General features: G+C 59.8%; 46 protein-coding genes and 1 riboswitch. Of the genes, 36 read left to right on the top strand and 10 right to left on the bottom strand.

Annotated elements, in window-relative coordinates:
• Positions 1-125 precede the first annotated feature (125 nt).
• The 23 genes from DW913_RS08420 (at position 126) to DW913_RS08310 (ending at position 23,746) form a co-directional block, all read left to right on the top strand.
• A complete protein-coding gene (locus DW913_RS08420) occupies positions 126-560 on the top strand; it encodes a division/cell wall cluster transcriptional repressor MraZ (RefSeq protein WP_006234269.1) in 435 nt (144 codons plus the stop codon).
• Between the two features lie 20 nt (positions 561-580).
• The gene (gene rsmH, locus DW913_RS08415) at positions 581-1,546 is read left to right on the top strand and encodes a 16S rRNA (cytosine(1402)-N(4))-methyltransferase RsmH (RefSeq protein ID WP_006234266.1); all 966 of its coding nucleotides are present in this window, start codon (positions 581-583) and stop codon (positions 1,544-1,546) included.
• A gap of 90 nt (positions 1,547-1,636) precedes the next feature.
• Positions 1,637-2,107 carry a hypothetical protein gene (locus DW913_RS08410; RefSeq protein WP_022094483.1) on the top strand — a complete coding sequence of 157 codons (471 nt, stop codon included), beginning with the start codon at positions 1,637-1,639 and terminating at the stop codon, positions 2,105-2,107.
• A gap of 182 nt (positions 2,108-2,289) precedes the next feature.
• Positions 2,290-3,990 (top strand): penicillin-binding protein 2, encoded by a 1,701-nt coding sequence (locus tag DW913_RS08405; protein ID WP_332068160.1) that lies wholly within the window; start codon positions 2,290-2,292, stop codon positions 3,988-3,990.
• Between the two features lie 128 nt (positions 3,991-4,118).
• Positions 4,119-5,543, top strand: a complete 1,425-nt coding sequence (murF, locus tag DW913_RS08400; protein WP_117765913.1) for a UDP-N-acetylmuramoyl-tripeptide--D-alanyl-D-alanine ligase — start codon at positions 4,119-4,121, stop codon at positions 5,541-5,543.
• 3 nt (positions 5,544-5,546) lie between these two features.
• Positions 5,547-6,566: a phospho-N-acetylmuramoyl-pentapeptide-transferase gene (gene mraY, locus DW913_RS08395; protein WP_089571579.1), complete on the top strand. Its 1,020-nt coding sequence runs from the start codon at positions 5,547-5,549 to the stop codon at positions 6,564-6,566.
• A gap of 9 nt (positions 6,567-6,575) precedes the next feature.
• Positions 6,576-7,982 (top strand): UDP-N-acetylmuramoyl-L-alanine--D-glutamate ligase, encoded by a 1,407-nt coding sequence (gene murD, locus DW913_RS08390; protein ID WP_117798219.1) that lies wholly within the window; start codon positions 6,576-6,578, stop codon positions 7,980-7,982.
• Between the two features lie 9 nt (positions 7,983-7,991).
• Positions 7,992-9,512 (top strand): putative lipid II flippase FtsW, encoded by a 1,521-nt coding sequence (gene ftsW, locus DW913_RS08385; protein ID WP_158566224.1) that lies wholly within the window; start codon positions 7,992-7,994, stop codon positions 9,510-9,512.
• Complete coding sequence (gene murG, locus DW913_RS08380) at positions 9,502-10,617, top strand: undecaprenyldiphospho-muramoylpentapeptide beta-N-acetylglucosaminyltransferase (RefSeq protein ID WP_089571582.1); 1,116 nt, start codon at positions 9,502-9,504, stop codon at positions 10,615-10,617. Before ftsW ends, murG begins: the two co-directional genes overlap by 11 nt.
• A gap of 97 nt (positions 10,618-10,714) precedes the next feature.
• Complete coding sequence (gene murC / locus DW913_RS08375; protein ID WP_117798217.1) at positions 10,715-12,133, top strand: UDP-N-acetylmuramate--L-alanine ligase; 1,419 nt, start codon at positions 10,715-10,717, stop codon at positions 12,131-12,133.
• Between the two features lie 5 nt (positions 12,134-12,138).
• On the top strand, positions 12,139-13,050 hold the full coding sequence (gene murB, locus DW913_RS08370) for a UDP-N-acetylmuramate dehydrogenase (RefSeq protein ID WP_117757004.1): 912 nt from the start codon (positions 12,139-12,141) through the stop codon (positions 13,048-13,050).
• 424 nt (positions 13,051-13,474) lie between these two features.
• On the top strand, positions 13,475-14,263 hold the full coding sequence (locus tag DW913_RS08365; protein ID WP_231501570.1) for a cell division protein FtsQ/DivIB: 789 nt from the start codon (positions 13,475-13,477) through the stop codon (positions 14,261-14,263).
• A 199-nt stretch (positions 14,264-14,462) separates the two neighbouring features.
• The gene (ftsZ, locus tag DW913_RS08360) at positions 14,463-15,617 is read left to right on the top strand and encodes a cell division protein FtsZ (RefSeq protein ID WP_055251674.1); all 1,155 of its coding nucleotides are present in this window, start codon (positions 14,463-14,465) and stop codon (positions 15,615-15,617) included.
• Between the two features lie 210 nt (positions 15,618-15,827).
• Positions 15,828-16,628, top strand: coding sequence for a polyphenol oxidase family protein (locus tag DW913_RS08355; RefSeq protein ID WP_117798216.1), 801 nt, complete (start codon positions 15,828-15,830; stop codon positions 16,626-16,628).
• Positions 16,625-17,461, top strand: coding sequence for a phosphate ABC transporter substrate-binding protein (locus DW913_RS08350; protein ID WP_117798215.1), 837 nt, complete (start codon positions 16,625-16,627; stop codon positions 17,459-17,461). Before DW913_RS08355 ends, DW913_RS08350 begins: the two co-directional genes overlap by 4 nt.
• Before the next feature lies 1 nt (position 17,462).
• Positions 17,463-18,392, top strand: coding sequence for a phosphate ABC transporter permease subunit PstC (pstC, locus tag DW913_RS08345; protein WP_117798214.1), 930 nt, complete (start codon positions 17,463-17,465; stop codon positions 18,390-18,392).
• A gap of 3 nt (positions 18,393-18,395) precedes the next feature.
• Positions 18,396-19,301, top strand: coding sequence for a phosphate ABC transporter permease PstA (pstA, locus tag DW913_RS08340; protein ID WP_117798213.1), 906 nt, complete (start codon positions 18,396-18,398; stop codon positions 19,299-19,301).
• Positions 19,302-19,313: 12 nt separating this feature from the next.
• Entirely contained in the window at positions 19,314-20,117 is an 804-nt protein-coding gene (gene pstB, locus DW913_RS08335; protein ID WP_117798212.1) for a phosphate ABC transporter ATP-binding protein PstB, read from the top strand.
• Between the two features lie 92 nt (positions 20,118-20,209).
• Positions 20,210-21,067, top strand: a complete 858-nt coding sequence (locus tag DW913_RS08330; RefSeq protein WP_117734956.1) for a PhoU domain-containing protein — start codon at positions 20,210-20,212, stop codon at positions 21,065-21,067.
• Between the two features lie 119 nt (positions 21,068-21,186).
• Positions 21,187-21,924: a YggS family pyridoxal phosphate-dependent enzyme gene (locus DW913_RS08325; RefSeq protein WP_089571590.1), complete on the top strand. Its 738-nt coding sequence runs from the start codon at positions 21,187-21,189 to the stop codon at positions 21,922-21,924.
• 60 nt (positions 21,925-21,984) lie between these two features.
• On the top strand, positions 21,985-22,707 hold the full coding sequence (locus DW913_RS08320) for a cell division protein SepF (protein ID WP_089571591.1): 723 nt from the start codon (positions 21,985-21,987) through the stop codon (positions 22,705-22,707).
• Between the two features lie 15 nt (positions 22,708-22,722).
• On the top strand, positions 22,723-23,010 hold the full coding sequence (locus tag DW913_RS08315; RefSeq protein WP_040358293.1) for a YggT family protein: 288 nt from the start codon (positions 22,723-22,725) through the stop codon (positions 23,008-23,010).
• A 61-nt stretch (positions 23,011-23,071) separates the two neighbouring features.
• On the top strand, positions 23,072-23,746 hold the full coding sequence (locus DW913_RS08310) for a DivIVA domain-containing protein (protein WP_006234242.1): 675 nt from the start codon (positions 23,072-23,074) through the stop codon (positions 23,744-23,746).
• 167 nt (positions 23,747-23,913) lie between these two features.
• Here the strand turns inward: DW913_RS08310 and DW913_RS08305 are convergent, their stop codons facing one another.
• The 3 genes from DW913_RS08305 to DW913_RS08295 form a co-directional block, all read right to left on the bottom strand.
• A complete protein-coding gene (locus DW913_RS08305; RefSeq protein ID WP_117798211.1) occupies positions 23,914-24,444 on the bottom strand; it encodes a nitroreductase family protein in 531 nt (176 codons plus the stop codon).
• A gap of 286 nt (positions 24,445-24,730) precedes the next feature.
• Positions 24,731-25,354: a DUF47 domain-containing protein gene (locus DW913_RS08300; RefSeq protein WP_117655140.1), complete on the bottom strand. Its 624-nt coding sequence runs from the start codon at positions 25,352-25,354 to the stop codon at positions 24,731-24,733.
• 67 nt (positions 25,355-25,421) lie between these two features.
• Entirely contained in the window at positions 25,422-26,471 is a 1,050-nt protein-coding gene (locus DW913_RS08295; RefSeq protein WP_117584218.1) for an inorganic phosphate transporter, read from the bottom strand.
• A gap of 250 nt (positions 26,472-26,721) precedes the next feature.
• Here DW913_RS08295 and DW913_RS08290 point away from each other — a divergent pair, with 250 nt between their 5' ends.
• The 5 genes from DW913_RS08290 to DW913_RS08270 all read left to right on the top strand — a co-directional run bounded on the left by DW913_RS08290 (position 26,722) and on the right by DW913_RS08270 (position 30,536).
• A complete protein-coding gene (locus DW913_RS08290; RefSeq protein WP_147325404.1) occupies positions 26,722-27,060 on the top strand; it encodes a hypothetical protein in 339 nt (112 codons plus the stop codon).
• A gap of 80 nt (positions 27,061-27,140) precedes the next feature.
• Entirely contained in the window at positions 27,141-27,836 is a 696-nt protein-coding gene (locus DW913_RS08285) for a Bax inhibitor-1 family protein (protein ID WP_117757011.1), read from the top strand.
• Positions 27,837-27,976: 140 nt separating this feature from the next.
• Positions 27,977-29,107: a TIGR02452 family protein gene (locus DW913_RS08280; RefSeq protein WP_117798210.1), complete on the top strand. Its 1,131-nt coding sequence runs from the start codon at positions 27,977-27,979 to the stop codon at positions 29,105-29,107.
• A 78-nt stretch (positions 29,108-29,185) separates the two neighbouring features.
• The gene (locus DW913_RS08275) at positions 29,186-29,845 is read left to right on the top strand and encodes an SGNH/GDSL hydrolase family protein (protein WP_117584214.1); all 660 of its coding nucleotides are present in this window, start codon (positions 29,186-29,188) and stop codon (positions 29,843-29,845) included.
• A 79-nt stretch (positions 29,846-29,924) separates the two neighbouring features.
• Complete coding sequence (locus DW913_RS08270; RefSeq protein WP_117798208.1) at positions 29,925-30,536, top strand: pentapeptide repeat-containing protein; 612 nt, start codon at positions 29,925-29,927, stop codon at positions 30,534-30,536.
• A gap of 145 nt (positions 30,537-30,681) precedes the next feature.
• Here the strand turns inward: DW913_RS08270 and thiD are convergent, their stop codons facing one another.
• Positions 30,682-31,512: a bifunctional hydroxymethylpyrimidine kinase/phosphomethylpyrimidine kinase gene (thiD, locus tag DW913_RS08265; protein WP_117798207.1), complete on the bottom strand. Its 831-nt coding sequence runs from the start codon at positions 31,510-31,512 to the stop codon at positions 30,682-30,684.
• A gap of 178 nt (positions 31,513-31,690) precedes the next feature.
• On the bottom strand, positions 31,691-33,025 hold the full coding sequence (thiC, locus tag DW913_RS08260; RefSeq protein ID WP_117798206.1) for a phosphomethylpyrimidine synthase ThiC: 1,335 nt from the start codon (positions 33,023-33,025) through the stop codon (positions 31,691-31,693).
• Positions 33,018-33,133: riboswitch (TPP riboswitch) on the bottom strand. (Overlaps the previous gene by 8 nt.)
• Positions 33,134-33,196: 63 nt before the next feature.
• On the opposite strand from thiC, the gene DW913_RS08255 reads away from it, so the two are divergent.
• The gene (locus DW913_RS08255) at positions 33,197-33,712 is read left to right on the top strand and encodes a hypothetical protein (RefSeq protein ID WP_117798205.1); all 516 of its coding nucleotides are present in this window, start codon (positions 33,197-33,199) and stop codon (positions 33,710-33,712) included.
• Positions 33,713-33,752: 40 nt separating this feature from the next.
• On the opposite strand, the gene DW913_RS08250 is transcribed toward DW913_RS08255, so the two are convergent.
• Both DW913_RS08250 and DW913_RS08245 read right to left on the bottom strand, forming a co-directional pair.
• Complete coding sequence (locus DW913_RS08250) at positions 33,753-34,562, bottom strand: YaaA family protein (protein WP_117798204.1); 810 nt, start codon at positions 34,560-34,562, stop codon at positions 33,753-33,755.
• Between the two features lie 103 nt (positions 34,563-34,665).
• Entirely contained in the window at positions 34,666-36,063 is a 1,398-nt protein-coding gene (locus DW913_RS08245; RefSeq protein ID WP_117655131.1) for an aminopeptidase, read from the bottom strand.
• A 166-nt stretch (positions 36,064-36,229) separates the two neighbouring features.
• On the opposite strand from DW913_RS08245, the gene polA reads away from it, so the two are divergent.
• A complete protein-coding gene (polA, locus tag DW913_RS08240; RefSeq protein ID WP_117798203.1) occupies positions 36,230-38,974 on the top strand; it encodes a DNA polymerase I in 2,745 nt (914 codons plus the stop codon).
• 344 nt (positions 38,975-39,318) lie between these two features.
• Here polA and DW913_RS08235 read toward each other — a convergent pair whose 3' ends face one another.
• Positions 39,319-40,146, bottom strand: coding sequence for a Cof-type HAD-IIB family hydrolase (locus tag DW913_RS08235; protein WP_117798202.1), 828 nt, complete (start codon positions 40,144-40,146; stop codon positions 39,319-39,321).
• 554 nt (positions 40,147-40,700) lie between these two features.
• Here DW913_RS08235 and DW913_RS08230 point away from each other — a divergent pair.
• The 4 genes from DW913_RS08230 to ndk all read left to right on the top strand — a co-directional run bounded on the left by DW913_RS08230 (position 40,701) and on the right by ndk (position 44,669).
• Positions 40,701-41,927, top strand: a complete 1,227-nt coding sequence (locus tag DW913_RS08230; protein ID WP_035138001.1) for an argininosuccinate synthase — start codon at positions 40,701-40,703, stop codon at positions 41,925-41,927.
• Between the two features lie 233 nt (positions 41,928-42,160).
• Entirely contained in the window at positions 42,161-42,331 is a 171-nt protein-coding gene (locus DW913_RS10050; protein WP_156058436.1) for a hypothetical protein, read from the top strand.
• Positions 42,332-42,449: 118 nt separating this feature from the next.
• Entirely contained in the window at positions 42,450-43,880 is a 1,431-nt protein-coding gene (gene argH / locus DW913_RS08225; protein ID WP_117798201.1) for an argininosuccinate lyase, read from the top strand.
• Positions 43,881-44,264: 384 nt separating this feature from the next.
• Positions 44,265-44,669, top strand: a complete 405-nt coding sequence (gene ndk, locus DW913_RS08220; RefSeq protein ID WP_055251725.1) for a nucleoside-diphosphate kinase — start codon at positions 44,265-44,267, stop codon at positions 44,667-44,669.
• 175 nt (positions 44,670-44,844) lie between these two features.
• Here the strand turns inward: ndk and rpiB are convergent, their stop codons facing one another.
• Positions 44,845-45,312, bottom strand: coding sequence for a ribose 5-phosphate isomerase B (gene rpiB, locus DW913_RS08215; RefSeq protein ID WP_117629409.1), 468 nt, complete (start codon positions 45,310-45,312; stop codon positions 44,845-44,847).
• 270 nt (positions 45,313-45,582) lie between these two features.
• On the opposite strand from rpiB, the gene DW913_RS08210 reads away from it, so the two are divergent.
• Positions 45,583-46,902 (top strand): serine dehydratase subunit alpha family protein, encoded by a 1,320-nt coding sequence (locus tag DW913_RS08210; RefSeq protein WP_117798200.1) that lies wholly within the window; start codon positions 45,583-45,585, stop codon positions 46,900-46,902.
• On the opposite strand, the gene DW913_RS08205 is transcribed toward DW913_RS08210, so the two are convergent.
• Entirely contained in the window at positions 46,899-47,657 is a 759-nt protein-coding gene (locus DW913_RS08205; RefSeq protein WP_117757023.1) for an HAD family hydrolase, read from the bottom strand. The genes DW913_RS08210 and DW913_RS08205 overlap by 4 nt on opposite strands.
• Before the next feature lie 315 nt (positions 47,658-47,972).
• Here DW913_RS08205 and rpsA point away from each other — a divergent pair, with 315 nt between their 5' ends.
• Positions 47,973-49,139, top strand: a complete 1,167-nt coding sequence (gene rpsA / locus DW913_RS08200) for a 30S ribosomal protein S1 (protein WP_022095232.1) — start codon at positions 47,973-47,975, stop codon at positions 49,137-49,139.
• The last annotated feature ends 95 nt before the right edge of the window (positions 49,140-49,234 follow it).

Genomic DNA, 49,234 nt, shown 5'->3' with positions numbered 1-49,234 from the left:
GGGGTGGGGGAAGGGGTGGGGAAAGGTGTTGAAAAATGGGGCGGTTCCCCATATTATTAATGACGTCGACAGGCGGGGTGGTTCCCCGCGTACGTGCCATCTGAGTAACCGAGGGGAGGGCGCACATGGGAATGACTGGTGCATACGAGCGCAATCTCGATGCAAAAGGTCGTCTGTCCCTGCCTGCACCCCTTCGCGAGGAGCTTGGAGAGCACGTTCGCGTGTTCAAAGCCCTGGATGTCGATGCTCTGTACGTGTTCTCTGCCGAGGCCTTCGATAAGTGGGTCGAAGGACTCTTCGCGGGTCGTGAGGGCCACGAGGGTTTTAACCCGCGTGACATTAACGACCAGAAGCTCATGAGGGCGATCAACAAGCGCACTACGTCGATGGACGTGGATAGCGCCGGTCGTATCGGTCTTTCCGAGTCTCTCCGCAAGCAGGCGAACCTCGACCGCGAGGTCACGGTTGTGGGCAACTACGACCACCTTGAGGTTTGGGATCGCGCCGCGGCCGATGAGGACGATGACGATGAGGCCCTGCTGGACCTCTTCTTCTCGTAAGGGCAAGGCACGGGTAACGGATGGAGCGTGGGATCTTGACACAAGAATATCGGCATGAACCTGTCATGCTCGGCGAAGTGCTTGAGTCGCTGCGGCTAAAGAGCGGCTCCGTTGTCTGCGATTGCACCCTTGGCGGTGCCGGCCATTCGGTAAAGATGGCCGCGCAGGTGGGGGAGACGGGCCTTTTGCTCGGCGTCGATCAGGACGACATGGCCCTCGAGGCCGCTGGCGCCCGTCTGGACCGCGAGGTTCCCGGCGTTCCGCACCAGCTGCTGAAGGGCAACTTCGGCGACTTGGACGAGCTGCTTTGCTCGGCCGAGGTGCCCGGGGTCGATGGCTTCCTGTTCGATTTGGGCGTTTCGTCACCGCAACTCGATATCCCTGGCAGGGGCTTTTCGTATAACGAGGACGCCCCATTGGACATGCGGATGGATCCGGGTAATAACACCTTAAACGCAGCTGAGGTCATCAACACCTATAACGAACACGACCTCGCCCGGATTCTACGCGTCTACGGCGAAGAGAAGTTCGCCTCGCAGATCGCGCGCGAGATCGTGCGCCGCCGCGAGCAAGAACCGATCGAAACCACCGGCCAATTTGTCGAGATCATCAAGGCGGGTATCCCGGCTGCCGCTCGTCGGCATGGCGGACACCCGGCCAAGAAAAGTTTCCAGGCCATTCGCATCGAGGTCAATCACGAGCTCGATGTGCTCGAACGAGGGCTTGATGCCGCCACCAGGTGGCTCAACCCGGGCGGACGTATCTGCGTCATCTCGTATCACTCGCTCGAGGACCGTATCGTAAAGAATCACTTTAAGGAGATGAGCCAGGGGTGCACGTGTCCGCCGGAGATTCCGGTGTGCGTGTGCGGCAACGTGCCGATACTCAAGGTCATCACTCGCAAACCCTTGGTTGCCCAGCCTGATGAGGTTGAGCGCAACCCTCGGGCGAGATCAGCCAAAATCCGCGTGGCGCAGCGTCTGTAGGCGCGACCGCGCGATATTGGACCTCCCGCTCGCACCATAAACGAAGCTTAAACATACTACCAACGTACTCGGGATGGGAGGCGGCATATCATGGGCTACAACACTTCAAGCGCAGCACTCGCCTATGATATGAACGCCATGCCCGCCTATCGTGAGACGCCGCAGGCCCCCGTTGCTCCCCGTGAGCAGCGCACGCCGCGCTTTGATGTCTACACGGGCGCGGGCCGTCAGGCAAACCAGGCGGTAAGCCCGGTTTTCATGAGCGTTCTTAAAACGTTTTGCATCATTGCGGCTATCTTCATGACGATCGGCGTCGCCCGCGTGGCGCTCGCCGGCGTTACGGCCCAGGTGCTCAACAGCAACGCCGAGCTTACCAACACGCTCGAAAAGGCGACCGATGAGAGCTCCGACCTGGAGGTCATGCATTCGGTCTATGGCGCCGACACGCGCATTCGCGACCTTGCGGGCGCTTATGGCATGGTGGAGCCCAGCGAGAGCGTTACACTTGACTTTTCGCAGGATGCAGCCGCGGGCGCCAACGCGACCGCGACCGCTCAGTAGCAAGACGGTAGCTGAGTATGACAAATGACTATCGCCGCGGTTCCGATGGGGGCCGCGGTTCTGGACGTCCCTCGTCGCGGGGACGTTCTGGTTATCAAGGAACGGGTCGGCAATCTTACAACGCCGGGCAGTCCCGTGGCAACGACCCGGCGTCGCGACTTCGCGGCTCGGGCGGCCCTCAAGTGCATAACACCAGGTCGCGCAAGAGTTCGTCGACCGAATGGCTCACAGGCACGCCTCTGCCTCGCCGCAAAGCCGTCATGGGCTTCATTGGGCTTGGCTTGGGCTTGGGCGTCTTTCGCCTTGCCGACTATCAAATTGTCGAAGCCGATAAACTGCGCGAGCGTGCCGATGCGCGCCGCCTGCTTGCGCAGACCCTCTATGCCAAACGTGGCACCATCTACGACCGCAACGGTAACGTGCTAGCGTCGTCGGTCGAATGTCGCAACATCGCCGTGAACCCCCAGCTTGTCGAGGATGTTGACAAGACGGTGTCGGCGCTGGTCAAGGCAACTGGAATCGATAAAAAGACCTGCCGCAAGCTCGTTGAGTCCGATGGAACCTGGGTGTATATCAAGCGCCAGGTGGACGAAGACGACGCTGCGGCGCTGGAGAAGAAGAACCTGCCCGGCGTGCTTTTTGAGCAGGCCATGAAGCGCGTATATCCATACGGCAATCTGGCATCGCAGGTGCTGGGTGTAGTGAATGTAGACAACGACGGCTTGACGGGTCTCGAAAAGCAATACAACAAGCTTCTGACCGGCACGAACGGCTCTCTCGTACGCGAGCGCGCGAGGGACGGCAGCTATATCGCGGGCGGTGCCTATAAAAAGGTGGCTGCGGTCGACGGCGTTGATATCGTGACGACGCTCGACGTCAATATCCAGCGTGCGGCCGAGGATGCCCTGGCAGAGGCTGTCGAGAAGACAAAGGCCAAGAACGGCTCGGCGCTGGTCACCGATCCTACGACAGGCGAGATCTTGGCAGCCTGCTCGTATCCGACCTACGACCAGACCAATTTGGAAAACGCCAAGACCGAGGATATGAACCTGCGCCTGGTCACCGACGCCTACGAGCCCGGCTCGGTCTTTAAGACGCTCGTGGCGGGCGCCGGCTTCGACTTGGGTGTCGTGCGGTCGAGTACGTCGTTTGAGGTGCCGGCGAGCATCAAGGTGGGCGACGATACCGTCACCGATGCCGACAAGCGTGACTACGCCATGACCATGGATGTGCGCGAGATGATGCGCCGTTCGTCCAACGTGGGTTTTGTCCTGGTGGGGCGCAAGATCGGTGCCGACGACTTTGCCGCCTATGTGGACAAGTGGGGCATCGGTCACAGCTCTGGTGTCGATTTTCCGGGCGAGAGCCTGGGCATCGTCAAGGAGCGTGACCAGTATGACGGCGCCACGCTGGGCTCGATGAGCTTTGGACAGGCGCTGTCTGTCTCGCCGATTGAGATCGCACGTGCCGTGGGCGGCATCGCCAACGGCGGCGTGATGATGACCCCGCACTTCTATAAGTCCAGCAAAGGCGACGAGAAGGACTGGGGCGAAGGCGAGCGCGCGATTTCGGAGGACGCCGCATCCCAGGTGACATCGTGCATGCAGACGGTCGTGTCGGAGGGAACGGGCGTTGGCGGCGCGGTTGACGGCTATGACGTGGCGGGTAAGACCGGTACGGCCGAACGTGCCGACGAGAACGGCGGCTACCTCAAGGAGAACTACATGTCGTCCTTTATGGGCTTTGCACCGGCACAATCGCCCAAGGTGCTGTGCTATATCACGCTCGACGGAACGCCGAGCGGCTCAGATGCCGCTGCGGTGCCGTTCCAGTCAATTATGGCCAACGCGCTCGACGTGCTGGGTATCCCGCACACGAAGTAGGGGGTTACAATCTTTGGGGCGTGGTTTGTTGTCCCATATGAGGGGTGTTCACATGCCCTGCACCACGCATGCGCGGCGCTGGGATACAATACGCCGATAGCATTATTTAGGTTTACAGGGGAGCTGCAATGATAGAGATCGCCGTCAACAACCTCGCGGCCGCAACAGGGGCCCGAACCGTGACGGGAGAAGTCGATCTGGTATGCCGCGGGTGCGTTATCGACTCGCGCCAGGTCGAGGAAGGGACGATTTTCGTCGCCTTTCCCGGTGAAAACGTCGACGGCAATGATTTTGCTTCCCGTGCCGTCCAGTCGGGTGCCGGCGCCGTCGTGATGACGCGTGAGCCCGAGGCCGAGCTGGTCTCGCTGGCGCAGGACAAGGGCTGTGCCATCTTGCTGACCGATGATCCCGAGGAGTTTCTGCTGCGTTTGGCGCACGCGTATCGCCTGGAGCTTGGCTGCCTGGTCGTTGGCATTACCGGTTCCATCGGCAAGACGACGACCAAGGACGTGCTCGCCGCTGTGCTCGCCAAGCGCTATCGTGTCTGGGCCACCAAGGGCAATTTCAATAACCTGATCGGCATGCCGCTCACGGTGCTTTCCGCTCCGGCCGATACCGAGGTCCTGGTGCTCGAGATGGGCATGAACCATTTCCACGAGATCGAGCGCCTGTCTCTGTCTGCCAATCCCAACCTTGCCATCGTGAGCAAGATCGGCACCTCTCATATCGGCATTTTGGGCAGCCGCGAGAACATCGCCCGCGCTAAGGCCGAGATTGTCCAGGGCATGTGCGCCGCCGGCGACAATTTGCCGCTGCTGGTTTTGGGCGGCGAGGACGACTTTACGCCGTTCATTCGCGACACGTTCGCCCAGCCTGCTGGTATCGACGTGATGCTGGCCGGCGTCTCGGACGATGATGAGGTCCGTGCCCGCGACATTCGTGTTGATGACGAAGGCCGTCCGGTCTTTACGCTCGATTTTGGTCAGGGCGAGACAATCGATACCATGCTTGCCATCCCCGGCGTGCAGTCCGTTCCTAATGCCGTTAAGGCCGCCGCGGTTGCCTATCGCCTGGGCGTGACGCCCGAGCAGATCGATGCTGCCTTTAGGGGTCTTACGATCACCGGGCACCGCCAGGAGATCAAGCGCGCCAAGAGCGGTGCACGCATCATCGACGATTCCTATAACGCCAGCGCCGAATCGATGGCAGCCGGTCTCGATCTGCTGTGCTCGCTTTCGTGCACGGGGTCTCGCATGGCGATCCTGGGCGAGATGGGCGAGATGGGCGATGAGGCTCCTCGCATGCATGAGCTCGTGGGCGCCTATGCCGCCGCCAAGAAGCTCGACATGCTGGCGTGCGTGGGTGGTGAGCTGGCCCAGCTTATGGCCGATGCCGCACGCATGATGGGCATGGACGAGGACCGCATCCAGGTGTTCTCCGATTATCAGCAGGTGCTCGACGGCATGGGCGGCGCGCTTGAAAAACATGATGTTGTACTGGTCAAGGGTTCCCGCTTTGTTGAGCTCGACCGCTTTGTGGAAGGTGTGTGCTAGCCCATGTTCGGCAATCCCTCGTATCCAACGTATCAGGCTTTTTTGGGGCTTGGCATCGCCGCAGCCATTGCGCTGCTGCTCATGCCGTGGTGGATCAAGCTGCTCAAGGTCGAGGGTATCGGCCAGCAGGTTCGTGCCGACGGCCCCAAGCGTCATTTGGTTAAGCAGGGAACGCCCACCATGGGTGGCGTTGTCATCCTCGTCGCGATCTCGCTGACCTGCCTGCTGATGGGCAAGCTCACCACCGAGCTCGTGCTCGTGCTGCTCGCCACGCTGGCGACCGGCGTGCTGGGCCTGATCGACGACCTGACCTCCGTTACGCATGGGCGCTCGCTCGGTCTGACGCCCCATGCCAAGATGATCGGCCTAACCATTATCTGTGTCACCTTTACGGTACTTGCCGTCAACTGGTGCGGCGTCGCCCCCGAGATTCGTTTTCCCGGTGGGTTGACGATCGACCTTGGCGTGCTTTCGACCACCATCTGCGGCTATTCGTTCCCGTGGCTCTATATTGTCTTTTGCTGGCTGATGATTGCCGGTCTTTCTAATGCCGTGAACCTGACCGATGGCCTTGACGGTCTTGCTGGCGGCACCTCCATGATCGCCATGCTCGCCATGGCTGCCATGGCGTTTTTGCACGGAGACGTGAACCTGTCCATCTTCTGCACCGCGTGTGCCGGTGCCTGCTTGGGCTTTCTGTGGTTCAACTGCTATCCGGCGAGCATCTTTATGGGTGATACCGGCTCGCTTGCTCTGGGCGCCGCGTTTGCCTGTACGTCCATCATGACTAACACCGAGGTCGTCTCCCTCATCATCGGCGGCCTGTTTATCGTTGAGACTCTGTCGGTCATGATTCAGGTTGTCTACTTCCACTTTACGCACAAGCGCGTCTTCCTTATGGCGCCCATCCATCATCATTTCGAAAAGAAGGGTTGGGCCGAGACCAAGGTCGTCATTCGTTTTTGGATTATCGCTGCGGCATTTGGTGCCGTTGGCCTTGCTCTGTTCTTCCAGTTGGGATAGTGGTCTTTCATGCCTCTTGCTGATGTCTTTAGCCTGCTCGTTTTGGGTCAGGGCAAATCAGGTCTCGATGTCGCCCGCTGGGCGCTGGCACATCCCGAGCGCGTAAGCGCCGTTACCGTGTATGGCGGCGGCACCTCTGAGCCCAATGACGCCACGCGTGCGCTCGAGGCTGCTGGTGCGTCGTTTGTCTATGGGACCGAACAGGTCGAGGGCGCCTATGACGTATGCGTGACGTGCCCGGGCATCTCGGAGTTCTCGGGCTTCTTTAAGGCCGGGCGCGAGCATGCCGCCCAGATTATGGGTGAGCCAGAGTTTGCCTATCGCCTGTCGCCCGATAACTGGATTGCCATCACGGGCACCAACGGCAAGACGACTACCACGTCGCTGACTGATTATCTGCTCAAGGCTGCCGGCGAGGCCAGCGTAGCTGTCGGCAACATCGGCGAGCCGCCGGTCAACGAGATTGACGGCCGAGCCCACAACGAGTGGTTTGTGGCTGAGCTCTCGAGCTATCAGATTGCTACGACCACCGAGCTCCACCCTCGTGTGGCTGTGCTGCTCAACATCACTCCCGACCACTTGGGCTGGCATAAGAGCCATAAGAACTATGCGCTTGCCAAGATCAAACTGTTTGACAATATGGTCGATGACGATCTGGCGGTTGTCGACGTCGAAGATGCCGGCATTCACGAGTTCGATGAGTACATCTACACGCCGGGTCGTCGCATCTGCAAGGTTGCCTTTGACGAGCCAGAGGGTGAGGATGTCGCCTTTGTGCGCGATGGCAAGATGATCGTGCGCCTGAAGGGCGTCGAGACCCCGCTCATCGCTACATCCGAGCTCAAGATCTCGGGCCATCACAATGTTATCAATGCCCTGTGTGCTGCCACGGCTGCCTTGGCAGTCGGTGCCGATGTCGATGGTGTCTGCCGCGGTCTGGCCTCGTTCCAGCCGCTCGAGCACCGCGTGGAGCCGTGCGGCGAGATTGACGGAGTGCGCTACGTCAACGATTCCAAGGCGACCAACACCGACGCGGTCGAGAAGGCACTGACGGCATTTCCCGATGACAACGTGATCTTGCTGCTCGGCGGTCACGATAAGGGCACGCCGCTCGCGGACTTCGCGCGCGTTGTCATGGATAACGTGCGCTCGGTCGTCTGCTTTGGCGATGCGCGCGAGCGCTTTACCGCCGCTATGGACGAGGCCGATGTCGATGGCGATGTGGATATCGCCCAAGCGGATGACCTACGCGATGCCGTGGACGTTGCCCGTTCGCTGTCGAGCCGTGGCGACGTGATCTTACTTTCTCCTGCCTGCTCTTCGTTCGATGAGTTCTCGGGCTATGAGGAGCGCGGCCGCGTGTTTAAGGACTATGTGGCCCAGCTTGCCGCTGCAGCGAAATCGCAAATGGAATAGGGGTTGCCGGTGAGAGAGGAGAGCCCCCGACAAGGTATGAGGAGGCCCGACTCGGACCGTGCTTCCTCGCGGCGCATAACACCGCGTTCCGGTCGCGGCGGGCAGTCGTTTAGCGAACGCTATATTGCCGGCGTTCCCGCCCGCATCATGCGCCCCCGTTTGATATTTATGGCCTGCCTGTTTACTTTGGTGTGCTTTGGCCTGTTGATGGTGTACTCGGCGTCTTCGGTCGAGGCGCTGCACGAGAATGGCTCGGCGACGTTTTTCCTGGGTCGACAGGCCGCGTTTGCCGTGGTTGGTGTTCTGGCGCTGATTGCCATCGTGCGCGTTTTGCCGGACAGCTGGTTTGGGGAGGATGTGCTTAGGATCTTCCTTATCGGCATGATGTTCTTGCTTCTGCTGGTGTTCTTGGTGGGAAGCGGCAGCCGTGGCGCCACGCGCTGGCTCAACATCGCCGGTATTCAGTTCCAGCCTTCCGAGTTTTTAAAGCCATTTGCCATTGCGTATTCGGCCATCATGCTTGATCGCTTCTTTTCGCCCGGTGGCAACATCAACGAATTCCTTCGCAAGATGGGCATCTACCTGGGAATTTCGCTCTTTCTGATCTTTATCCAGCCCGATTTCGGTACCGTCCTGATCATCCTGTTGACCCTCATGTGCATGGCGTTGTTTGCGGGTCTCGACCCCAGATTTATCATCGGCGTGATAATCTTCGGCATTCTCGTGATCGTGATTGCGCTTGTCGCAGAGCCGTACCGTATGGTGCGTATCCAGGTTGCCTTGAACCCTTGGGCCGACGAGTATGGTGACGGCTATCAGGCCACGCTTGCCATCATGGCCTTTGCCTCGGGCGGTCTGTTCGGCCGTGGCATCGGCAACTCAACCATGAAGTACTCGTATCTGCCCGAGGCGCACAATGACTACATCCTGGCCATCATTGGCGAGGAAGTCGGTTTTGTCGGAACCGTGCTGTTCTTCTTGGTGTTTGCGATGCTGATCTACTCGGCGTTTCGCATTGCCGAGCAGGCGACCGATCGTCGGGGCGCGCTCATGGCGTCTGGCTCCGCGGTCATTCTCGCGGTGCAGTTTTTGATCAATGCGCTGGGCATCCTCAACGTGTTTCCCATGACGGGCAAACCGCTGCCGTTTATTAGCTACGGCGGTTCGTCGATTATTGTGTCGCTTATGCTTGCCGGTCTGATCCTGCGCGTTTCGTACGAGAGCGCCCGTCGCGATGAGTACGACCGTCGCCGCGAGAGCTTTGCCGTTATGGATGAGAGTACCGCCGGCGTGCCCCACGTGCGCGGCGAGCGATCTTCGCGTAACGGCTTTACCGTTCTGGATGGCTCTGCGACCGAGCCGGCAGCCCGTCCACGCCCGCGAACGGCTCCGCAAGGTCGTCCGCAGCGCCCCAGCCCTCGCAGCGCGGGCGGCGGATATAATCGAATCGATTTGAACTCGGACCCGTCGGCGCGTTTGCGCACCGACGACCAGGGACCGCGTGTACGAAGGGACTACCATGACCGATAAGATGACCGTTGCTATTGCAGCCGGCGGCACGGCAGGGCATATCAACCCCGCGCTCGCCTTGGCCGAAGAGCTGCGTGACCGTGGCCACCACGTTGTGTTCGTGGGCCAGTCGCGCAAGCTCGAGGGTCGTCTGGTCCCCGAGGCTGGGTTTGATTTTGTGCCCATTACGGTTACGGGCTTCGACCGCTCCCGTCCTTGGACGGCGCTGACCTCGCTGTGGCGTGTCAACAAGGCCAAGCGTGCGCTCGCCAGTCATTTCTCAAAGGTCGGCAAGCCCGATGCCGCCATCGGTTTTGGTGCCTATGTCGAGGTTCCGTTGCTGGGGTGGTGCAAGGGCGCAGGCGTTCCGTATCTGCTGCATGAGCAGAACTCTGTTCCGGGCCTGGCCAACAAGATGATGAACTCCCACGCCGCCCGCGTGTGCATCTCGGTGCCGGCAGCGCGTTCGGTCTTTGAGCGCGAAGGTGACCCTGACCACGTGCTCATGACCGGCAACCCCGTACGTCGCTCGGTGATCGAGGGCGATCGCGCTCGCGGCCGCAAGGCACTTGGCGTTCCCGAGGACGCTACGCTGCTGCTCGTCTTTGGCGGTTCACTTGGCGCCCAGCACCTCAACGAGCGCGTGGCTTCGCTCAAAAACGAGCTGCTTTCGCGCAAGAACCTCTATGTGTTGCATTCGACGGGTGCCGACGGCTTTGAGGAGACCGAGCGCGCTTTGGCGCTGACGCCCGAGGAGGCGAAGCGTTACCGCGTCCAGCCTTACATCGACAACATGGGCGACATGCTGGCTGCTGCCGATTTGGTGCTATCGCGTTCGGGCGCATCGAGCGTGGCCGAGATCGCTGCGCTCGCCGTGCCTTCGGTGCTCGTGCCGTACCCGCATGCGACGGCCGACCACCAAACCACCAATGCCCGTTATCTGGTCGACGCCGGGGCCGGCGTGCTCTGCGCCGATGCCGATATCGACGGTTCTGCCTTTGCCGATGAGCTGCTGCACCTGGTCGATGACGCGGCGGCACGCGACGCCATGCGTCAGGCGGCGCGTGGTCTGGCTCAGGATAGGGCCGCCGCTCTTCTGGCGGATGCGGTAGAGGGTTTGCGTTAGTTAGACGGGATATCGTCGGTCGCCCTCGCGCTGATGCGGTAGGTGCGGTACAGTTAACGGGTTACAGGCAGTGTTTACGCAAGGAGTACACGAGCACATGGCTGATTCCCAGACTGCAACCTCCGCGCCCGAGTTTAAGAGCGCCCACTTTATCGGTATCGGCGGCGCCGGCATGAGCGGCATCGCCCTCGTTCTGCACGAGCGCGGTTATGCCGTTACCGGCTCCGACCTTAAGACGTCACGTTATATCCGCCAGCTTACCCGCGCTGGTGTGAAGGTGCATGTGGGCCATGAGGCCGCCACGATCGACGAGGTCAAGCCCGACGTGGTTGTTGTGTCCACCGCTATTCCGGAGTCCAACGCTGAACTCGTGCGCGCTCGCGAGCTGGGTATTCCCGTGTGGCCCCGTGCCAAGATGCTCTCTGCTTTGGGCCACGGCTACACCACCGTCGCTGTTGCCGGCACGCATGGCAAGACCACCACGTCTTCGATGTGCGCCACCATGCTCGACCGCATGGGTCTGGATCCGAGCTTCTTGATCGGCGGCATCGTCGAGGGCTATGACACGAACGGCAAGAACGGCTCGGGCGACTACTTTGTCGCCGAGGCCGACGAGTCCGACAGCTCCTTCCTGTTCCTGAACCCCAACGTGGTCATTGTGACCAACGTCGAGGCCGACCACCTCGACCACTACTCGGGTATCGAGGAGATCGAGGCAACTTTCGCCAAATTCATGAGCCTGGTGGGCGAGGACGGCACCGTCATCGTCTGCGGCGAGGACCCGCATCTGGTCGAGCTCGCCAAGTCGACGGGCCGTCACGTGCTTTCCTACGGCTTTGCCGAGAGCAACGACATCGTCTGCGTGCACCCGGATGTCAAGGGCATCCAGAGTGACTTTATCGTTCGCTTTGAGGACGGCACTGAGCACGCTGTGGAGATCAAGAGCAACCCCGGTCGCCACAACATGCTCAACGCCACGGCGGTGCTCACCGTCGCCCATGTCCTGGGCCTTGACATCGACGCCGCCGCCAAGGCGCTCTCGAGCTTTGAGGGCGTCCGCCGTCGCTTTACCCACGTGGGCGATATCGATGGCATCACCGTGGTCGATGATTACGGCCATCACCCCACCGAGATCAAGGCGACGCTTGCTGCCGCTTCCTCGCTGGGCTACAAGCACGTCGATGTCGTGTTCCAGCCGCACCGCTATTCGCGCCTGCAGGCCCTGTGCGACGACTTTGCCGATGCATTTGCCAATGCCGATAAACTGCTGCTGATTGATGTGTTCTCGGCTGGCGAGATGCCCATTCCGGGTGTCACCTCTAAGATGCTCGCCGATACCGTGCGCGCCAAGCATCCTGGCAAGGAGGTCGTGTACTGCTCCAGCCGTCTTGAGCTCAATCAGGAGCTCGAGCAGATGGTGGGCGAGGGCGACCTGCTGCTCACCATGGGTGCCGGCGACGTTACGACCGTCGGTCCCGAGTTTATCGAGTATCTGACTGCCAAGAAAGACGCTTAAGTCTAATGGGTCTGTTTAACGCCGTCATGGCGCTCTCGGGCATGATCGACACGGATGTGATCGAGGACGAGCGCCTTGCGCGTCATACGAGCTATCGTATCGGCGGCAAGGCCGACCTCTTTGTGACGTGCCATAGCTATCATGCCCTCCGCCGCGCCGTGGCGGTGCTCGATCGCGAGCAGGTGCCGTGGGTCATCATCGGCAAGGGCTCCAATCTGCTGGTTGCCGATGGCGGTTATCGCGGTGCCGTCATTTCGCTCGGACGTGAGTTTCAGCGCACGGTTGTTGCCGATGACGGTTGTATGCTGACGGTCGGTGCGGGCGTGATGTTTGCGCGCCTGGTCAACGATGCCCTGTCGCGTAGCCTCTCGGGCCTTGAGTTTGCCGTTGGCATTCCTGGTTCGGTCGGCGGTGCGATATCTATGAATGCCGGCACACGGACCGAGTGGATTGGCTCGCTGGTTGAGGATGTCGTAACGTTTGACCCGGCATCCGGTATCAAGCATTATGCGGGGTCCGAGATCACTTGGGGCTACCGCGAATGTAGCCTTCCCCGCAATGAGATCATCCTCGAGTGCGTGCTCAAGCTTAAACCGGCGCCCAAGGCCGACATTCGCGAGCGCATGGAGCGGTACCTTACAAGGCGCAAGCGTACGCAGCCCATGGGTCGCGCATCCTGCGGGTCTGTCTTTCGCAACCCGCCCGATGCGAGTGTGGGCAAGCTTATCGAGGATTGTGGATTAAAGGGTTTTTCGATTGGCGGCGCGGAAGTTTCGCCCGTTCACGCTAATTTTATCGTTAATAACGGAACTGCCTCGGCCGATGACGTTGCCGCGGTTATTAGACATGTGCACGGAAAGGTGAGGGAGGCGTATGGCATCGAGCTCAGACCGGAAGTTAAATTCCTCGGCTTCTAGAGCATCGAAACCCACCTTCCGCCGCGCCGGAGGGCGTTCCGGCGCGCCTGCCAAACCTCAACGCAATACCGTCGCGCACTCTAAGTCTGTCGGGCATGCTCGACAGACCAGTCGTCCGGTCGTCGGCTCGCAGCTCGGTAATCGTCCGGCCGCAAAAAAGTCCTCGCGTCCCTCGGTGACGTCAAAGCCTGTTATGGGCGCCAAGCCTGCCCGTCCCATGGCAGCTCCCAAGCCCTCGACGGGAACTAAAGCGGCGCGTCCAGGTCGCACGCTGGGCGCATCGAAACCGCGCTCGCTGACATCGGTGCCGGCTACCGCCAAGAAGCCTTCGAGTAAAAAAGGTTTCAACCCGTTATCTTCACTTGGAGCGATGGCAAATAAAACATCAGACGCCGCTTCTGTCGTTACAGGCAAAGGCAAAATCGTGGGCGGCGTTCTGGCCGTCTTGGCCGTGCTCGTCGTCGTTGCCATCGTGGTGATCAACTCTGGACTGTTTACTGCCACTGATATTCAGATTCAAGGCAGCGAGCATGTGACGAAGCACGATGCTATCCAGCTGATCGACTTGCCCGAGGGAACGTCGCTTTTTAACGTCGATCCCGACCAGATTACCGAGGATCTCAAGCAGAACCCGTGGGTTTCGGGCGTGGATGTCCAGCGCCAGTTTCCCCATACGCTTATCATCACGCCGACGGAGCGTAAAGTTATCGCCATTGCGTATATCAGCTCCGACGACCTTGCCTGGGCTATCGGAGACGATGACACCTGGATCGCCCCGCTGTCGACGTCGGTCGAAGTGGACGACCAGGGCAACGTCATCACGACAGGGCAGGGCTCAAATACCTTGACCGGAATCGATGCCGCGCTGGCGCTCGCCAAGCATTATGGCGCGGTGTTGTTGACTGATGTCTCGGCGGATGTCGCTCCGGTTTCCGGCCAGGCGGTTAACTCCAAAGCCGTTAAGGCCGGCCTGGATTATGTGCGTGGTTTTTCGAGCGAGTTCTTGGGACAAGTCAAGGATATTTCCACGCCTTCGGTCGAAGCCATCTCGGCAAACCTCAATAACGGCATTGAGGTGTCGCTGGGCGATTCGGACGATATCGCCAAGAAGGAACGCGTAGTCACCAAGTTGCTTTCGCAGGTAGAGGGCGTAACGTATATCAATGTGCGCTCTCCGGGCAACTACACATTTAGGAATGCTCCGACCTCGTAGCGCTGGTTGATGCTTTGTTGAGGGGCCATACCACGCCGTTTATCTGGTTTGTTTGGTTTTCACGGTCAATTATTTGACTGATACGTTCATAATGTGCAAACATAATACGGTTTACCTTTGCATTTACTTTCAACCTGAAGGTTAATGTGCGCAGGGGTCGACCCATGCTATGGCTATAACCTTTGTTCGGAGGACCGACATGCACGAGACAGAGATCAACAACTACCTTGCCGTCATTAAGGTGGTCGGCGTCGGCGGCGGCGGTACCAACGCGGTCAATCGAATGATCGAAGAGGGCATCCGCGGCGTCGAGTTTGTTGCCATCAACACCGATGCTCAGGCACTCGCGATCTCTGATGCCGATATCAAGGTGCACATCGGCACCGACCTTACCCGCGGCTTGGGCGCCGGCGCCAACCCCGAGGTTGGCCGCAAGGCTGCCGATGAGTCCCGCGACGACATTGCCGAGGCGCTCGCTGGCGCCGACATGGTGTTTATCACCTGCGGTGAGGGCGGTGGCACCGGTACCGGCGCTGCTCCCATCGTTGCCGATATCGCGATGAACGAGGTCGGCGCACTGACCGTCGCCGTCGTGACCAAGCCCTTCACCTTCGAGGGCCGCAAGCGCAAGAAGAGCGCCGAGGAGGGCATCAAGACCCTCTCCGATTGCGTCGACACCATGATCGTCATCCCTAACGATAAGCTGCTCGACATCGCCGAGAAGAAGACCACCATGCTCGAGGCCTTCGCGATTGCCGATGGCGTTCTTTCCCAGGGCACCCAGGGCATCACCGACCTCATCACCGTCCCCGGTATCATCAACCTGGACTTCGCCGATGTTAAGACCATCATGAAGCAGGCCGGTACCGCCATGATGGGTATCGGTACCTCTTCTGGGGATACTCGTGCCGTCGACGCTGCCCAGCAGGCCATCTCCAGCCCGCTGCTCGAGAGCTCCATCGATGGTGCCACGCGCGTGCTGCTCTCCATCGCCGGTTCCAAGGACCTGGGCATCCAGGAGATCAGCGATGCCGCCGACGTTGTCGCCAACGCCGTCGACCCCGAGGCCAACATCATCTTCGGTACCGTTGTCGACGAGTCCCTGGGCGATCAGGTGCGTATCACCGTCATCGCTACGGGCTTCTCCGACTCCAACGTCAACCGTCAGGACGAGCTCTTTGCTGCTCAGCAGTCTCAGAGCAAGGCCGCTGCCTCCGCCGAGCCGCAGCGCACCGCTCCTGCCGCCAGCCCGGCTCAGGCCGCTCCGACCCGCAACGTCGGTGGTACCGAGCTGCCCAACTTTGGCAACGACCAGTTCGAGCTTCCCGACTTCCTGAAGCGCGGTAGCTTCTAGTTCGTTTTTCTCAACGACCTGCACGGGGTGTGTCCATTTGGATGCACCCCGTTTTGTTTCTCGTTTGTAAACGAAAGCCTCCAATCTCCTTACGTTCCCTTTACGTTTGGTCCCTACCGCTGCGGGTATCCTTTTAAGGAAGTATGACAGCCGTATAAACGCGGACTGCGCGGCGACGCCGCGGTACTTGTGTTATTAGGAGGCTTTAGTATGGCAGCACGTGCGGACAAAGTTTCGCGTGTCGACCATGATGGAGTTACGTTGGTGGAGGGCGCGACATCCGATGTTCGCTTTGCCTTCACCGAGCGCGCCGGTGGTGTTTCCGAAGATGCGTACTCCTCACTCAACTTGGGCTCGCATGTTGGCGATGATCCCTTTGCTGTTCAAGAAAATCGTCGCCGCGCACTCGAGGCTATGGGTGCCGCCGAGTGCGAGCACAACCTGCTCGTTCCCAATCAGGTCCATGGTGACCATATCGTTGCGGTTACCTCGAACGGCGCCGATGACCTTGAGGACGTCCGTGAGCAGATTGCCGAGGGCTGCGATGCTATCGTCTGTACGGCGCATAACGTGCCCGTGCTGCTCTGCTTTGCCGACTGCGTTCCCGTGGTGCTGGTGGCCCCTGGCGGATTTGCCGTGGTGCACTCCGGTTGGAAGGGCACGATTGCACGTATTTCTGCCAAGGCGTGCCAGGCGCTTTGCGATGCTGCCGGCTGCGATGCGATCGACGTTTCCGCCTATATCGGCCCCCATATCTTGGGTGACGAATATGAGGTATCCCAGGAACTCATGGATCGCTTTGCCGCCGAGTTCTCGTGCGTCGATGCGAGCACCTCTCGCATGCTCGATCTTTCCGCTGCCATTTGCGAGGCGCTGGTAGATGTCGGTGTCGACGCGGATAATATTGTGGATACCCAGCTTTCGACTGTGCGTCAGAACGACCGCTTTTATTCCTACCGTAACGAGGACGGCACCTGTGGGCGCCATGCTGCGATCGGCGTGATGCTATGAGAAAGATCGTATCGGTCCTGAGCGCCGCTGTGCTTACGTTTACGCTGTGTGCCTGTTCTTCGGGATCTTCTACCTCTTCCATTACCGTGGCTGGCTCCACGACCTGTCTTCCTATCGCCGAGATTGCGGCCGAGGGCTTTAAGGAAGAGACCGGCATCGACGTGCTCGTTTCCGGTTTGGGTTCTTCCGCCGGCATCGAGGCCGTCAGCGCCGGCACGGCTGATATCGCCAGCTCCTCCCGTGGACTCAATGCCGACGAACAAGATCTGGGCCTGACTCCCATCGTCATTGCCCACGACGGTATCGCGGTCATCGTGAACGACGATAACCCGGTCGATAACCTCTCGACCGAGCAGCTCCGCGATATTTACGCCGGCAAGATCACCAACTGGAAGGAAGTCGGCGGAGAGGACCTGAAGATCCAGGTCATCAACCGAGACGAGGCGTCTGGCACGCGTGAGGCCTTCCGCACCATCGTGATGGACGGCACGCCGTTCGATCGCCGCTCGGCCGTTCTTTCGGGTACGGGCCAGGTGCGAGACGTGGTATCTCGTTCGCGCGGTGCCATCGGCTACATTTCGCTGGGCTTCGTCGATAGCCTCAACGCCAAGACCTCGGTCAAGGCCGTCTCGGTCAATCATGTTGAGGCGTCCGAGAAGACGGTCGCGAGCGGCGGCTATCCCATCTCGCGCGACCTTTACTTCTTTGTGAAGGGTGCGCCTTCGCAGCAGGCACAGGATTACATCGACTACGTGACGTCCGAAAAGATGGACAAGCAGATTCGCGAGGCGGGCTTTATTCCCGTCACCAACGACGAGAAGGGGAGTGAGTAGCATGGAAACACGGGAAAACTCCCAGACTGAGCAGAATGTTCAGACGCCCAAGAAGCGCGAGCTGGCGCTTGTATCGCGCAGTACCTATATCAAGGAGAAGGCGCTGCAGTGGATCTTCTTTGCCTGCGCGTTCTTGGCGGTCGTTACCGTCATCCTGATTTTTGTCTTTACCACGTATTCGGCACTGCCCGTCTTTACCGACATCGGTCTGGCGGACTTCTTTAGCTTTACGTGGGCGCCCTCCGAGGGCCACTACGGCATCGTGTCGCTGCTGGCCGGCTCGGGTCTTGTGACCGTCGGTGCGCTCGCCATGGGTGTGCCCCTGGGCGTGGGCACGGCTGTGTATCTGGTCGAGATTGCCAGCAAGCGCGTGCGCAAACTTATCAGCCCCGCCGTCGACCTGCTGGCGGGCATTCCCTCCATCATCTACGGTTTCTTTGGCATGATCATCATCCGTCCGTTTATCGCGCAGCTGACCGGTGGTCTTGGCTTTGGCGCGCTGACGGCGTGGTTCGTGCTTGCCATCATGATTGTCCCCACGATCACGACACTCACCATCGATGCCCTTAACTCCATCCCCATGGGCATCCGCGAGGCATCCTATGCCATGGGTGCCACCAAATGGCAGACCATCTATAAGGTCGTGCTGCCCGCGGCCAAGCTGGGTATCGTGGACGCCATCGTGCTGGGCATGGGTCGCGCTATCGGCGAGACCATGGCCGTGCTTATGGTCGTGGGTAACGCTCCGGTCATTCCGGATAGCATCTCGAGCCCCATCTCGACGCTCACGAGCCAGATCGCGCTCGACATGAGCTATTCCTCGGGTCTGCACCGCTCGGCGCTGTTTGGCATGGGCGTGGTCCTGTTTATCATCTCCGCTGCGCTGGTGGGCATCGTCCGTCTGATTTCCAAGAAGAAGAAGAGGGGGTAGGCTATGTCCGATTCCGTTGACACGACGGTCGATACGACCTCGTCGCGCGAGCGCATCAAGCGTGCCCTTTCCCACGGCAAGAAGGGTCGCATCAACAAGGACCTGTCCAACAAGATCATGCTTGGCGTGTTCCGTGCCGCGGCATACATCACCACGCTGGTGCTGGTCGCTATCATCGCCTACGTGGTCATTAACGGCCTGCCGCATATCTCGCTCGACTTTATCTTCGGTTGGCCCCAGGGCGTCAACGCCGAGGGCGGCATTTGGCCGACGATCGTCTCGACCGTCTATGTGACGGCGCTCGCCATGCTTATCTGCACGCCGATCGCTGTGCTGGCAGCCGTCTATCTGGCCGAGTACGCCAAGCAGGGCAAGGTCGTCGACATCATTCGTTATGCTGCCGATGCCCTGGCCTCGGTGCCCTCCATCGTTATGGGCCTGTTTGGCTACGCCTTGTTTGTCGAGGCCATGGGCCTGGGTCTTTCGATGGTCTCTGCCGCTCTGGCGCTGGCGCTTCTGATGCTGCCTATCGTCATGCGCACCACCGAAGAGGCCATTCGCGCCGTTCCGCGCTATATCCGTTGGGGCGCGTACGGCTTGGGCGCCACCAAGTGGCAGGTCGTCTCCAAGATCGTGCTTCCTTCTGCCTTTGGCCGTATTGCCACGGGCATCGTCCTCGCCATCGGCCGCGCCATTGGCGAGACCGCGGTGGTGCTCTACACCATGGGTCAGGCCATCAACCTGCCTATCTCGCCGCTCGATTCCGGTCGTCCCATGACCGTTCACCTCTATTTGCTTGCCAACGACGGCATCAACATGAACGCGGCCTACGGCACCGCGCTTTTGCTGATGGTGATCATTCTGGCCTTCAACCTGTTTGCGCGCTTCCTGTCGCGCAAGCGTCGCTAGTTAAGGAGTCCCATGTCCGTCTATCAGTCCGCTCCTACGCTGGAGCAAGCGGCCATCACGGCCAAGGATTTCAACTTTTGGTACGGTGACTTTCATGCGCTGACGGGGCTCGACCTCAACATCGCCAAAAACGCCATCACCTCGTTTATCGGCCCTTCGGGCTGCGGTAAATCGACGTTTTTGCGCTGCATCAACCGTATGAATGACCTGATCGAGGGTACGCGCGTCGAGGGCACCATGACGCTCGACGGCAATGATATCTATGCCGAGGGCGTCGACCCGGTCGATCTTCGTCGTCGCGTGGGCATGATCTTTCAGCAGCCCAACCCGTTTCCCAAATCCATCTACGAGAATGTCGCCTTTGGCCCTCGTCTGCAGGGCGTGACTAGCAAAGGCGACCTCGATGACATCGTGGAAGAATCGCTCAGGCGCGCCAACCTCTGGAAAGAGGTATCCAATCAGCTCAACAAGGATGGTTTGGCGCTCTCGGGCGGTCAGCAGCAGCGTCTGTGCATCGCCCGCGTGCTTGCGGTGCAACCCGATGTCCTCCTGATGGACGAGCCCTGCTCTGCCATCGACCCCACGTCCGTCTCTAAGGTCGAGGATCTGATGGCCGAGCTGGCGCCCGAGATGACGATCATCATCGTCACGCATTCAATGCAGCAGGCAGCTCGTATCAGCGACTACACTGCATTCTTCTTGCAGGAAGTTGCCGGCGAGCCCGCCACGCTCATCGAGTATGGTCAAACCGACGCAATCTTCACCAGCCCGGTGGACTCGCGGACGGAAGACTATATCACCGGCCGCTTTGGCTAATCGGTGCGACTAGTCCCAAGCCGATCGGACCTGGTCCGGTGCGTATTCACTGTGCGGGCGGCATGACCGCACCCAACTGATTGGAGTGAACCATGCGCAAACTGTTTTCCCGTCAGCTCATCGAGGCCCGTCACGAGATGCTGAGCATCTACGAGGCCGTCGATCTGGCCCTCCACGATGCCGTGAAGGCCTATGTGACCGACGACCGCAAGCTCGCCACCAAGACCAAGAAGCGCACGCTTTCGATTGACGCGCGCTGCGCCAACCTGGAGGCCGTCTGCTACAACCTGATCGCCACGCAGTCACCGGTCGCCTCCGACTTCCGCCTGCTTCAGACGATCATTTACGTCGACTTTAACCTGCAGCGCATGACCGATAAGGTCCGTCAGATCTGCCGTGCCACGCGTCATATGATCAAGGCCGACATCTCGCTGCCCAAGGAGCTTGTCGGTACGGTTGAGGCCGAGGCTGAGGCCGTCTACCAGGTGCTGGGCTCTTCGCTTTCTGCGCTCGTCACCAATGATATGTCCATCATCTGCAACCTGGCCGTCGAGGACGAGCCAGTGCACGCTGCCTACGAGAAGTTCTTCCGCACCTTTAACCGTATGGATACGGGCGACTTTATGGACGACGACAGCAACTATGACGACCTGCGCCGCGCCATCATGGTTTCGCGCTACCTCGATCGCATCGCTTCCATTTCCATCGATGCCGCTTGCCGTCTGACCTTCCTGTTGACTGGTCAGCGTATGAACGCCGGCGATATCGCCCGCACTGATGAGGACGAGCTCGAGAGCATGCGCGTGCCTTCGGGCGAGGGTGTTATCATGAGGCCCGCCGTCGACGCGCGCTACGTTGCCAAGGTGCCCGCCAACGAGGTCAGCGAGGGTCTTCGCTACCTGCTCGATCATCTTGAGGACGAGGACGATGGCGAGGACGACGAGGAGTAAGTAGCCCCGTTCGTCGAAAGATTGTAAATACCTAAGTGAGCGCGGCCTTGCACATGCGGGGCCGCGCTCTTGCGTTAGCATGGGACTACTTGTTTGGCTGTCAGCGGAGGCGATTGGCAATGGATAACTATTTGGATTTGATGCGCGCTCGCCGCGAGCAGATTCTGGAACGTTTTTATGCGGCGCTCGATCGCGCGGGCCGCCCCCACGACGCCGCGCGCCTCATTGCCGTGTCCAAGACCGTTGGTGTCGATGAGACTGTTGCTGCCATCCAGGCGGGGTATCGCCATTTTGCCGAGAACCGCCCGCAGGAGCTGGTTCGCAAGCTCACGGGTCTGGCGGAGCATCCGGAGCTGCCCGAGGTGCGCTTCGATATGATCGGCAACCTGCAGACCAATAAGATCAATGCGGTGCTGGGCTCAGCCGAGCTGATTCACTCGGTGGGTTCGCTGCATCTGGCGCAGGCGATCTCGAGCCGTGCTGTCCGCAAGATTGAGGCAGGCGAGCTCGCCGGCCCCCAGCGTGTGCTCATTGAGGTCAATGTGAGTGGTGAGGAGTCGAAGGGAGGCTTTTCGCCCGATGAGATTCGCGCCGCCGCGGGTGAGCTTGCGGAGCTTGAGGGAATTTGCGTACAGGGGCTTATGACTATGGCGCCCCGGGGGAATAAGGATGTGGCACGCCGCACCTTTGCGGGGCTTCGTGAGCTGAGGGATGAGCTGGAGGCGGCGCATCCCGATTTGAACCTGCCTGAGCTTTCCTGCGGCATGAGCGAGGACTTTGAGCCTGCCCTTGAGGAGGGCTCTACGCTCGTTCGCCTGGGCAGGGTAGTATTTAGCCCGGAGTTTGCAGTAAAATAAGGCTCTGAAGTGCGCACTGATTATCGGGGCGCCTGCACTAAACCGCGAGAGGACACAACCATGGGCTTCCTTGACGAGATTAAAAATAAGATGCACCTGGGCGGCCAGCAGGGTTACGACCAGGGTTATGGCCAGGACGACGACTACGGCTACGATGACGGCTATGACGATAGTTATCAGGGCAACGGCTACGGCGGTGCTTCGGGCGAGGGCTTCTACACCCAAGACGAGCCGAGCAACGGCCTGCTTGGTCAGACGCGCCGCGGTGAAGCTGAGTCGGTTGCCGTGTATACGCGCTCCGGTCAGCTGGTCGGCGATGACTCCCGCCATGCCACGACGTATAACCCGCCTTCGCGCTCGCAGGACAGCGTTGCGAGCGGTTATCGTCCTGGTGCCTATGACACGCCGTCGAGCTACGCCGAGAACACCCGCGCCCGTGCCGCCGCTGCACCCGCGCCTGCACCGAGCGATGCCTCGGCCTATGCGAGCAATATCATCAACGCCACGCCGCAACTGCCGGCCTATGTCCTGCGCCCCGAGAGCTATGACGACGTGGAGACCGTGGTGCGCCGCGTTCGCACCAAGCAGCCTGTCGCACTGATTTTTGTGGGCGTACGCACCGAAGTTGCCAAGCGCGTCTTGGACTTCTCTTACGGCTTTGCCTGCGGTCTGGGCGCCACGGTCAAGGAGGTAGGCGACCGCGTGTTCATGGTGCTGCCCGCCGGTTGCGAGGTCAAAGATTCCGATCTCAAGAAGCTTCGTGCCGACGGCTACCTTAAGTAAAGACAAGACGAGGAGATTCCCATCAACATCTACACTATCGTCCAGCTGGTCAACACGCTGTTCAACTTCTATTCCACGCTCATTGTCGTCTACTGCTTTATGACGTGGATTCCCATGAAGCAGGGTGGCTTACTTCAGGATATTGCTGCGGTGCTCGATAGCGTGTGCGGTCCGTGGCTCAACCTGTTCCGTCGTTTCATTCCGCCGATGGGCGGTATCGATTTTTCGCCGGTCGTTGCGATTATTGCGTTGCAGTTGGTGCAGAGGCTGGTTCTGCAGCTTCTTATAGGTATACTCGTATAGAACTGACTTTGTAACTTACGTCGGGCGTGTAGCGCCGAGGCGATGAAAAAGGAGACTTGTTATGGCTATTACCCCTGCAGACATCCAGGCTCAGACTTTCTCTGAGGCCAAGCGTGGCTACGATCCTGCTGAGGTCGACGTCTTCTTGGAGACGCTGTCCTCCGAGGTTGACGCTATGCTCGCTAAGATCGTCGACCTTAAGGGTCGTCTGACTGCTACCGAGCAGCAGCTTGCCGATGCACAGGCTCAGCTTGCCCAGGCTCAGGATGCCACCGCCCAGGCCGTTCCTGCCGCCCCTGTGGCTGCTCCCGCCCCTGACTTCTCCGCTCAGGAGCGCCAGATTTCCGCTGCCCTGATCGCTGCCCAGCAGACCGCTGAGACCATCGTCAACGATGCCAACGAGAACGCTGAGCGTATCCGCAACGAGGCTGACGCTAAGGCCCGCGAGGTTATCCGCCAGGCTCTGACCGAAAAGCAGGCCGAGCTCGAGGAAATCGATCGTCTCAAGGCTTCCCGTGAGGAGTTCAAGGCAGAGTATCTCAAGCTCATCCAGCACTTCATGGACGATGCCCAGAACTCCTTCCCGGCCGACCTCATGGCCTCCACGCCGGTCGGTTCTGCCGCTTCTCCTGCAGTGACTGTTCCCGCCGAGCCGCTGCCCGTCGCTGACCCGGTTGTCCCCGTGGCCGATCCCTTTGCCCCGATCGACAACTTTGCTGCCGACGACCTGGACTAACATTCGGCCTACAATTTAGTGCCTAGAAAGGACCCGCAGCTTGCGGGTCCTTTTTTTATGACTGTGCCGGGGTGCGTAACATAAAAAAACCGAGCCCTGCACATAGTGGCGCAGAACTCGGCGAACGGGTGAGCAGTCAAGGGTAGATTTTAAGGTATGTCCAAAAACTACTTGAGGAGGAAGTTGGAGAGGGGAATAGTGCGGGCCTCGCGATGCTCGGGATCGGCGATGTGGTCGGCGGGATAGCCACAGACGAGCATGTGATAGGGATAGACGCCCTTGGGCAGATTGAACTGCTCCTGTGCCACCTCAGGCTTAAAATGGCATACCCAGCACGTTCCTAGGCCCTGCTCGGTGGCCTCCATCATCATCTGATCACACACGATGGACGTATCGATTTCACTGGAATTCATCTGGTCATACGGGCGTACCCAAGCATCATCGGTAACGCAGCAAATAAGGAAGATGAGCGGAGCGCCAAAGATAGACCCATCACGAGCAAACCGAGGCTGACAAGCAGCAGCCTTCTCCAACAGCTCAGGCGTATCCAGCACCATCACACGGGCTGGATGATTATTACAAGCAGAAGGAGCAATCCGCCCCGCCTCAACAATGGCATCCACTACCGACTGCTCAACAGGATGGTCCTCAAAAGAACGACAAGAATACCGACCACGAGCCAGATCCAAATAAGACATACAAGCCCTCCTAAAATTAAAAATCAAACAAACCAAAAGTAACCCAAAGAGTACCCAAAGCAGCAATCAGCCAAACGCTCATCAAGGGCCAAAGTGTCCGAACGGATACCAAAGGTCCCTTCAGCCAAACCCCCGTCGCGCTAAATCTATCAGCCAAAGTTCCCAATGGTGGTGCATAAGGGAGCGGGCCCGGCCACTAATAACCTTTTGAACGACTCTGCTTGCAGCCGGAGTGAAAAAGGTTATTAGTGGCCGGGCCCGCGACCGGTGGGACATGTACCCCCAATTAACTGTTCTTCATGACAATCGAATCCACGACATCGGCCACATTCTCGCAGCAGTCGGCGCAGTACTCCAGGAAGGCGTACACGTCACGCCAAGCGATGACCTCGAGCGGATCCTTGCCGTTAACGTGCAGGTTGCGCATGGCGTTGATGTAGAGCTCGTCGGCCTCGGACTCGATGGTGTTGATCTGGATGACCAGCTCGCGCAGCGTTTTGGACTTGCGGTAGTTGGGAAGCTCGACCATCAGGTCTTTCATGGCGCGGCAGGCGTCAGTCACCTTGTGGGCGATGACGATGGCGTCGGGATGGATGCTCTGAATGTTGGTGAAGTAGACGCGCTGCACGACGCCCTCAATACGGTCGAGCACGGTGTCGAGCGCGCAGCTCATCAGATCCAGATCCTCGCGCTCGAGCGGGGTGATAAAGGCGGTGAGCAGGGCGTCTTCGAGCTCGTGGTGCTTCTTGTCTGCCGCATGCTCAATCGCATGCATCTCCTCGAGCATGTCGTGGATCTGCGCGGGATCAAAGTTCTCAAAAATCTTGATGAGCAACTCTGCGGCCTGGACAGCAAGGTCGGCGCAGGCGACGTAGTTGTCAAAGTAGAACGAATCGGGTTTCTTTGCCATGGGTGGGTCCTTTCGAGGTGAAGACGGGTGGGCGAAGTGTTGCGGTCCAGATGGACGTTCGGTTTGACTAGAGGAACATCATGAACAGCTTGGCCATGACAAAGCTGATGAGTCCGCAGGCGGGGAAGGTGAAGAACCAGGTGAACATCATGTCCTTGACGACGCCGAAGTTGATGGCCGAGAGGCGCTTGACGGCACCGACGCCCATGATGGCGCAGGTCTTGATGTGTGTGGAGGACACGGGGATGCCGGTAAGGGTGGCAAGCAGCAGGTTCGCGGCGCCCGCCAGGTCGGCGGAGAAGCCCTGGTACTTTTCGAGCTTGACCATGCTCTGGCCAACGGACTTGATGATGCGCTCGCCGCCCACGCTGGTGCCGATGCCCATGGTGGCCGAGCATAGCAGCATAATCCAGATGGGGATGCCGGCATCGCCGACGCTCGTCTGGCCGCTGGCAAAGGCCACGCCTAAAAAGAGCACGCCGATGAACTTCTGTCCATCCTGCGCGCCGTGCATAAAGCTCATGGCCGCAGCGCTCGCGATCTGAGCGTATTTAAAGAAGACATTGGCACGTCGCCTGTTGGCGGCGGCGAAAAGAATCGAGACGAGCTTGCACAGGACCCAGCCCATGACAAAGCCCAGACCGATAGAGAGCGCCAGGCCGTAGATGACCTTCATCCACTCGTGGACGTTGACGCTGCTCGCACCGCCGAGGGCGATGGCGGCACCGGTCAGGCCGGCGATAAGGCTGTGGCTTTGCGAGGTGGGGATGCCAAAACGCGACGCTGTGGCGCCGTAGACGACGATGGAGAACAGCGCCGCGCACAGACAGGCGAGCGCCATGGTGCTGTTTCCTCCAAAGTCGACAATATGGGAGATGGTGTTGGCGACGCTCGCGTTAAAGTGCGTCATGATGAGCACGCCAAGGAAGTTGAATGCGGCACTCATGAGAATAGCGGCGCGGGCGGGCATGCAACGCGTAGTGACGCAGGTCGCGATGGCGTTGGGTGCGTCGGTCCATCCATTGACGAAGATGGCGCCGAGCGCGAGGATCACGGTGACGGCAAGGACTGGGTTCGACACAAGTTGGCCGAGGAAGGTTGAGAACGTTACGTCCATATATGGGCTTTCTCGAAGTTTGCAGGCACGTTACAGAAACATGATAAATCGTATCACCTCCTGCGGGTTTCTTTACCGAGTTCTGATGGGAGCAGTGAATTTTTTGGCACTAAAAATGAATATTAGCCCTGTTGACCGTGGGTGTTCTTTTTGCTAACACACCATGAGGACACGTGCGCGCGCCCCAACACCCCAAAACCACAGCCTGTTCGCTTTACAACATGCAAACATGCGTTCGATAATAGGAGGCATGGAATATCGACAGACAGATGGCAAAACTCGGCGCGTGCACAAGCAGTATGTGGACGTCGTGGCTCGCATCCTCGCGGGCGGACAGGTCGTGCCGGTCACCGTCTGCTGGGTCGACGGTCGTTGCTTTACGATTGACGAGATTGTCTCGACCACTGGGTTTGGCCTGACGGTTCACGGCATTCGTACGGCAACCTATAAGGTGCGTTTTGGCGGGCACGCGACCGAGTTGTATCTGGAGGACCAGACGCGCGAGCGGGCGGACGGCTCGCAGGCACACGTGATGCGTTGGTGGGTGTGGGCGTTCGACCGAACACTCGAGAGCGGGCGCCGCAGGTAAGAACGCGTGGCGTTCGGGTACAATGGCAGGAAACTTGTCAGCTACGGCGCCGTCGCGGTGCTTTTTGAAAGGACGAAATTATGAACGATATCCAGGGCTATCAGAATGGCCCCATCGAGACCGGCGCAAGCCGTGCCAAGGAGATGTCGCCGCGCGCGTACAACCTTGTCATGTCTGCTCTGATCTTTTTGGGCTTTTGCGCCATGGGCGCCGGTGCTTACTTTACGAGCACCATGTCGTTTGCGCGCATGATGATGAGCGGCGCCGCTTTGCCGCTGGTCTTTGGCTCATTTATTTTGACCATCGTCGGCATGGTCATGATGTCGGCTGCTGCCAGCAAACAGTCCGTGGGCCTGTCACTCGTGGGCTACGTGGTCTTTGCGAGCACCTTTGGCCTGACGGCGTCGTTTGGTCTTGCCAACTACGACCTGCCTACCATTAACACCGCCTTTATCGCCACGGCCGCCATTACCTTTGTCTTTGGTGCGCTGGGCGTGACCTTCCCCAAGTTCTTCCAGCGTGTGTATGGCATTGGTTTTGGCATCCTGCTTGCCACGATTCTGGTCGAGATCGTGCTGATGTTCATGGGCGTTTCGCAGTCCATCACCGACCTGATCGTGATCGTGGTGTTCGCCGGCTTCATCGGCTACGACACCTATGTGGCAACGACGGTGCCGCCCACGCTGCCCAACGCCGTGCTCATGGCATCCAACCTGTTCGTGGACATCATCAACGTGTTCCTGCGCATTCTGAACATCCTCGGCCGTCGCGATTAAAGCGCGGCATTGCGATGCTTCCTGCCGGACACGGTAAAACGATGCGAAAGGCGGTCCTTCGGGGCCGTCTTTTTTGTGCGCGGCGGGGTATCATGGATGGGAAAAGCCGATAGCGGCAGCGACAGGAAAGGTGACCACGTATGGCAGACGTCGACAACAGGAACCGTAACCGCAGGTCCAACCGAGCGGGTCAGCCCAATCCCAAGCGCGAGGCTCGTGCCAAGGCCGCCGAGCGCCATGTGATGACTGTGTCCGAGGCCTGCGCCAAGGATATCGAGCGTTCGCTTGCTGGTGTTCGCGAGTTTGACGGCATGCCTGCCGGCTTTGTCGCGGCGATGAAGGCCAAGGCCCAAGCGGCTGCGGCTGCCGAGGAGCCGGTTGCCGAGGAGTCTGAGTCCGCCGAGGTCGAGGCCGCTGAGGTTGCGTCCGTCGAGACCGAGGTCACGGACGAGTCTGCGCCTGCCGAGGAACCCGCAGAGACCGAGTCCGCGCCTGCCGAGGAGCCCGCTCCGACCCTGCCCGAGGTCACCGTGCTTGATGCCTCCGCCACGCAGGCCATTCTGGACAACGGCCGTGGCTATGCGCAGTTCTGCGACATGGCAGTGCTCGCCTTTGCCTCGTTTACCAATCCGGGCGGTGGATATATTCAGGGTTATCTGGGCCAGGAGGCCACGCTGTGCGCCGATTCGTATCTGTACAACGTTCTCGATAAGCAGCGTAAGTGGTACGGCGAGAACCGTCGCCGCAACATCAACTGCGAGCTCTATCGTAACCGCGCCCTGGTGGTGCCTGCGGTGCGCTTCGACCGCAACCACGTGCATGCATACGCCGACGTGATCGTGGCCGCCGCGCCCAACGTTAGGCGCGCCCGCCAGGAGTATCGCGTGAGCGACGATGCTCTGCTGGATGCCCTGCGCGACCGCATTCGCTTTGTGCTCGCCATCTGCGATGAGCTTGGTCGCGAGAAGCTCGTGCTGGGTGCTTGGGGCTGCGACAACAACGGCTTTGATGCCGAGGCCGTGGCCGAGCTCTTCCGCAAGGAGCTCGCGTCGGGCGACTTCAAGGTCAAGCAGGTCTTCTTTGCCGTGCCCTCTACGCGCTGGGACGAGGACTTCGCCAAGTTCGAGCACGTGCTGGCAAACTTCCCCGAGCGCAACGAGGAGTCCTATGCTCAGGTTGCCGCCCGCACCGCAGCCGCCCGTGCCGCCGAGCAGGCTCAGGCCGCTGCCGAGGATGACGAGGATGACGACGACTGGCGCAAGTACCTGTAAACGGTGCGCGTGATGCGATATACCGAGCCGACGGGAGAGGCTGCTCCTGTCGGCTTTTTATTGAGTGGGGAGCTTACGATGAAAAACGTTCTGTGCTTTGGTGACAGCAACACCTATGGTTACGATCCGGCGGGCATGCGCGACGGTACCGCGGTGCGCTATGCGCAGGATGTGCGCTGGTGTGGCGTGGTCCAACGTGACTTAGGCGAGGGCTGGCATGTAATTGAAGAAGGCCTCAACGGCCGCACGACGGTACGCGACGACATGTGCCATCTGGACACTAACCTCAACGGCATTCGCGCGCTTCCGATGCTGCTCGAGGCTCATAAGCCGCTGGACGCCATTGTGATCATGCTGGGCACCAACGACTGTAAGACGGTCTTTAACGTGACAGCTTCCGATATCGCCCGTGGCGCCATGGCGCTGATTCGCGCCGTCCGCGCGTTTCCGTGGACCGACGCTGCGCCTTGCCCGCGCATCCTGCTGATGGCTCCTATCAAGATCAAGCCGCAGATCGCCGATGTATATATGACCGATTTTGACGAGCGTTCCGTCGAGGCATCTGAACATTTTGGCGAGTACTATGCGCACGTGGCCGAGCAGTTTGGCTGCGACTTTTTGAATGCCGCCGAGTTTGCCGAGCCGGGCGATATCGACTATCTGCATATGATGCCCGAAAGCCACGAGAGCTTGGGACATGCCGTGGCAGCCAAGCTCCAAGAGATGCTCGGTGAGTAGCGCGACCCCAAGCCACCGCAAAGGGGGCAGGCACCTTTGTGGTGGTTTTGCCCGGGTAAACGAACGGATTGGCTGCCATATGGGCATGGACGAGCTCATCGACCTCTTTGCCGAGGGCGATGAGCTCGTCTCCAATACCGCTTTTGAGGATTTGGATCTTGCCTGCGACGTGGCGAACGGCGCGACCTTCGATGGCGTCGTGTTCCGATCTTGCGAGTTCGATAGCGTTGACTGGAGCGGCTCGACGTTTCGCGACGTGGTGTTTCGCGGTTGCCGCTTTATCCGCTGCAACATGGAAGGCTGCTGGCTCAACCGCTGCGACTTCGTTGACTGCTCGGCGCCGGGGCTCAACTTGCTCAGGGCGCGTCTGTCGAGCGTGTCGTTTACATCGTGCGATTTGAGCTATGCGAACCTTTCGGAGGGACGCATTGGCCCCATGGCTGCGCATGACACGCGTTTGACCGAGGCCGCACTCCAGGGGGCAAAGCTGGGGCAATTGCGCTTGGACGGCTGCGACCTGACGCGAATCGATGTGTTCAAGACGCCGCTTTCCGGCGTGGATGTATCGCGATGCGCGTTCGCGGCCCCTGTCATCTCGGGCGACTACCGTGAGCTGCGGGGCCTGACGGTCAATGCCGAGCAGGCACTTGCGCTCTCGGGTTTGTTGGGAATTCAACTCGCCGACGAATAGGCGCTCTGGTCCTTTGCTCGACCGCTATCTAAAATCAAACCGTCGCAACATTTAATGATTTTTCGCGTTTGCACGATTTTCATCGAATGTTGCGACGGTTTTTGGTGCAAGGTAGCCTGTCTTTTTTTGGCAGGTTACTGGCTATTTAGTACTGCCACATGTGGTTGACAGGGCCGGAGCCTTTGCCCATGTCAAAGCCGGCGGCGAGAGCGCCCGTTAGGTAGGCCTTGCCGGCGTTGACGGCGTCGGCAAGATCCATGCCCTGCGCCAATGCGCAGGCGATGGCGGATGAAAGCGTGCAGCCGGTGCCATGCGTGTTGCCGGTCTCGATGCGCTTGTGGCGGAACCACGTGGTGAGCGGATCGCCCATATGGTTGCCTTCGTTATCGAGTGGCGCGGGTTCGGCCAATACATCGTTGGCCTCGTTGACAAGATGCCCACCCTTAACGAGGGATGCGCAACCAAAGCGGCGGGTGAGGAGCATGGCGGCGTTTTGCTGCGTGCGCTCGGAATCGACCTCGTAGTCGAGCAGCGCCATGGCCTCGGGAATATTGGGCGTGATGACGGTTGCTAGTGGGAACAGGCGGCGGGTGAGCGCCTCGGCGGCATCTTCGGCAATCAGCCGTGCGCCCGAGGTGGCTACCATGACGGGGTCGACGACCACGTTTGTCGCGTTCCAGGCGCTCAGGCGGTCGGCGATAACCTCGATAATCTCGGCAGAGGAAACCATGCCGATCTTGACGGCGCTGGGGCGGATATCGTCAAATACGGCGTCGATCTGCGCAGCGACGATATCAGGGGAGATATTCTGCACGGCGGTGACACCGAGCGTGTTTTGTGCGGTGATGGCGGTGATGGCCGTCTCGGCATACAGGCGGTGCGCCGTGATGGTCTTGATGTCGGCCTGAATGCCGGCGCCGCCGCTGGAATCGGATCCTGCGATGGACAGGACGGCAGGTACCTTACTGCGATCCATGTTTGCTCCCTTGTTCGGTCGGAATCAAATGGGTCTTTAAGCCAGCATTATAAAGATGCCCGGGCCGACTCTATGTCGAACCCGGGCGGGCGATGCAATCTTTACGCAAATGTAAGCAAATGTTCACACGTCAACAATTGACGAACACCATGTTACCGATTGTGGCTCCGATGACGAGTTAGTCCTCCATGCCGAGGTCGATCGTCGTGCCTTCGAACACCTTGTTAACGGTGCGGACGGCGCACATCTTGCCGCACATGGTGCAGGTGCCCTCGGTGGCGGCGGGGGATTCTTCGTAGCGTTTCTTGCCGGTGACCGGGTCGAGAGCACACTTCCACATGGCATCCCAGTCGAGCTTGCGGCGTGCCTGGCCCATCTTGTCGTCCATGTCGCGGGCGTGCGGCACCTTCTTGGCGATATCGGCGGCGTGCGCGGCGATCTTGGTGGCCATGAGGCCGTCGAGCACGTCCTTGGCGTCGGGCAGGCACAGGTGCTCGGCGGGCGTCACGTAGCACAGGAAGTCGGCACCGGAGCTGGCGGAGATGGCGCCACCGATGGCGGCGGTGATGTGGTCGTAGCCCACGCCGATATCGGTCACCAGCGGACCCAGCACATAGAACGGGGCGTTGTGGCACAGGCGCTTTTGCAGTTTCATGTTGGCGGCGATCTCGTCGAGCGCCATGTGACCCGGACCCTCGACCATGACCTGGACGCCGGCAGCCCAGGCGCGCTTGCACAGCTTGCCCAGCTCGATCATCTCAGCGGTCTCAGTGGCGTCGTTGGAGTCGTAGAGGCAGCCCGGGCGGCAGGAGTCGCCGAGCGAAATCGTCACGTCGTACTCGTGGCAGATCTCGAGCAGCTCGTCAAAGTACTCGTAGAAGGGGTTTTCGTTGCCGGTGACCTCCATCCAGCCAAACAGCAGCGAGCCGCCGCGGCTCACGATGTTCATCAAGCGGCCGGTCTCCTTAAAGGTCTTGGTGACTGACTTGTTGATGCCGCAGTGGATGGTCATAAAGTCCACGCCGTCCTCGGCGTGCGCGCGCACGACCTCGAACAGGTCATCCTTGGTAAGCTTGACCAGCGGCTTTTCCATGTAGCCGATGGCGTCGTACATGGGGACGGTGCCCACCATGAGCGGCGTCTCGTCGATGAGCTGCTGGCGGAACTGGCGCGTCTTGCCCGAGTTGGAAAGGTCCATGATGGCGTCGGCGCCAAAGTCCTCGGCGATCTTGACCTTCTTCCATTCCTCGGCGGCATCGGCTTTATCGCCCGAGATGCCCAGGTTGACGTTGACCTTAGTAGACAGGCCCTCGCCGACACCAAAGGCGCGCATGCCTTTTTTGATGTGCACGATGTTGGCGGGAATGGCGATGCGGCCGTCGGCCACGCGCTCGCGGATGTACTCGGGGTCGCGATGCTCGCGCTCGGCGACTTCCTTCATCTGCGGCGTGATCTGCCCGGCGCGGGCGAAGTCGATTTGCGTGACGAGCTTGGGCTCGGTCTGTGTGCTCATTGGCACGGCTCCCTTCGTTGGCATTACCCATATCAGGTTTGCGGGTCAGGGCGGGCGCGCCCAGTCTCAGCCTGCCGTCTTGTCCTGCAAGCTCCCCGTTTATGTAATGGGCTCAAGTATAGCTCGAATGGGTACGATTGGCCTAACGAGCGTGCCTGTGGGGAGGCGAACATGGAAGACAAGCATCTATATCGAGAGACGCAATGGGATGTATCGGCCGAGGAAAGCCGTGCGCACCATGGCCTTGTCGCGATTGGTTTTGCGGTGCTTGCCGTGCTGGTGATTGCCTTTTGTATCTGGACGTTTGGCGGTCACGGCGGCGCTGCATGGGAGTTCGAGGCCGACGATGCCCTGCCGATCATGACAGTGAAGGTTACGGGCGGCAATACCGTTGCCGCGCCGGGCGACTATTGGTATTCGCGCGATGGATTTGTCCAGCTTCAGCTGAGCGGTGGGTCTATTCCTGGTGAGGAAATCGAACGCGTGACGTATGATGCGGCGCTCAAAACGCTGACGGTGAAGCTCAAGAATCAGGGCGACGTGCCTACGACTATGGATATCGCGCTGCCGGAATGGCGCTTGGAGCCCCCATCGGGTGTTGCGGTGTCCGAGGTAGAGCACGTTAAGATTACCTACCAAGATGGCTCGACAAACGAAGTTGCCAAAGCCGACGGCTTGGCGGAATAGACGCCGTGCCTAGGCAGCACATTCAAAAGTAGCGGTGGTCCTACAAGGTCTGTTCGTTCAGGAAGACCAAAGTGTTCTTATTTGAAAGCTCGGGAAAGTGACGATAACCAACGTCAAACGCGGTGAGCCCGCTTACATCCTCGAGCTTGTTTTCTGCCATCCAGCGCACCATGGAACCACGTGCCTTTTTGCTGGCGGTCGAGCGCTGGATGGGCTTGCCGTTGCGGATGCCTTCGCCAAAGAGGCACGTGACGACCGTGGCGTCGCCCGCGAGATGGGGCAGAACGGCTTTGGCGTACTCTACGCTGGCGAGGTTGACGATCGTGGTGTTTGAGCCTGCCGGGGCGATAGCCCGCGCGAGCTTGTCGCTCCAAAACGCGTAGAGGTCTGGGGCATCGTCAACGGCGAGCTTCGCGCCCATCTCCAGCCGATATGGTTCGACGGCATGAAAGGGGCGAACGCACCCGTAGAGGCCAGAGAGGATCCACAGGTGGCTTTGCAGCCATGCGAGCTGCGCGGAATCCATCACCTCGGGCGCCATGCTCTGGTATTGAATGCCGTGGTAGGACATGACGGCAGGGGAGAGGTGACAGGCGAGTGCGGGATTGTCGAGATCGCCGTTTTTCAGGATGGGCCCGAACTCATGCAGGGTGTTGAGGCAAGGCCCCAGCAGTTTGTCACTCACGTTCCATAGCGCCTGCAGGCTGTCGCTGCCTTCATTCCGCTCGATATCTAGCAGTGCGCGGTGGAGGCGAGCCGTCTCGCGCGCAAAGGGTGGAATGCCCAGGACTTCAAAAGCATCTTGGGCCGCGCGCATCTGCTTGGCGGGCGAAATGACGACCTGCAGCATGGACTCTCCTCTGCCAAAAAGGAAGTTGCGGTGGAATACGGTCTGTTTTGGCCGTTTATGGGCCAGTTTAGTCTGTATTTCACCGCAACTGATGAAGGGTTGGTTACGCGCGCTCGATGAAGGCCTTGTAGCCGCGATAGGCCTCGTAGATATCGGCCTTGTTAGCGACCTCCCACAGGGCGTGCATGGACAGGACGGCAACGCCAGAGTCGATGACGTTCATGCCGTACTTAGCCATGATGTATGCGATGGTGCCGCCGCCGCCCGCGTTGACGCGACCGAGCTCGCAGGTCTGGAAGTCCACGCCGGCCTCGTCCATGATGTCGCGGATGAGGGCCACATACTCGGCGTCGGCGTCGTTAGAGCCGCCCTTGCCGCGGCTGCCCGTGTACTTGTTAAAGCACAGGCCGCGACCCATAAAGGCTGCGTTCTTGGTTTCGAACTTGCCGGCGTAGCCCGGGTCGAAGCCGGCGGACACGTCGGAGGAGAGCATGCGGCTGCGGGCGAGCGCGCGGCGCAGGGCCAGCGGGCTATCCTCGCCGGCGAGCGTCATGATCTCGGCGACGGTGTTCTCGAAGAAGCGGCTCGTCATGCCGGTGGCACCCACGGAACCGATCTCCTCCTTGTCGACGATGAGCGTGATGCTCGTGCGCTCCACGTTGGCGACGTTGATCTGGGCGAGCATGGACGGATAGGCGCAGACACGGTCGTCGTGGCCATAGCCCAGAATCATGGAGCGGTCGAGGCCCATGTCACGGGCGGGGCCGGCGGGCACGACCTCGATCTCGGCGGAGAGGAAGTCCTCCTCCTCGACGTCGTACTGCTCCTTGAGGATATCCAGGAACATCTGCTTGACGGGCTCCTTGGGAGCGTCCTTGTCGTCCTCGTCAAACTTGACGGGGCGGCCGCCCACGATCACGTCGAGGATCTCGGCGTCGACGGCGTCCTTGGCGGGCTTGGCCATCTGCTCGCTCGAGAGGTGGATCAGCAGGTCGGAGATGGTAAAGACCGGGTCGTCGGCCTTGTCACCGATGTTGATGTCGACGGTGGTGCCGTCCTTTTTGCAGATGACGCCCACGAGTGCGAGCGGGGAAGCGACCCAGTGGTAGCTCTTGACGCCGCCATAGTAGTGCGTGTCGAGATAAGCCATGTCGCCGGCCTCGAAGGCGGGGTTCTGCTTGAGGTCCAGGCGCGGCGAGTCCACGTGGGCGCCCAGGATGTTAAAGCCCTGCTCGAGCGGGGCGGTGCCCAGGTTGACGAGCATAAGGTCCTTGCCGTGGTTGGCGGCGTACACCTTGTCGCCGGCCTTGAGCGCGCGGCCCTCGGCGATCACGGTCTCCAGATTGACGTAGCCCGCCTCCTCGGCCATCTTGATACCGGCCTTGACGCACAGGCGCTCGGTCTTGTTCTCACTCAAAAACTGCTTATAGCCGCGGCAAAGCTCCTCGAGCTCCTCGATCTGCTGTGGCGTGTACTTTTTCCATGCGCTGGGACGCTCCATGACGCAGGCTCCTTTCGGATCGATCGTGCTGGTTGATGTACCGTGAGCCATCGTATCACGCGCGGGCCCGCGGCGGCAGGGAAGCCTGATGTGCGGTGGCCACGGGGCGGGGAGCGTGTAAACTGGTGTGAGCAAACCGTGCCCAGCCCAAAGCGAGGTATTCAATATGTCTGAAAAGCGCCGTACCTTTGCCGTCATCGACGGCAACTCGCTCATGCATCGCGCCTTCCACGCCGTGCCGCCGACCATGAACGCGCCGGACGGTCGCCCCACCAACGCGATCTTTGGTTTTCTGAACATGTTCCTCAAGATGATCGATGCCTTTAATCCCGACGGCGTTGTCGTGGCGTTTGACAAGGGCAAGCCGCGCGTGCGTATGGAGATGCTGCCGCAGTACAAGGCGCAGCGCCCGCCCATGGACCCCGACCTGCACGCGCAGTTCCCCATGATCAAGGAGCTGCTCGCCGCGCTCAACGTGCCCATTTTGCAGTCCGAGGGCTGGGAAGGCGACGATATCCTGGGAACCATGGCGCGCCTGGGCGAGGAGGCCGGCTGCGACATGCTGCTGGTGACCGGCGACCGCGACATGTATCAGCTCGTGACCGAGCACGTCAACGTGGTCTCGACTCGCAAGGGCCTGTCCGACGTGGCGATCATGACGCCCGAGAGCGTGGACGACCTGTATCACGGCATCACGCCGGCGCTCGTGCCCGATTTTTACGGTCTGAAGGGCGATACGTCGGACAACATTCCCGGCGTACCGGGCATCGGCCCCAAAAAGGCGAGCGCGCTCATCGCGCAGTACGGCAGCCTTGACGAGGTCATCGCGCATGCTGACGAGGTCAAGGGCAAGATGGGCGAGAACCTGCGTGCGCACATCGACGATGCGCTGCTGAGCCGCAAGGTGGCGACCATCCGCACCGATGCACCCGTTGAGCTCGATTTTGAGGCGACGTCCTTCCCGGCGTTTTCCGCCGATGAGGTTTCCGCGGCGCTGGGCACGCTTGGTATCACCGCCATGCAGAACCGTTTCTTGGCGCTGATCGGCGGCGAGGGCGGGGCAGCTGCCAGCACGTTTGAGATTCCCGCCGTTTTGCGCGCAGCCGCCGGCGATGCTGGCGCGCTTGGTGCCGTTGCGGCTGAGGTCTCCCGCGTGATTGATGCCGGCGAGTGGGTCGCCGCCGTGGTGGACGATGACAAGGAAGAGGGCGCGCTCTTTGGGCTGACGCGCACGCTGTGGTTGGCGACGTCCAAGGGCCTGTTTGCGCTCGAGGAGGGCGACAGCGGTGCGGCGGCTGAGGTTGAGGGCTTCAACTTCGCCCACGGCGTGATTGCCGGCGTGCTCGCGCGTCTGTTTATGGAAGGCCGTGTGGCGAGCCCGGATATGAAGGCGCTTCTGCATGAGCTTTCGCCCATCGATTCTTCTGAGCTCGAGCTCATGGATCCGCTGGCAGTCGATTCCACGCGCATCTTCGATACCGTTGTTGCCGCCTACCTGTTGGATTCCGACCGCTCCGAGTTTGACGAGGTGTATCTGGCCGATACGTATCTGCAGATGGCGCTGCCTGCGGCGCGCGGCGCAGAGGGTGCTGGCGAGGACGCTCCTGCGCCCGCCGCTCGCACGGCGGCCTTGACGCTGGCGCTGGTTGCACCGCTGCGTGACCGCATGGCCCGCGAGAACGCCGCCAACGTGTTCGATGGGATCGAGATGCCGCTCGTGCCGGTGCTTGCCAAGATGGAGCGCGCGGGCATGCTCGTGGACCCCGACCGCCTGCACAGTCTGTCCGAGGGCCTGGCGACCCAGATTGCCGATGTCGAGCGCAGCATTCGCGACCTGGCCGGCGACGAGACCTTTAACATCGGCAGCCCCATGCAACTCTCGCACGTGCTGTTTGATGTTATGGGACTTCCGACCAAGGGCCTCAAAAAGACCAAGCGCGGCTACTATTCGACCAACGCCAAGGTGCTGAGCGACCTTGCCCGCGACCACGAGATCGTGCGCCTGATTTTGGACTGGCGTGAGAAGTCCAAGATTAAGTCGACCTATCTGGACACGCTGGGCCCGCTGCGCCGTGGTGACGGGCGTGTGCACACCACGTACAACCAGACCATCACCGCGACGGGGCGTTTGTCTTCGAGCGACCCCAATCTGCAAAACATTCCGACGCGCTCGGAGCTGGGGCGTACCGTTAAGACGGCGTTCTCGGCGGGCGAGGGCAGCGTCTTTTTGGCGGTGGACTACTCGCAGATCGAGCTGCGCCTGCTCGCGCATCTTTCGGGTGACGAGCACCTGGTGCGCGCCTTCAACGAGGGCGAGGACTTCCATGCCGAGACGGCCGCGCGCGTATTTGGCGTGCCGGTGTCCGAGGTGACACCCGACCTGCGTAGCCGCGCCAAGGCCGTGAACTTTGGCATCGTGTACGGCCAGCAGGCCTATGGACTGTCGCAGTCGCTGCACATCTCGATGGCCGAGGCGCGCGATATGATCGATCGCTACTACGAGGCCTACCCGGGCGTGCGCACGTTCCTCGACAATGTGGTGGCGCGAGCCAAGCAGACGGGCTATGCCGAGACCATATATGGCCGCAGACGCCATATTCCCGAGCTCAAGGCCAAAAACCCACAGCTCCGCGGCTTTGGTGAGCGCACGGCCATGAACCACCCCATGCAGGGCACCGCCGCCGACATCATCAAGATCGCCATGGCCCGCGTAAGCCGCCGCCTGGAAGAAGAGGGTTTTGCCGCCCACATGATCTTGCAGGTACACGACGAACTGGACTTTGAGTGCCCGGTGGATGAGGTCGAGGCGCTTACGGCGATGGTCCGCGACGTCATGGAGCATGTGGTGGAGCTCCGCGTACCGTTAATCGCCGAAGCCAGCACCGGCATAACCTGGGCCGACGCGAAATAGGGAAGCACTCCGTAAGGCAAGCTCGCCCAAGACGCAAGCCCCCACATACTTAAGATTTGGGACAAACACTACTGATTAATTTGTCCCACAGTAACCAAAACAGAGGGGAGCCCCTCCCCAACAAGGAGCTCCCCTCTGCTCAAATCATTTCAGCTAAGTATCTAGACACTCAAGACGCCATCTTGGCGGCAGGAAAGTAAACCTAGGGCCTGGCCGGGCGGCACGGGTTAACTTTTCGTAGATTCCGCACGCAAAGAAAGCCACTTAATGTGGCTTTCGTCTTGCGCAGGACCTGACCGAGCGAAAAGTTATCCCGTGCCGCCCGGTCAGGCCCGATGGGACGGCTACCGAGCCGCCAGGATGGCGTCGATGAGCGTCAGTACGCCCCCGTCGTTGTTGCTCGGAATGCGCCACTTGGCATGCGCGTTCATGTGCTCCTCGGCATTGTCCACGATAAAGCTATGCCCGACGCGCTCGAGCATGGGAATATCGTTGTAGGTGTCGCCCACGGCGGCGGCGTCGGCGATATCGATGCCCAGGTGGTCGCACAGGTGCGCGACGCCCGACCCCTTGTCGACGCCCAGGTTCATGAAGTCGATCCACTCGCGCCCGGCGTTGGTGACGTAGAGCTTGTCCGAGAACTCGGGGCTGTAGTCCTCGCGAAACGCTGGCTCGGCATCGTAGGCGGGGAAGAAGATCGAAATCTTGTTGGACTCGATATCAAGGCCCTCAAAGCTATCGACGTAGTTGATCGTGTTGTAGTACACGCTGATCTCGTCGTGGTACTGATGGTCGCGGGCGAGCACATAGAACTCGTCGTAGCAGCACAAGACGGGAACGGCACGCGGGTCCTCCGAGGCACGGGCGAGCACCTGCTGATACAGCGCCACATCGATGTTGCTCTTATAGATATAGCTGCCGCGATAGATGACGCAGGCTCCGTTGTCGGGACAAAAAGCAAGGCGGTTCTTAATGCTCTCGAACATTTCCTCGAGTTTGGGGGCGGGGCGTCCGCTGGCGGGGCAGAATACAATGCCTGCGTCGGCGAGCTTGTCCAGGCGCTCATCAAGACCCTGCGGCAACACGCGCTTGTCGGTGAGCAGCGTCTTGTCCATGTCGACGGCGAGAATCTTAATGCTTCCGATATTGGTGTCCGATTCGTAAGTTTGCATAAAAGCGCGCCTTTCGTTTCGAAATTGTTTCAGACGTTATAACCATCAACCAGTAACTGAGCGTATTGTCGCAGGAACGGAGCGTATTTGCACCACGCTTCACAAAGTAATGAAAAAACTTTTCAGAAATTTGAATTTGTCGCTTGTGCTGCGGGCACTTTAGCGTAATATAGCGACCATCGAAAACGGAGACGGAAATACAACCGCTTACCGAAGAAAAGGTACCGTTTACGATATTAGAATTGCGCCCGGCGATAGGTGAAAGGAGAGGCAGATGCAGTTCGTAAAGATCATCACCACTGCAGATAATGCCATCCGACGCCAGCGCGCAATTTCCCGACGACGATAACAATCGTCTCTGTTCGTATGGGGTGAAATGCCCCAACAGAGTCATTTTGAGGTCGTTGGGTTTTAGCACGATATAAACGCATGTTTCTAGGGCATGCTGTGCTGCTTTTTGCTATTTAACCTGATATTGCACGGTTTTTTGACCTCGAAATGACTTGCAACTGACCGATGTTCTAACTAGCTACCAAGGGCGAAAGGAAACAGCCATGAGCAAGGAAAAAGTCGTTCTCGCATATTCCGGTGGTCTTGATACATCCGTATGTGTCAAGTGGCTCCAGGACGAGAAGAATCTCGATGTCGTTTGCGTCTGCGGCAACGTGGGCCAGGAGGAGACCGGCTTGGATGCCAAGAAACAGAAGGCGCTTGACCTGGGCGTTCTCGATTGCCAGGTGCTCGACCTGCGCGACGAGTTCTCCGATGAGTTCCTGACTAAGGCCATCGCCGCAAACTCCATGTACGAGAACAAGTACCCGCTGCTCTCCGCGCTGTCTCGCCCGCTGCTCGCCAAGAAGCTTGTCGAGGTCGCTCACGAGTTTGGCGCGACCTACGTCGCCCACGGCTGCACCGGCAAGGGTAACGACCAGGTTCGTTTTGAGGCTGCCGTCAAGGCCCTCGACCCCGAGCTTAAGGTTATCGCCCCGGTTCGCGAGTGGGATCTGAAGTGCCGTCCCGATGAGGTTGCCTATGCTCACGCCCACAACGTGCCGGTTCCCGAGGGCGCCAACGACAACCCCTATTCCATCGACGACAACCTGTGGGGTCGCGCCATCGAGTGCGGTCACCTGGAGGATCCCTGGAACGAGCCGCTCGATGACGCCTGGGTTATGACCAAGAACCCCGAGGACACGCCGGACACCCCGACCTACACCGAGATTGAGTTTGAGGCGGGCAAGCCCGTCGCCGTCGATGGCAAGAAGATGAAACTCTCCGAGATCGTCATCGCCCTCAACAAGATTTCAGGTGACAACGGTTTTGGCCGTCTCGACCTGGTCGAGGATCGTCTGGTGGGCCTCAAGAGTCGCGAGTGCTACGAGGTTCCTGGCGCCCTGACGCTCATCACCGCCCACAAGGCGCTCGAGGACATCTGCGTCGAGGGCGACCTGCTCAAGACCAAGATTAAGCTCGAGCAGGATTGGGCCACCGCCGTGTACAACGGCCAGTGGTACAGCCCGCTCAAAAACGCGCTCGATGCCTTTATGGCCGACACCCAGAAGTTCGTGACCGGCACCGTCCGTCTGAAGTTCTTTAAGGGCAACTGCCATGTCGTCGGCCGCAAGAGCCCGTTTAGCCTGTATGACTACGGTCTGGCTACCTACGACCGCGACACTACGTTTGACGAGAAGGCCAGCGCCGGCTTTATCGAGATCGATACGCTGTCGCTCAAGACGTGGGCTAAGGTCCAGGGCCCCAGCTCTGCTGCCGCCCAGGCCTAGCGCCTCCTTCCTTTGGTATCCGCGCGGCCCATCCGCGTGATACATAACGGGCGCATGGGGTCCCTACCTTTCGTTATGCTTGCTGACACTTCTTAACATCGGTGGCCCCTACGTTCCGCCCGCATATATGATGCCGCGTCTGCGGCTGAGTCCGAGCCCCGCCGGGGTTGTCCGGCGGGGCTCCTCCTATCAATTTGACGGCCCTGCGCCTATATATATGGGGAGTATCCATTATGTTCAATGCTATCGCGCATGCTTTACTTGCCCTCGCGCCCGAGTTCGATGCTGCAAAGGTCGAGGACGTTCCTATGAGCCTAAAGGCCTGGATCGATGGTTCGCAGGGCAACATTCGGAGGGAGACGTTGGGCGCCAAGTGCATGGCGCGTCACTTCTTTGCAAATTAGCTATATGGCCTCGCACATGGTGGGGAATATACAAAACTAGCGGTTGAGAAATCGCTTTAGCGACAGGGCGCATTGCTTTGGGCGCTTGTTTTGGGATTTGATGAAAGGGGACGGTTCCATGGCTCTTTGGGGCGGTCGTTTTGAGGCAGGCGTGGCCGAGGTCACGCAGGAGTTTGGCGCGTCGTTGCCGGTTGACAAACATCTCTATAAGCAGGATATCGCCGGATCTAAGGCACATGCCAAGATGCTGGCGGCCCAGGGCATTATCAGCGCCGAGGACGAGCAGGCGATTGCCGAGGGCCTGACCGGAATCGAACAGGATATCGATGCCGGCAACTTCACCTTTGATATCAACGACGAGGACATTCATATGTCCATCGAAAGCGAGCTGACGCGTCGTATCGGCGAGGCTGGCAAACGCTTGCATACTGGGCGTTCGCGCAACGACCAGGTGGCGACCGATACGCGCCTGGGCGTCAAGGCGCTGGCCAAGGAGCTCATGGAGGCCAATCTTGAGCTGCGCCATGTGCTGGTGGATGCGGCCAAGAAGTACGACAAGGTGATTCTTCCGGGCTACACGCATATGCAGCACGCTCAGCCCGTGCTGCTCTCGCATCATCTGCTGGCGTATTCCTGGATGTTCGCGCGCGACTTTACGCGCCTGAAGGCCGCCTTTGATGCCGCCGACAACTGCCCGCTGGGTGCTGCCGCGCTTGCCGGTACGAGCTATCCGCTCGATCGCCAGATGACGGCTGCCGAACTTGGCTTTGCGGGCGTGATTCCCAACTCGCTCGATGCGGTTTCCGACCGTGATTTCCTGCTCGATCTGCATTACGCCGGATCCGTCATGGCGATGCACCTGTCGCGTCTTTCCGAGGAGATCGTGCTGTGGTCGAGCTCCGAATTTGGCTTTATCACGCTTTCAGACTCCTACTCCACCGGCTCGTCCATCATGCCGCAGAAGAAGAATCCCGACTTTGCCGAGCTTATCCGCGGTAAGAGCGGTCGCGTGTACGGCAACCTGGTGCAGCTGCTGGTAACCATGAAGGGCCTGCCGCTCGCTTATAACAAGGACTTGCAGGAGGACAAGGAGGGCGCGCTCGATACCGCTCACACGCTCATGCAGTGCCTGTCCGTTATGGCCGGAATGATTTCGACCTGGACCGTCAACGAGGATGCCATGGCGCGCGAGTGCGGCGTGGGGCACCTTGCCGCCACCGATGTTGCCGATTACCTGGCAAAGCGCGGTCTACCGTTCCGCGAGGCACATGCCGTGGTGGGGCACCTGGTCCTGATGTGTGAGAAGCGCGGCTGCAATCTTGAGGACCTGCCGTTTGAGGTGTTCCAGGAGGCAAGCCCGCTCTTTGAGCGCGATATTACCGAGGCGCTCGATATCCCGTCGATTGTCGCCGCGCGCACGGCCGAGGGCGGTACCGCCCCTGCCGCCGTTGCCGTGCAGCTGCAGCGTGCCGAGGCGCAGCTCGTGGCCGACGAAGGCGTGTTTGGATCGCTAACCAAGGTTGTCGAGATGGGTCACGGGGCAAAGTAGAGGTTTGGCTGAAGACGTATTGTCCATTTATTGATAAATCGTTTTAGCTTTACGGGCGCCTGCTGATGCGGGCGCCCCTATTTTGCTGCTATGGGGGAGGGGCTTGTCGAGAACTTCTGTAGGACCTTTGGGCAGGTTGTGAAGGGGGTACGTTCGCGGGTGGCAACCGACCGCCCGCTCTGTTCCATGTGGTTGATGAGCGGTCGGATGGTACTCTAATCGGGCTTCGAAACAGAAGTGACACATATGGAGCGCTTTAATAAATTGCAGCGTTTCAATAAACAGCTTTTTGTTTAACTGCAGCTAAAACTCTGTTACGATGCAGTCCAGGCGGGTGCCGGAATGGGACATGGGCACGCGCGAACCTACTTGAAAGGCTACCTTATGGCTATCGAGAAGACCTTCATCATGATTAAGCCCGACGCGGTGCGCGATCGCAAGATCGGCGAGATCGTTGCTCGTATTGAGCGTAGCGGCCTTGTCATCGAGCGCATGGAGATGACCACGCTCGAGCGCGCTACCGTCGAGGAGCACTACGCCCATCTGGCCGACAAGCCCTTCTTTGGCGGTCTCTGCGACTTTATGACGAGCGGTCCGGTCGTCAAGATGGTCGTTTCCGGTCTCTCCGCTGTTTCCAAGATGCGCACCCTTATGGGCGCTACCAACCCGCTTGATGCTGCGCCCGGCACCATTCGCGGCGACTTCGCTGTCGATGTCAACGCCAACGTGATCCACGGCTCCGACTGCCTGGAGAACGCCGAGATCGAGATCAAGCGCTTCTTTGGCTAAACCAGCTTTGACTCCTTAAAGCTGTTAGCGTGTGGCTTGGGCGCCGCGGAATTCCAACCGCGGCGCCCTTTTATTCCGGTAGATTTTTGGTAAACGCATAGAAAACTACTAAAGAGCCCCGTCCGGATGTTTCTTCCGGGCGGGGGCTGGCGCTAGCGTATGGCTTTGTAAGTCTTTAGGCCTCGTCGACAATCTTTAGTCCGCGGGTCTGGTCGATCTCGTTGAGGAGATTGACGCGACGCTCGTGGCGGCCGCCCTCAAACTCGGCGTCGAGCCATTCGTCGACAATCATCTTGGCGAGCTCGGAGCCCACGACGCGGGCGCCAAAGGCCAGCACGTTGGTGTTGTTGTGCATACGGGAGAGCTTGGCGCTGAAGGGCTCGGAGCACACGACGGCGCGTACGCCCTCGACCTTGTTGGCAGCCAGGCTAATCCCGACGCCGGTACCGCAGATCAAGATACCCAGGTCGACGTCACCGTTGGCCACGGCCTTGCCCACCTTGTAACCGGCGATGGGGTAGTCGAAGCTCTCGGAGGTGTCGGTGCCATAGTTCACGACCTCGCAGCCGCGCTCCTTCAGGTGCTCGGAAATGATGTTCTTGAGCTCGACGGCGGCGTGGTCGTTACCGATACCGATCTTCATGAGTGGTTCCTCTCTGGTCCGTGCGGCGGAATTGCTAAAGGTTTTACCGCGTTCGACTGCATGATAGCGCGACTTTTGTGTAAACGCTCGGGCGTTTTTTGGTCAAACGCTTTAGCATGCAACAAGACCTGCTTTTCATGAATGAATGCCGCCAGTTTGTGCTTGAGCGCCGTCCGCCGGAACCGTGGTTGCGGTTTTTGATGCATTGTTATCAAATAAAGGAGCTAACTTTTTTGAGAGACCAGCCCGTTATGCAAGCAGGAGATACCTATGCCTACCGATTCCCTTCGTGATGCCGCGTTTTGCGATGTTTTGAACCGCGAGCTTGTCTGTGCGCTCGGCTGCACCGAGCCTATTGCCGTTGCCTATGCAGCGGCGTTGGCGAGCCAGACGCTCGGTTGCGAACCCGATCATATGGACGTTGCCTGCTCGGGCAACATCATCAAGAACGTTAAGAGCGTGACCGTGCCCAACTCGGGCGGTATGCACGGTATTGAAGCTGCAGCCGTGCTGGGTGCCGTGGGCGGTGACGCCAAGAGCGCGCTTGAGGTGCTCGAGAGCGTTAACGATGAAGACCGCGCTCGTGTGGCCGAGCTCCTCGCCGACGCCGGCTACTGCGATGTGTCGCTTGTCGAGGGTGTGCCCAACCTCTACATCAAGGTGACTGCGACGGCCGGGGGCCATACCGCGGTCGTCGAGATTACCGATCACCACACTAATGTCACGTGCCATACGCTCGACGGTATTCCGGTATGCGGCAAGTCGGCGGGGGAGTGCGCCGCCTGCGCCGAGCGCGTGGTGGCCGAGCGTGCGGCAGATAACGCCGATACGCCCATGTCCATTGATTCCATCATCGACTTTATCGAGGACGGTGACATTGAGGGCGCCCGCGCTGCCGTTGAGCGTCAGATTGAGCTGAATGGCGCAATCAGTGCCGAGGGCCTTGCGCACGCTTGGGGCGCCGAGGTGGGTCGTACGCTGCTGGGTGCTCGTGCCGATGACGTCGCCTGCCGTGCCCGTGCCCGTGCGGCCGCCGGGTCCGACGCCCGCATGAACGGTTGCGCGCTGCCGGTCGCCATTGTGTGCGGCTCGGGCAATCAAGGCATTACCTGCGCATTGCCCGTCATGGAGTATGCCGAGTACCTGCGTTGCGACCACGAGCGTCTGGTACGCGCCGTGATGCTGTCCGATCTTATCGCCGTGCATATCAAGAGCTATATTGGTGCGCTTTCGGCGTTTTGCGGTGCTATTTGCGCCGCGTGCGGCGCCGGCGCTGCGATTACCTGGCTGTGCGGTGGCACGCGCGAGCAGATTGGCGCGACGGTCTCGAATACGCTCGGTAACGTGGGCGGCATCGTGTGCGACGGCGCCAAGGCGAGTTGTGCCGCCAAGATTTCGGCTGCCGTCGATGCGGCGATTCTGGGACATGACATGGCCATGCAGGGGCGTGGCTTCCGCGCCGGCGAGGGTTTGATCCAGGATACCGTCGAGCAGACGATTGCCAGCATGGGCTACGTGGGCCGTGTGGGTATGAAGGACACCGACGTCGAGATCCTCAACATCATGATCGGCAAAACCCAAGTGTGCTAGGACAGTTCGTCGGCTACTTGGTGTTCGTAGAAGGCTTCTACTACGGCGTTAAAGTCGCGGGCGAAGCCTTCCATGGTTCCGCGCCAGGTGACTCGGTTGGGCTTGCCCTGGCCTACATAGGCAGTCTGAATGCCGCAGGCGGGGTTAGGGAAGTCGCGTTTGGGATCGTTGCCCACCATAAGGACCTCGTGCGGTTCGAGCCCCATCACCTGAAGCTGCTCTAGATAGTAGGTGGCATCAGGCTTGCAGCGGGTGGCGTTTCCCATGTGCGTGACGAGCTCAAAGGGGGCGTCGGCCAGGTCGCCCCAACCCATGCGGCACTCGATGGCCCCCTGCGGAAAGCTGGGGTTGGTAAAGAGCGCGCAGCGCAGCCCTGCGTCCTGTACGGCCTGAAGCGCGGCGTGTGCGCCCGGCATGGCATGGGCGTTGATGAGTTCGTCATTCTTGTACGGAAGAACTTCGCGGTCGTAGTAGGTAAACGCCTCGTAGATAAGTGGGTCCGAGAGGCAAATGCCGCATCGGCGCTCGACCTCTTCTTGGTAAAACTCAAGATTGGTGCGATTGTCCGTGCTGCTGCGGCGATTGGCGTTGAGGTCGACCAGGATGGTGCCGAGGCGTGCCATCGTGCCACCGCGGCTGCGGCGCCCGATATCCGCGAGCATCGAAGAGACATCCTTAAAATAGCGAAGGATGAACGCGTTGAGGTTGATGCTAAGAAGCGTTTCGTCCATATCGAAAACGACTGCTTTGAGCACGCGGGCACCTTTCTCGAAAAATCGATCTAGAATCGTATGTCTGGGATACTTTACTCCAAAGCCGTATGCCCAACTGCTTATCGTCAGCTTGTGGAGACAGTCGTTCACAAGATTGCGAAAAAGTCTCCATACGAGTAAAAAATGGCAGTTCACGCTTGAAATCGAACTCATTTCCCCGTAACCTATACGAACGTGATTGCATAAGCGTCACATTAGTATCTGTCGGCTCCCGAGTGTTCCTAAACGTTGTGTGCTTGTCGCACCCTTCTGTAGGTCCTAGCAATCGGGGCCCCGTAGTTCGAAAGGGGTCCACCTTTGAGTGAGATTCAGAACTCGTCCATTTTCTCTCTTGACGATGTCAACGAGGAGGAGATGAACAACCTCATCGACGGTACGATTACCGACTTTGATGAGGGCGATCTCGTTAACGGCACTGTCGTTAAGATCGAGCATGACGAGGTGCTCGTTGACATCGGATTCAAGTCCGAGGGCGTTATCCCGGTCCGCGAGCTGTCCATCCGCAAGGACGCTAACCCTGCAGACATCGTTGCACTCGGTGATCCCATCGAGGCTCTGGTTCTCCAGAAGGAGGACAAGGACGGTCGTCTGGTCCTGTCCAAGAAGCGTGCCGAGTACGAGCGTGCTTGGAACCGCATCGAGGAGAAGTTCAACTCCGGCGAGAACGTCGAGGGCGAGGTTATCGAGGTTGTCAAGGGCGGCCTGATCCTCGACATCGGCCTGCGTGGCTTCCTGCCCGCTTCCCTCGTCGACCTCCGTCGCGTCAAGGACCTCACCTCCTACATGGGCACCCGCATCGAGGCCCGCGTCATCGAGATGGACCGCAACCGCAACAACGTTGTCCTCTCCCGTCGCGTCGTGCTCGAGGAGTCCCGTAAGGCCGAGCGCTCCGAGATCCTGTCCAAGCTCAAGTCTGGCATGCGTCTCCAGGGCACCGTTTCCTCCATCGTCGACTTCGGCGCCTTCGTCGACCTCGGCGGTATCGACGGCCTCATCCACATCTCCGAGCTCTCCTGGAACCACGTCAACCATCCTTCCGAGGTTGTCAAGGTCGGCCAGGAGGTCGAGGTCGAGGTTCTCGACGTCGATCTCAACCGCGAGCGCATCTCCCTGGGTCTCAAGCAGACCACCGAGGATCCGTGGCGCGCACTGGTCAAGAAGTATCCCGTCGGCGCTATCGTCGAGGGCACTGTGACCAAGCTTGTCCCGTTCGGCGCTTTCGTCGATCTGGGCGAGGGCATCGAGGGCCTGGTGCACATCTCCGAGATGGCCAACAAGCACGTCGATCAGCCTTCTCAGGTCACCCACGTGGGCGACAAGGTTCAGGTCAAGGTCATGGAGATCGACCTCGACCGTCGTCGTATCTCCCTGTCCATGAAGTCCGCTGCTGAGACTCTGGGCGTCGAGATCGAGGTTACCCCGCTGCCTTCCGAGAAGAAGGACGAGGAGACTGACGCCGAGTAAATCGGTTTGACGATCACTTGTTTTAAGGGATCCGTCCGTAATGGACGGGTCCCTTTTTGCATTAAAGGCTTTAGCCTGTGCGGGGCGCGCAGCGC

The organism is Collinsella sp. AM42-18AC (genome assembly GCF_003467965.1).
Lineage (GTDB): Bacteria > Actinomycetota > Coriobacteriia > Coriobacteriales > Coriobacteriaceae > Collinsella.
This window is presented reverse-complemented; position numbering and strand designations above follow the sequence as displayed.

Bases quoted from the DNA above. Each gene is read 5' to 3' on its own strand.
- DW913_RS08420 (WP_006234269.1), top strand. From the start codon at position 126: ATGGGAATGACTGGTGCATACGAGCGCAATCTCGATGCAAAAGGTCGT.
- rsmH (WP_006234266.1), top strand. From the start codon at position 581: ATGGAGCGTGGGATCTTGACACAAGAATATCGGCATGAACCTGTCATG.
- DW913_RS08410 (WP_022094483.1), top strand. From the start codon at position 1,637: ATGGGCTACAACACTTCAAGCGCAGCACTCGCCTATGATATGAACGCC.
- murF (WP_117765913.1), top strand. From the start codon at position 4,119: ATGATAGAGATCGCCGTCAACAACCTCGCGGCCGCAACAGGGGCCCGA.
- mraY (WP_089571579.1), top strand. From the start codon at position 5,547: ATGTTCGGCAATCCCTCGTATCCAACGTATCAGGCTTTTTTGGGGCTT.
- murD (WP_117798219.1), top strand. From the start codon at position 6,576: ATGCCTCTTGCTGATGTCTTTAGCCTGCTCGTTTTGGGTCAGGGCAAA.
- murG (WP_089571582.1), top strand. From the start codon at position 9,502: ATGACCGATAAGATGACCGTTGCTATTGCAGCCGGCGGCACGGCAGGG.
- murC (WP_117798217.1), top strand. From the start codon at position 10,715: ATGGCTGATTCCCAGACTGCAACCTCCGCGCCCGAGTTTAAGAGCGCC.
- murB (WP_117757004.1), top strand. From the start codon at position 12,139: ATGGGTCTGTTTAACGCCGTCATGGCGCTCTCGGGCATGATCGACACG.
- ftsZ (WP_055251674.1), top strand. From the start codon at position 14,463: ATGCACGAGACAGAGATCAACAACTACCTTGCCGTCATTAAGGTGGTC.
- DW913_RS08355 (WP_117798216.1), top strand. From the start codon at position 15,828: ATGGCAGCACGTGCGGACAAAGTTTCGCGTGTCGACCATGATGGAGTT.
- DW913_RS08350 (WP_117798215.1), top strand. From the start codon at position 16,625: ATGAGAAAGATCGTATCGGTCCTGAGCGCCGCTGTGCTTACGTTTACG.
- pstC (WP_117798214.1), top strand. From the start codon at position 17,463: ATGGAAACACGGGAAAACTCCCAGACTGAGCAGAATGTTCAGACGCCC.
- pstA (WP_117798213.1), top strand. From the start codon at position 18,396: ATGTCCGATTCCGTTGACACGACGGTCGATACGACCTCGTCGCGCGAG.
- pstB (WP_117798212.1), top strand. From the start codon at position 19,314: ATGTCCGTCTATCAGTCCGCTCCTACGCTGGAGCAAGCGGCCATCACG.
- DW913_RS08330 (WP_117734956.1), top strand. From the start codon at position 20,210: ATGCGCAAACTGTTTTCCCGTCAGCTCATCGAGGCCCGTCACGAGATG.
- DW913_RS08325 (WP_089571590.1), top strand. From the start codon at position 21,187: ATGGATAACTATTTGGATTTGATGCGCGCTCGCCGCGAGCAGATTCTG.
- DW913_RS08320 (WP_089571591.1), top strand. From the start codon at position 21,985: ATGGGCTTCCTTGACGAGATTAAAAATAAGATGCACCTGGGCGGCCAG.
- DW913_RS08310 (WP_006234242.1), top strand. From the start codon at position 23,072: ATGGCTATTACCCCTGCAGACATCCAGGCTCAGACTTTCTCTGAGGCC.
- DW913_RS08305 (WP_117798211.1), bottom strand. From the start codon at position 24,444: ATGTCTTATTTGGATCTGGCTCGTGGTCGGTATTCTTGTCGTTCTTTT.
- DW913_RS08300 (WP_117655140.1), bottom strand. From the start codon at position 25,354: ATGGCAAAGAAACCCGATTCGTTCTACTTTGACAACTACGTCGCCTGC.
- DW913_RS08295 (WP_117584218.1), bottom strand. From the start codon at position 26,471: ATGGACGTAACGTTCTCAACCTTCCTCGGCCAACTTGTGTCGAACCCA.
- DW913_RS08290 (WP_147325404.1), top strand. From the start codon at position 26,722: ATGGAATATCGACAGACAGATGGCAAAACTCGGCGCGTGCACAAGCAG.
- DW913_RS08285 (WP_117757011.1), top strand. From the start codon at position 27,141: ATGAACGATATCCAGGGCTATCAGAATGGCCCCATCGAGACCGGCGCA.
- DW913_RS08280 (WP_117798210.1), top strand. From the start codon at position 27,977: ATGGCAGACGTCGACAACAGGAACCGTAACCGCAGGTCCAACCGAGCG.
- DW913_RS08275 (WP_117584214.1), top strand. From the start codon at position 29,186: ATGAAAAACGTTCTGTGCTTTGGTGACAGCAACACCTATGGTTACGAT.
- DW913_RS08270 (WP_117798208.1), top strand. From the start codon at position 29,925: ATGGGCATGGACGAGCTCATCGACCTCTTTGCCGAGGGCGATGAGCTC.
- thiD (WP_117798207.1), bottom strand. From the start codon at position 31,512: ATGGATCGCAGTAAGGTACCTGCCGTCCTGTCCATCGCAGGATCCGAT.
- thiC (WP_117798206.1), bottom strand. From the start codon at position 33,025: ATGAGCACACAGACCGAGCCCAAGCTCGTCACGCAAATCGACTTCGCC.
- DW913_RS08255 (WP_117798205.1), top strand. From the start codon at position 33,197: ATGGAAGACAAGCATCTATATCGAGAGACGCAATGGGATGTATCGGCC.
- DW913_RS08250 (WP_117798204.1), bottom strand. From the start codon at position 34,562: ATGCTGCAGGTCGTCATTTCGCCCGCCAAGCAGATGCGCGCGGCCCAA.
- DW913_RS08245 (WP_117655131.1), bottom strand. From the start codon at position 36,063: ATGGAGCGTCCCAGCGCATGGAAAAAGTACACGCCACAGCAGATCGAG.
- polA (WP_117798203.1), top strand. From the start codon at position 36,230: ATGTCTGAAAAGCGCCGTACCTTTGCCGTCATCGACGGCAACTCGCTC.
- DW913_RS08235 (WP_117798202.1), bottom strand. From the start codon at position 40,146: ATGCAAACTTACGAATCGGACACCAATATCGGAAGCATTAAGATTCTC.
- DW913_RS08230 (WP_035138001.1), top strand. From the start codon at position 40,701: ATGAGCAAGGAAAAAGTCGTTCTCGCATATTCCGGTGGTCTTGATACA.
- DW913_RS10050 (WP_156058436.1), top strand. From the start codon at position 42,161: ATGTTCAATGCTATCGCGCATGCTTTACTTGCCCTCGCGCCCGAGTTC.
- argH (WP_117798201.1), top strand. From the start codon at position 42,450: ATGGCTCTTTGGGGCGGTCGTTTTGAGGCAGGCGTGGCCGAGGTCACG.
- ndk (WP_055251725.1), top strand. From the start codon at position 44,265: ATGGCTATCGAGAAGACCTTCATCATGATTAAGCCCGACGCGGTGCGC.
- rpiB (WP_117629409.1), bottom strand. From the start codon at position 45,312: ATGAAGATCGGTATCGGTAACGACCACGCCGCCGTCGAGCTCAAGAAC.
- DW913_RS08210 (WP_117798200.1), top strand. From the start codon at position 45,583: ATGCCTACCGATTCCCTTCGTGATGCCGCGTTTTGCGATGTTTTGAAC.